The organism is Streptomyces sp. NPDC031479, from assembly GCF_055581065.1.
This window is the reverse complement of record NZ_JBVIKC010000061.1, coordinates 1-43,631: the sequence shown is the minus strand read 5'-3', so window position 1 is coordinate 43,631 and position 43,631 is coordinate 1. Positions and strand designations below refer to the sequence as shown.

The 43,631-nt window shown below is 72.6% G+C and carries 36 protein-coding genes, 1 tRNA gene and 1 rRNA gene; 14 read left to right on the top strand and 24 right to left on the bottom strand.

Going from position 1 to position 43,631, the window contains the following annotated elements:
- Positions 1-120: 120 nt before the first annotated feature.
- The 6 genes from ACZ5D2_RS37455 to ACZ5D2_RS37430 all read left to right on the top strand — a co-directional run bounded on the left by ACZ5D2_RS37455 (position 121) and on the right by ACZ5D2_RS37430 (position 4,554).
- Positions 121-795, top strand: a complete 675-nt coding sequence (locus ACZ5D2_RS37455) for an amino acid ABC transporter permease (protein ID WP_100660863.1) — start codon at positions 121-123, stop codon at positions 793-795.
- Complete coding sequence (locus ACZ5D2_RS37450; protein WP_037688914.1) at positions 792-1,670, top strand: amino acid ABC transporter permease; 879 nt, start codon at positions 792-794, stop codon at positions 1,668-1,670. Before ACZ5D2_RS37455 ends, ACZ5D2_RS37450 begins: the two co-directional genes overlap by 4 nt.
- Positions 1,671-1,822: 152 nt before the next feature.
- Complete coding sequence (locus ACZ5D2_RS37445) at positions 1,823-3,421, top strand: FAD-dependent monooxygenase (protein WP_371676369.1); 1,599 nt, start codon at positions 1,823-1,825, stop codon at positions 3,419-3,421.
- Between the two features lie 32 nt (positions 3,422-3,453).
- Positions 3,454-3,540, top strand: a complete 87-nt coding sequence (locus ACZ5D2_RS37440) for a putative leader peptide (protein WP_311318651.1) — start codon at positions 3,454-3,456, stop codon at positions 3,538-3,540.
- Between the two features lie 76 nt (positions 3,541-3,616).
- On the top strand, positions 3,617-4,168 hold the full coding sequence (locus tag ACZ5D2_RS37435; RefSeq protein ID WP_371676370.1) for a cupin domain-containing protein: 552 nt from the start codon (positions 3,617-3,619) through the stop codon (positions 4,166-4,168).
- A complete protein-coding gene (locus tag ACZ5D2_RS37430) occupies positions 4,165-4,554 on the top strand; it encodes a rhodanese-like domain-containing protein (protein ID WP_468935785.1) in 390 nt (129 codons plus the stop codon). The genes ACZ5D2_RS37435 and ACZ5D2_RS37430 overlap by 4 nt, the downstream gene beginning before the upstream one ends.
- A gap of 248 nt (positions 4,555-4,802) precedes the next feature.
- Here the strand turns inward: ACZ5D2_RS37430 and recX are convergent, their stop codons facing one another.
- The 6 genes from recX to ACZ5D2_RS37400 all read right to left on the bottom strand — a co-directional run bounded on the left by recX (position 4,803) and on the right by ACZ5D2_RS37400 (position 11,826).
- The gene (recX, locus tag ACZ5D2_RS37425) at positions 4,803-5,375 is read right to left on the bottom strand and encodes a recombination regulator RecX (RefSeq protein WP_371676372.1); all 573 of its coding nucleotides are present in this window, start codon (positions 5,373-5,375) and stop codon (positions 4,803-4,805) included.
- A 3-nt stretch (positions 5,376-5,378) separates the two neighbouring features.
- Complete coding sequence (gene recA, locus ACZ5D2_RS37420) at positions 5,379-6,488, bottom strand: recombinase RecA (RefSeq protein ID WP_371676373.1); 1,110 nt, start codon at positions 6,486-6,488, stop codon at positions 5,379-5,381.
- Between the two features lie 249 nt (positions 6,489-6,737).
- A complete protein-coding gene (locus tag ACZ5D2_RS37415; RefSeq protein WP_468935780.1) occupies positions 6,738-7,805 on the bottom strand; it encodes a DNA polymerase III subunit beta family protein in 1,068 nt (355 codons plus the stop codon).
- Between the two features lie 185 nt (positions 7,806-7,990).
- Positions 7,991-9,193 carry an esterase/lipase family protein gene (locus ACZ5D2_RS37410; RefSeq protein WP_371676375.1) on the bottom strand — a complete coding sequence of 401 codons (1,203 nt, stop codon included), beginning with the start codon at positions 9,191-9,193 and terminating at the stop codon, positions 7,991-7,993.
- A gap of 184 nt (positions 9,194-9,377) precedes the next feature.
- Positions 9,378-10,808 carry a rifampin monooxygenase gene (rox, locus tag ACZ5D2_RS37405; protein ID WP_371676376.1) on the bottom strand — a complete coding sequence of 477 codons (1,431 nt, stop codon included), beginning with the start codon at positions 10,806-10,808 and terminating at the stop codon, positions 9,378-9,380.
- A 163-nt stretch (positions 10,809-10,971) separates the two neighbouring features.
- A complete protein-coding gene (locus ACZ5D2_RS37400; RefSeq protein ID WP_468935776.1) occupies positions 10,972-11,826 on the bottom strand; it encodes a S1 family peptidase in 855 nt (284 codons plus the stop codon).
- 295 nt (positions 11,827-12,121) lie between these two features.
- Between ACZ5D2_RS37400 and ACZ5D2_RS37395 the strand changes: the two genes are divergently transcribed.
- Entirely contained in the window at positions 12,122-12,547 is a 426-nt protein-coding gene (locus ACZ5D2_RS37395; protein ID WP_371676378.1) for a hypothetical protein, read from the top strand.
- Between the two features lie 71 nt (positions 12,548-12,618).
- On the opposite strand, the gene ACZ5D2_RS37390 is transcribed toward ACZ5D2_RS37395, so the two are convergent.
- A complete protein-coding gene (locus ACZ5D2_RS37390; RefSeq protein ID WP_371676379.1) occupies positions 12,619-13,170 on the bottom strand; it encodes an HPP family protein in 552 nt (183 codons plus the stop codon).
- Positions 13,171-13,279: 109 nt separating this feature from the next.
- Between ACZ5D2_RS37390 and ACZ5D2_RS37385 the strand changes: the two genes are divergently transcribed.
- A complete protein-coding gene (locus ACZ5D2_RS37385; RefSeq protein WP_371676380.1) occupies positions 13,280-14,068 on the top strand; it encodes a Clp protease N-terminal domain-containing protein in 789 nt (262 codons plus the stop codon).
- On the opposite strand, the gene ACZ5D2_RS37380 is transcribed toward ACZ5D2_RS37385, so the two are convergent.
- Together ACZ5D2_RS37380 and ACZ5D2_RS37375 are read right to left on the bottom strand one after the other, a co-directional pair.
- Positions 14,001-15,089 (bottom strand): AI-2E family transporter, encoded by a 1,089-nt coding sequence (locus ACZ5D2_RS37380; protein WP_371681137.1) that lies wholly within the window; start codon positions 15,087-15,089, stop codon positions 14,001-14,003. The two genes, ACZ5D2_RS37385 and ACZ5D2_RS37380, sit on opposite strands and share 68 nt — an antisense overlap.
- 233 nt (positions 15,090-15,322) lie before the next feature.
- Entirely contained in the window at positions 15,323-15,517 is a 195-nt protein-coding gene (locus tag ACZ5D2_RS37375; RefSeq protein ID WP_371676381.1) for a DUF3046 domain-containing protein, read from the bottom strand.
- An 80-nt stretch (positions 15,518-15,597) separates the two neighbouring features.
- On the opposite strand from ACZ5D2_RS37375, the gene ACZ5D2_RS37370 reads away from it, so the two are divergent.
- Entirely contained in the window at positions 15,598-16,554 is a 957-nt protein-coding gene (locus ACZ5D2_RS37370) for a hypothetical protein (RefSeq protein WP_371676382.1), read from the top strand.
- Here the strand turns inward: ACZ5D2_RS37370 and ACZ5D2_RS37365 are convergent.
- The 3 genes from ACZ5D2_RS37365 to ACZ5D2_RS37355 form a co-directional block, all read right to left on the bottom strand.
- A complete protein-coding gene (locus ACZ5D2_RS37365; protein WP_371676383.1) occupies positions 16,523-16,831 on the bottom strand; it encodes an AzlD domain-containing protein in 309 nt (102 codons plus the stop codon). The genes ACZ5D2_RS37370 and ACZ5D2_RS37365 overlap by 32 nt on opposite strands.
- The gene (locus tag ACZ5D2_RS37360) at positions 16,828-17,538 is read right to left on the bottom strand and encodes an AzlC family ABC transporter permease (protein ID WP_371681138.1); all 711 of its coding nucleotides are present in this window, start codon (positions 17,536-17,538) and stop codon (positions 16,828-16,830) included. Before ACZ5D2_RS37360 ends, ACZ5D2_RS37365 begins: the two co-directional genes overlap by 4 nt.
- Before the next feature lie 142 nt (positions 17,539-17,680).
- Positions 17,681-18,526 (bottom strand): AraC family transcriptional regulator, encoded by an 846-nt coding sequence (locus ACZ5D2_RS37355; protein ID WP_371676384.1) that lies wholly within the window; start codon positions 18,524-18,526, stop codon positions 17,681-17,683.
- A 79-nt stretch (positions 18,527-18,605) separates the two neighbouring features.
- On the opposite strand from ACZ5D2_RS37355, the gene ACZ5D2_RS37350 reads away from it, so the two are divergent.
- From ACZ5D2_RS37350 to ACZ5D2_RS37335, 4 genes are all read left to right on the top strand, one after another.
- The gene (locus tag ACZ5D2_RS37350) at positions 18,606-23,195 is read left to right on the top strand and encodes an ATP-dependent helicase (RefSeq protein ID WP_468935768.1); all 4,590 of its coding nucleotides are present in this window, start codon (positions 18,606-18,608) and stop codon (positions 23,193-23,195) included.
- Positions 23,196-23,378: 183 nt separating this feature from the next.
- Positions 23,379-24,053, top strand: coding sequence for a hypothetical protein (locus ACZ5D2_RS37345; RefSeq protein WP_468935765.1), 675 nt, complete (start codon positions 23,379-23,381; stop codon positions 24,051-24,053).
- A gap of 137 nt (positions 24,054-24,190) precedes the next feature.
- Entirely contained in the window at positions 24,191-25,021 is an 831-nt protein-coding gene (locus ACZ5D2_RS37340; protein WP_468935762.1) for an Fpg/Nei family DNA glycosylase, read from the top strand.
- A gap of 36 nt (positions 25,022-25,057) precedes the next feature.
- A complete protein-coding gene (locus tag ACZ5D2_RS37335; RefSeq protein WP_468935760.1) occupies positions 25,058-25,837 on the top strand; it encodes an SDR family NAD(P)-dependent oxidoreductase in 780 nt (259 codons plus the stop codon).
- On the opposite strand, the gene ACZ5D2_RS37330 is transcribed toward ACZ5D2_RS37335, so the two are convergent.
- The 9 genes from ACZ5D2_RS37330 to ACZ5D2_RS37290 all read right to left on the bottom strand — a co-directional run bounded on the left by ACZ5D2_RS37330 (position 25,785) and on the right by ACZ5D2_RS37290 (position 40,121).
- Positions 25,785-26,069 (bottom strand): hypothetical protein, encoded by a 285-nt coding sequence (locus tag ACZ5D2_RS37330; protein WP_371676389.1) that lies wholly within the window; start codon positions 26,067-26,069, stop codon positions 25,785-25,787. The genes ACZ5D2_RS37335 and ACZ5D2_RS37330 overlap by 53 nt on opposite strands.
- Positions 26,070-26,267: 198 nt before the next feature.
- A complete protein-coding gene (locus tag ACZ5D2_RS37325) occupies positions 26,268-26,648 on the bottom strand; it encodes a helix-turn-helix domain-containing protein (protein WP_007266936.1) in 381 nt (126 codons plus the stop codon).
- 109 nt (positions 26,649-26,757) lie between these two features.
- Entirely contained in the window at positions 26,758-27,237 is a 480-nt protein-coding gene (locus ACZ5D2_RS37320) for a CinA family protein (protein WP_371681139.1), read from the bottom strand.
- An 86-nt stretch (positions 27,238-27,323) separates the two neighbouring features.
- Positions 27,324-27,980: a CDP-diacylglycerol--glycerol-3-phosphate 3-phosphatidyltransferase gene (pgsA, locus tag ACZ5D2_RS37315; RefSeq protein WP_371676390.1), complete on the bottom strand. Its 657-nt coding sequence runs from the start codon at positions 27,978-27,980 to the stop codon at positions 27,324-27,326.
- On the bottom strand, positions 27,977-29,470 hold the full coding sequence (rimO, locus tag ACZ5D2_RS37310; RefSeq protein ID WP_371676391.1) for a 30S ribosomal protein S12 methylthiotransferase RimO: 1,494 nt from the start codon (positions 29,468-29,470) through the stop codon (positions 27,977-27,979). Before rimO ends, pgsA begins: the two co-directional genes overlap by 4 nt.
- A gap of 124 nt (positions 29,471-29,594) precedes the next feature.
- The gene (locus tag ACZ5D2_RS37305; RefSeq protein ID WP_468935755.1) at positions 29,595-30,494 is read right to left on the bottom strand and encodes a helix-turn-helix domain-containing protein; all 900 of its coding nucleotides are present in this window, start codon (positions 30,492-30,494) and stop codon (positions 29,595-29,597) included.
- A 208-nt stretch (positions 30,495-30,702) separates the two neighbouring features.
- Positions 30,703-33,516: an FtsK/SpoIIIE family DNA translocase gene (locus tag ACZ5D2_RS37300; RefSeq protein WP_468935752.1), complete on the bottom strand. Its 2,814-nt coding sequence runs from the start codon at positions 33,514-33,516 to the stop codon at positions 30,703-30,705.
- Positions 33,517-33,703: 187 nt separating this feature from the next.
- Entirely contained in the window at positions 33,704-34,387 is a 684-nt protein-coding gene (locus tag ACZ5D2_RS37295) for a response regulator (protein WP_468935749.1), read from the bottom strand.
- 235 nt (positions 34,388-34,622) lie between these two features.
- On the bottom strand, positions 34,623-40,121 hold the full coding sequence (locus ACZ5D2_RS37290) for a HAMP domain-containing protein (protein WP_371676395.1): 5,499 nt from the start codon (positions 40,119-40,121) through the stop codon (positions 34,623-34,625).
- Between the two features lie 191 nt (positions 40,122-40,312).
- Between ACZ5D2_RS37290 and ACZ5D2_RS37285 the strand changes: the two genes are divergently transcribed.
- Positions 40,313-42,874, top strand: coding sequence for a SpoIIE family protein phosphatase (locus ACZ5D2_RS37285; protein ID WP_468935790.1), 2,562 nt, complete (start codon positions 40,313-40,315; stop codon positions 42,872-42,874).
- Between the two features lie 11 nt (positions 42,875-42,885).
- Here the strand turns inward: ACZ5D2_RS37285 and ACZ5D2_RS37280 are convergent, their stop codons facing one another.
- The 3 genes from ACZ5D2_RS37280 to rrf all read right to left on the bottom strand — a co-directional run.
- The gene (locus ACZ5D2_RS37280; protein WP_371676396.1) at positions 42,886-43,374 is read right to left on the bottom strand and encodes an isochorismatase family protein; all 489 of its coding nucleotides are present in this window, start codon (positions 43,372-43,374) and stop codon (positions 42,886-42,888) included.
- Between the two features lie 83 nt (positions 43,375-43,457).
- Positions 43,458-43,533: transfer RNA gene (locus ACZ5D2_RS37275), tRNA-Thr, on the bottom strand.
- A gap of 5 nt (positions 43,534-43,538) precedes the next feature.
- Positions 43,539-43,631 (bottom strand): 5S ribosomal RNA (rrf, locus tag ACZ5D2_RS37270); the annotation flags it as partial.

The window sequence follows — 43,631 nt, the reverse complement described above, 5'->3', positions numbered from 1 at the left end:
CCCCCCCCCCCCCCCCCCCCCCCCCCCCCCCCCCCCCCCCCCCCCCCCCCCCCCCCCCCCCCCCCCCCCCCCCCCCCCCCCCCCCCCCCACCGGCCACTCTGGGGAGAGCGCAGGGCAACGTGTTCGACTTTCTTGATTCCGGGCAGTACGACCTGCTCGGAGCCTTCTGGGTGACGGTTCAGCTCACCCTCTACTCGGCGGTGGGCTCCCTGATCTGGGGCACCGTCCTGGCCGGGATGCGGGTCAGCCCGGTCCCGCTGCTGCGGGGCTTCGGCACCGCTTACGTCAACCTGGTCCGCAACACGCCGCTGACCCTGCTGATCATCGGCTGCTCACTGGGGCTGAACCAGACCATGGGCGTCACGCTGGGCGGCGGCACCTTCAAGGAGACCGGCTTCCGGCTCGCGGTCCTCGGACTGATCGCCTACACCGGCACCTTCGTCTGCGAGGCGCTGCGCTCGGGCATCAACACGGTGCCCGTCGGCCAGGCCGAGGCCGCCCGCGCGCTGGGGCTGAGCTTCACGCAGGTGCTCACCCTGATCGTGCTCCCCCAGGCCTGGCGGGCGGTCGTCGCCCCGCTCGCCAACGTACTGATCGCGCTCACCAAGAACACCACGGTGGCGGCGGCCATCGGCGTGGCCGAAGCGGCCCTGCTGATGAAGGAAATGGTCGAGAACGAGGCGGACGCGCTCTTCGCCGTCTTCGGGATCTTCGCCCTCGGCTTCTGTCTGCTGACCCTGCCCACCGGGCTGCTGCTGGGCTGGGTGGCCAAGCGAGTGGCGGTGAAGCGATGAGCTCCGTGCTGTACGACGTCCCGGGCCCCAAGGCCAAAGCCCGCAACCGGATCTACACCGGGGTCTTCCTGGTCCTGCTCGGCCTCCTCGCCTGGTGGGTCCTGTCGGCCATGGCGGACAAGCACCAGCTCGACGCCGACAAGTGGACCCCCTTCGTCACCGACGGCCGGATCTGGACCACCTACCTGATCCCCGGCCTGCTGGTGACCCTGAAGGCCGCGGCCATCTCCATGGTCATAGCCCTGCCCCTGGGCGCCCTGCTGGGCATCGGCCGGCTCTCGGACCACGCCTGGGTGCGCATCCCGGTCGGCACGGTCGTCGAGTTCTTCCGCGCCATCCCGGTGCTGATGCTGATGCTCTTCGGCTCGGCCTTCTTCGTCCAGTTCACCGAGGTGCCCTCCGACTCCCGGCCGCTGTACGCGGTCGTGGCCGGCCTGGTCCTGTACAACGCGTCGGTAATCGCCGAGATCCTCCGGGCGGGCGTGCTCTCCCTGCCCCGCGGCCAGACCGACGCCGCCAAGGCGATCGGCATGCGCAAGGGCCAGACCATGGTCTACGTCCTGCTCCCGCAGGCGGTCACCGCGATGCTGCCCGCCCTGGTCAGCCAGCTCGTGGTGATCCTCAAGGACACCGCGCTCGGCGGCACGCTGCTCGGCCTCACCGAACTGCTCGCGGCGAACCGGCAGGTCTCGGCGAACTACAGCAACACCATCGCCACCCTCGTGGTCATCGCCCTGATCTTCATCGCGGTGAACTTCGCGCTCACCAGCTTCGCCTCCTGGCTGGAGGGGCGGCTGCGCAAGTCCACCAAGAGCACCGGCGCCGTGGTCGGCGCCGGTGAGGTCAGCGACATGGCCACCGGCCAGGCGGTCTGACGCCGGGTCAGCGACAAGACGTAACCTGTGTGGTGCGGCGGAGTCTTCCGCCGCACCACACCGCTACGTCCGGACGGGTGTCACTTGACGCAGGCACCTCCAGTGGGTTGCATACGTTCTGTGATCACATACCGGACATCGGGAGCCCTGCCATGGACCCGGTGATCGTCGTCGGCGCGGGCCCGGTCGGACTGTCCCTGTCCCTCGCCCTGGCCGGCCACGGCGTACCCTCCGTCCTCCTCGACGAGGGGCCCGGCAAGGACGAACCCCGGCCCGCCCGTTCCGTCGTCCTGCACGGCGACACCGCCGCGATGGTGCACCGGCTGGGCTGCGCCACCCTGCGCGACGAGGGGGCGCACTTCGCGGCCTGGCGCACCATGCGGCGCCGTCAGGAGATGCGCCGGATCACCTTCGAGGACGGGCCCGCGCCCCTGCACCTCCCGCAGCACGCCCTCACGCGCGGCCTTCGCGACGCCGCCGCCGCGCACCCCCTCGTCCAGCTGGTCACCGACTGCAAGCTGGACTCCCTGGAGCAGGACGGCCGCGGGGTCACCGCGCACACCCGGGGCTCCGAAGCCACCTGGTGGCGCGGCAGCCACCTCGTCGGCTGTGACGGGGCCCGCTCCACCGTGCGCAAGCTGCTCGGCATCCGCTTCCCGGGGCGGACCGCCGTGGAACGCCACGCCGTCGCCGCGCTGCGCGCCGAACTGCCCTGGCCCGGCGAGGCCTTGCTGCACCGCAACCCGCCGTCCGGGCCCGAGGAGGTCACCGCCCGGCCGCTGCCCGACGGGGTCTGGCGGCTGGACTGGCTGCTGGCCGCACGCGGCGAGCTGGTCACCCCGGACGCCCTCGTCACCCTCATCCGGGACACCCTCGCGGGGTGGTGCGGGGGCACCACTCCCCCGTACGACCTGATCGACACCGGGGTGCACACCCTGCACCACCGGCTCGCCCGGCGCTGGCGCGACGGCCGCGCCTTCCTCGCCGGGGACGCGGCGCACCTCCTGGGCGCGCTCGGCACCCAGGGCGTCGAGGAGGGGCTGCGCGACGCGGAGAACCTCGCCTGGAAGCTGGCCCTGGCCTGGCACCAGGGCGCCTCCGAGGCCCTGCTCGACAGCTACGAGGGCGAGCGGCGCACCGCCGTCGCCGCCCGGCTGCGCGCCGCCGACCAGTCCCTGCCGGCCCTTCGGGGCGGCGGCGGCCTGCGCACCCTGCTTCCCGGATCCGCGCGTTCCGCCGAGGCCCTGCTCACCGACGGGCACCTGGGCCGGGGCCCGCTCGGCGCGGAGCCGGTGTACGCCCCGCCGGTGGCCGTACGGGAGGTACCGACGGCGACGGAGCCGGGCGGTCCGGTGGCGAACGTACCCGTCACGGCACCCGACGGGGCCACCGTGCCGCTGCGTGACCTGCTGGGGCGGGGCCGGCTGCTGGTCCTGCTCGTCGCCCCGGGCACCGGGGTGTGGGACCGGCGGCACTGGCAGAGCGCCGGGCTGATGCCCCGGCTCGCGGCGGCCGTGAGCGCCCTCCCGGTCCGTACCGAGCTGCTGGTCGCGGACTCCTACCCGGGGGCTCCGGCCCACACCGTGCTCCTCGTCCGGCCCGACGGGCACCTGGCGGCCACCTTCGCAGGGGTCCGTCCGGCGGAGCTGTACAAGGCGGCGGACGCGGTCCGGGCCGGTGCCCCGGACGGCGCCCCCGCGGCGGCTCCCTCCCCCGCTCCCTCCACCACGCCCACAGCCGTGATCGATTGACGCTCCCGGGCACGCGTGGTTCACTCACCGACATGACCGGCAACGACGTACGCCTGTGGCGGAGGGTCCACATGGACCTGCTCCGCTACGCGGGCTGCGTGTGTCGCCCTTCCTGCTGATTCGCCTTCCCTCCGCGCGCCCCGTGCCCTTCCGGGCCCGCGCGCACCTTTCGCGAACCCCCAGGACGGTCATCGCATGTCTGCCCCCGCGCCCACGCACGCTCCGGCCCCCGCGCACGCCCCTGCCCGCACCGCCGCGCCGACTGCGGCGGATCTCCTCGCCTTCGCCCTGCGCACCGCCGCCGACCCGGCGGTCGTGGACTCCCTGCCGCTGGATCCGGAGGGCCGCACCTGGATCCGGCTCGACGGTCCGGGCGGCAGCGAGGCCTGGCTGATCGGCTGGCCTCCCGGCACCGGCACCGGCTGGCACGACCACGCCGAGTCCCGGGGCGCCTTCGCGACCGCGCGGGGCCGGCTCACCGAACGCTCCCTGGCGGTACGGCTCCCCTCGGAGGGCTGGCAGAGCCTGGAGCTGGCTCCCGGAGTGGACCGCAGCCGCACCCTGGCCGCGGGCGCGGGACGCGGCTTCGGGGAGCACCACGTCCACGAGGTCCTCAACGAGTCCCCGGACGGGCACGCGATCTCCGTCCACGCCTACTACCCGCCGCTGCCGTTGATCCGCCGCTACGGCCGCAGCGGACCCGTCCTCACCCTGGAGCAGGTCGAGCGCCCGGCGGACTGGCAGTGAGCGCCCCGGTCGGCATCGACGAGCTGCTGGAACGGGTCCGCGCGGGCTACACCCGCATCGCACCGCGGGCCGCCCACGAGGCGTTCCTCGACGGGGCCCTGCTGGTGGACATCCGCTACCAGGCGCTGCGCGAGCGGGACGGGCTGATCCCCGGCGCGGTGGTCGTCGAGCGCAACGAACTGGAGTGGCGGCTCGATCCGCAGGGCTCCCACCGTCTCCCGCAGGCCACCGGTCACGGCCTCCGTGTCGTGGTGATCTGCAACGAGGGGTACGCCTCCACGCTGGCCGCGGCCTCCCTGCACGCCCTGGGGCTGCACCGGGCGACGGATCTGACGGGCGGCTTCCAGGCCTGGAAGGCGGCCGGCCTCCCCGTCGTTCCCGCCTGACGCCGGGCCGCCCCATCGGTTTCGGGCCGCCGCCCCGGCTCCGTCCGGAGCCCGGCGGCCCGAGGCCACCCCACGGATCTCCGAGCCGCTCCGGGTACCCGGTCTCGGACGCGGGTTTCGGACCCGAGGCCCTCTCGGACCGGGGATTCGGGGCCCGGGGTCTCGGCCCCGGGTTGCGGACGCGCGGGTCGTGGACGCCCGGGTTGCAGACGCCCAGGTCGCGGGACCCGGGACTCAGGACCCGGGCCTCAGAGTCCGGGACCCCCCGGGTACCCGAGGTCGTCGGCGTCCTCGCCCTCCGATTCCAGGGCGCGCCGGACCACCCGCAGGGCCATGCCCTCCGGGTACCCCTTGCGGGCGAGCATCCCGGCGAGGCGCCGGATCCGCTTGTCCCGCTCCAGGCCCCGGGTGGAGCGGAGCTTGCGCTCCACGAGCTCCCGGGCCGTGCACTCCTCCTGCTCGGAGTCCAGCTGCTCCAGCGCCTCCTGCACGAGGGTGGTGTGCACCCCCTTGGTCCGCAGCTCCTGCGCGAGCGCCCGGCGGGCGAGCCCCCGGCCGCGGTGCCGGGACTCGACCCAGGCCCCCGCGAAGGCGGCGTCGTCGATCAGGCCCACCTCCTCGTACCGGGAGAGGACCTCCTGCGACACCTCCTCGGGGATGCCCCGCTTCTCCAGGGCGTCCGCGAGCTGGCGCCGGGTCCGCGGCATCCCGGTGAGCAGGCGCAGGCAGATCGCCCGCGCCTGCTCCTCGGGACTCTGGGGCGGCAGCTCCTGGCGGCCCTCACGCCCGCCGCTCGCGCCGCCCCTCTCCTGCTCCCGCACGGGTCAGCTCTTGGCGACGGCGGCCTTGGCCGACGTCTTGGCCTTCGACGCCGGGGCGGGCACGGCGGCCGCGGAGTCGGCCGATGCGGCGGCCGGCTCGTCGCCGGCGGCGTCCTTGCGGACACCCACGCCCAGCTTCTCCTTGATCTTCCGCTCGATCTCGTTGGCGAGGTCGGGGTTGTCCTTCAGGAAGTTGCGGGCGTTCTCCTTGCCCTGGCCCAGCTGGTCGCCCTCGTACGTGTACCAGGCGCCGGCCTTGCGCACGAAGCCGTGCTCCACACCCATGTCGATCAGGCCGCCCTCGCGGCTGATGCCCTGGCCGTAGAGGATGTCGAACTCGGCCTGCTTGAAGGGGGGCGCGACCTTGTTCTTGACGACCTTGACGCGGGTGCGGTTGCCGACCGCGTCGGTGCCGTCCTTGAGCGTCTCGATGCGGCGGATGTCCAGGCGCACCGAGGCGTAGAACTTCAGCGCGCGGCCACCGGTGGTGGTCTCGGGCGAGCCGAACATCACACCGATCTTCTCGCGGAGCTGGTTGATGAAGATCGCGGTGGTCTTGGACTGGTTGAGCGCGCCCGTGATCTTGCGGAGGGCCTGGCTCATCAGGCGGGCCTGGAGACCGACGTGCGAGTCGCCCATCTCACCCTCGATCTCCGCGCGCGGCACGAGCGCCGCGACGGAGTCGATGACGATCAGGTCGAGCGCGCCGGAGCGCACCAGCATGTCGACGATCTCCAGCGCCTGCTCGCCGGTGTCCGGCTGGGACAGGATGAGGTTGTCGGTGTCCACGCCGAGGGCCTTGGCGTACTCGGGGTCGAGCGCGTGCTCGGCGTCCACGAAGGCGACGGTGCCGCCGGCCTTCTGTGCGTTGGCCACGGCGTGCAGGGTGAGGGTGGTCTTACCGGAGGACTCCGGCCCGTACACCTCGATCACACGGCCGCGGGGCAGCCCGCCGACGCCGAGGGCGATGTCCAGAGCGGTCGACCCGGTGGGGATGACCTCGATGGGGTCGTTCGGCTTGTCGCCGAGGCGCATGACCGCACCCTTGCCGAATTGCCGTTCAATCTGTGCGAGCGCGGCGTCGAGAGCCTTCTCGCGGTCGGTGCCTGCCATGGGTTCCACCCGGTTTGCTTGAGTCGATCGCTTCACGCCATTGACGCTAACGCCTGCCACTGACAATGCGCTCCCACACCCGTTCCGGCTGTGGATAACCCATCAGAATGGATGTTCGATTTTCCTGTCAAGCGGCCCCCTCCCCTGCGCGCCGCGCGCAGCTGAGCGGCGCCGCCGGCCTGGGTTCGCCGGCCCCTGATCCGGCTGCGTCCGATGGGGCGAGCGGGCCGGATCGGGGCGGACGTACAGTCAGTCCTCCAGGCGGACCGGCATCAGGATCGAGAAGGTGCCCTCGTCGTCGGGCCGGCGGATCGCGATCGGCGCCGTCGGGGCCCCGAGCTCCAGCAACAGCCGGTCCCGGGCTCCGGCGGCCAGCGCGTTCAGCAGGAACTCACGGTTGACCGCGACGCGGTTCGGGTCGTCGTCGCTGTCCGCGCAGAGGGTCACCACGCCGCCGCCCTCCACCCTGAGCACGCTGAGGTCGGGCGCTCCCGCCTCGGCCGCACGGACAGGACCGGTCTCCAGGGCCTTCCGGAAGGCCGCCACCTCGACGAGGGCGCGGCGTCCGCCGGCCGCCGGCAGGAGACGACGGTAGTCGGGGAAGTCGTGGTCAAGGCACTGACCGGCCGCCTCCCTGTCCCCGGCCTCCAGGGTCACGCGGCCACCGTCGACGCAGAGCCGCACGGGTCCCTCGCCGTCCGACAGCGCCCGCATCGCGTCGACGAGCGGGGCGGGCACGATGACCTGCACTCGGCTCCCGTCGTGCCCGGCGACGCCGGCCCGCGCGACAGCCATGCGGTACCGGTCGGTGGCCACGACATGGAGGCTCTCCCCCTCGATGTCGAACAGGACACCGCCGAGCATGGGCAGCTCCGGGTCGGTGCTCACCGCGAAACGGACCGTGTCCAGCGCGGCTGCCAGCTCGGGCGCGGCGATGGACAGCCGGACGGCGGCGATGCGGAGCGAAGTCATGGCGTTCTCCCTGTGACCGAGTAGTGCTTGGAGCGCGGAGAACTCGCTGCGGGCATCGGACAGCCCTCGTTCGATGCGGCGCAGGTGTGCCTTGAGCAGCTTCCGGACCAGGTCGGTGTCCGCGCCGGACCAGCTGGCCAGCACCAGCCGGATGTCCGCCAGCGGCATCCCGGCCCGGCGCAAGCGGGCCAGCACCCGGGCCTCTTCGAGCTGCTCGGGTCCGTACCAGCGGTATCCGCTCACCGGATCCACCCAGGCCGGGACCAGCACACCGGCACGGTCGTAGAACCGCAGGGCACTCACGCCCAGGCCACTGTCGCGGGCCATCTCGCCGATGCTGCGCATGTCGTTCTCCACACCCGGCACTCTGGGCCCTGCACAAGGTCGAGGGTCAATACGGCTCCGGCTGCCCCATACGGATGACGCACCGGAGTGATCCCCACCGGTCAGCCACCTTCCACGGAGCACGGCGGGGCCGCCGGCCGCCCGGGTGGGGGCGGGCGGCGGCCCCGGTGGGCGCGCGGAGGGGATCAGTCGGGGAGGCGGTCCGTGATCCAGACGGCCAGTTCCTCGGTGATGGCCGTGTGCACGGTGGTCGTGGACGAACAGCGGAAGTCGTCCAGCTCGCTCTCCTCCGGGCTCATGGCGTCGATGCGCGCGTACAGGTCGTCCTGCTCCTCGACGTCGCGGACCGCGACCGCGCTGACCGCGGGGACGAAGCACACGTCCTCGTGCCGCAGGTCCGCCTTGCCGCCGAGCTTCTCCATCGCCTCGGCGAGGATCCCGTACGTGTGCAGGGTTCCGCCCGGCGCGCCGTCCATCTCCGGGAAGCCGCTGGTCGTAATGGTCTTCTCGGCCTTGGGGAACCTGCGGTTGAGGTAGGCGACCGTCACGTCGTCGCCCTGGGCCTGGGTGTAGAAGGTGGTGCCCGGGTAGATCCGGTCGATCCGCAGCGCGACCTCGCCGGGTCCCACGTCCGGCAGGCCGACCCCGTCGGCGCGGCCGTTGGCCACGCCGATCTTCATCGGGATCTGCGGCCAGCCGCCGACCCGCTCCAGGGCGGCCAGGAACTCCGTGCGCTCCGGGGCGACGCCGATCTTGCCGGTGTCCTTGTCGTAGTGCTGCCACAGCATCTGGCGCGCGGCCGGGCTGTTCATCTGCCTCGCGAAGTCGTTCGGGAACGGGATGAAGTGCGAGAACGCCTGCACCCCGACCGGGACGGAAGCACCGCGGTGCGGGCTGTCGTAGGAGAAGTACAGCCCGGTCCGGTGGTCCATCCGGAGCGTCTCCAGCCTGGCGAGCGCGTAGCGGGTGACGATGCCGCCCATGCTGAAGCCGCCGACGACCAGGCGGGTCTCGCCCACCTGCTCGGCGACGGCCCGCTGGATGGCCGCCTCGGCCGCCTGCGCGTTGTCGAGGATCGACGCGGTGCGCTCCTCGAAGCCGAGCAGGATCACGTCCCTGCCCCGCCGGCGCAGCTCGCTGATGAACGGGAAGCCGCTCTCCAGCCCCTGGTAGAGGACCTCCAGCTTGCTGCGGCCGAGGCTGAAGCCGTCGGCCATGATCACGGGCCGGGTGAGGTGGCGGTTGCCCTCGCCGAGGAAGACCCACGCGAAGCCGTTCGGAAGGATCCACTCCTCGTGCTCCGGTACGTCGATCGGAGCGGAGGGTTCGGCGGTCAGCGGACCGCCGAGGGTGAACGAACCGACGTTGGGCTCGGCCGTCTCGGACATGGTCGTACTCCTTGGGGGAGGGGTGGGGGGAGACGAGGTCATCATGGAGGGCGATTCGGCCGCTTCACTCCTCTGACCTGCAAGGTTCACCACATTTGATGGAGCACCCACGGAATGGGTTTAGTGCCCCTGGCATGTGCCCGTGGCCTGTTCTCATCGCTCGCCCGTTCCATCCCCCGGGCACTCAGCCGGTGATGGCGGCGCCGAACCAGCGCCGCAGCGGGACGGACAGGCCCTCCTGGTCCGCACCGACCCACACCACGTGGCCGTCCGGCCGCAGCAGCACGGCGGGCGCGTCCGGTTCCCCGCCGGCATCGACGACGTGGTCGACCCGGTCCGCCCAGCCCGCCACCGACAGCAGGCCGGTCCGGTCGAGCAGCAGGCCGCGACCGCCGCGCATCAGCTCGTAGAGGCGCCCCTGCTTCAGCTCCACGTCCCGCATGCGCCGCCCGAGCAGGTCGTGCCCCTCGCCCAGGTCGTAGCGGACCCCGACCGCGGTGATCTGCTCGGTCACGTACCGGTTGACCACCTCGAAGTCCATCAGCTGCGAGACGAACTCCCGCAGCGCCCGCGCGGCCGGATCCGCCCCGAGCAGCACCCCCTGCGCGAGGGTGCTGTGCAGTACGCGGGCGCCCTCCGCGTGCCGTTCGTCGTGGTAGCTGTCCAGCAGCCCCGCGGGCGCCCAGCCGTTGACCTCCGCGGCCAGCTTCCAGCCGAGGTTGAACGCGTCCTGGACACCGAGGTTGAGGCCCTGCCCGGCGGTCGGCGGGTGGATGTGCGCCGCGTCCCCGGCCAGCAGCACCCGGCCGACCCGGTAGCGCTCGGCCTGCCGGGTGGCGTCGCCGACCCGTGAGATCCAGCGCGGCGAGTGCGCGCCGAAGTCGGTGCCCGCGAACTCCCGGAGCCGCGCCGTGAACTCCGCGAAGGTCGGCGCGGTCGTACGGTCCTGCACCGGCCCCCCGTCGGGCACGATGACGCGGTACGCCCCGCCGCCCAGGGGAACGGCGCCGAACCGGACGTGGGTCTTGCGGATCTCCCCGATCACGGCGGCCAGCTCCGCCGGTTCCGCGGTCAGCTCCACGTCGCCCAGCAGCGTCTCGACCTTGGTCGGCTCGCCGGGGAAGCCGACGCCGAGCAGCTTGCGCACCGTGCTGCGGCCGCCGTCGCAGCCGACGAGGAAGCGCGAGCGCAGCCGCGTGCCGTCGGCCAGTTCGACGTCCACCCCGTCCTCGTCCTGCGCCAGCCCGGCCAGTTCGGCGCCGCGCCGGATCTCGGCCCCGAGTTCCACGGCCCGCTCGGTGAGCAGCCGCTCGGTGACCGTCTGCTCGATGGCGAGACCGTACGGGTGCGCCGTGTCCACCCCGTCGGGCCACGGCTTGATGATGGCCGAGAAGAAGCCGCCGGCCTGGAAGCGCTCGCCGTGTGCCAGGAACCGGTCGAGCAGGCCGCGCTGGTCCATCACCTCGACGCTGCGCACGTGCAGCCCGCGCGCCCGGGACAGACCGGACGGCTCCGTCAGCTTCTCCAGCACGACCGTCCGCACCCCGGCCAGCCGCAGTTCGGCGGCCAGCATCAACCCGGTCGGTCCACCACCCGCGATGATCACGTCGATCATTGCATTCCCCCTGTGTTCGTGCAGGTCATAGCTTCGATGGGTGATTCTGCGGCACCGACCGGGCCTTGCCGCAAGTCCGCCCGGAACGGGCCGGCCCCGCCGACGTCGATGTCGGCGGGGCCGGGGTGGTGCGGGGGTCAGGCGGGGACGACCGACGCCGTCGCTACGGCTTCGGCAGGACGCAGCCGGGGCGGTTCAGGTCGATCTGGTTGCCGGGGCCGATGCAGGGGACGAGGACGTACGTCTCCTGGGCGTAGTTGATGCCCTGGCGGACCGTCACGTTGCCGTTCTCGTCCACCTCGCACGGGTTGTTGTCCGTGCAGCGCTGTCCGTCCTCGTTGCCCGTGTTGTTGACGGCGACGACCTTGCCGGTCGTCGTGTCGATCACCGGGGAGCCGGAGGTGCCGCCGATGGTGTTGCAGGACGAGGTGTAGCGGACCGAGTCCTTCCAGGTCCAGGCGCCCTCCTTGAGGCGGTACGCGAACCCGTCGACGCTGCAGCTGTAGGTGCGCTTCCAGTACCCGGACACCACCTTGATCGACGAACCCTGCGCCGGGTGGGCGTCGTTGAGGGTGAGCGCGCCGATGCCGTACTGGCTCTGGATCTGCGCGTACGTCTTGGTCAGCTGGTACAGCGAGACGTCCGTGTCCGTCATCGTCCCGTACGCGATCTTGCTGGCGCGCAGCGTCGCGACCTTGGAGCCGGAAGCGTTGAGCAGCGAGAACGAGCGGCTGGAGGCGCGGTTGACCAGGACCTCGCCGGCCGCCGGGAAGCCGGTCTCCAGGCAGTGCCCGTTGGAGAGGACGAGCGCGGGGTCGTTCGGCTGCGAGGCGGGGGTGCGGACGACCGAGCCGGAACAGTTGCTGAGCGCGACGGTGCCCGCGTACGTGACGGCCACGGCCTGCGGGTTCTTGGCCGTTGCCCGGTCCGTGTCGTGGGGGGCGGAGGCCACGGCCGGCGCCGCCGCCGCTCCGGTGAGGAGCAGGGAGAGCAGGAGGCCGGTGAGAGGCTTGTTCATGTGGGGGTTCCCCTCTGGTGACGAATGCGACCGAAGATCCTTCGGTTGTCATGCGCATTCTCAGTTGACCTGAGTCAACTCACAAGAGGGCCTTGACAGTTGAAGAACGGGCGAGCGGCCGGGCCCTGAACGCTTCTCCCCCCAACCCCTCCCAACGGCCCCCGAGCCGGACACCGGACCCCATACCGGGGCGCAAGGGCCACCGTCACGACCTGGCCGAATATGGCCTGTTCATGGCCGGTACTCTGCGATGCCCCCGACGACGGGGGCACCCAGATTCCGCTCAGGAGGACCCATGGCCATCAAGAAGGCCACGATCCAGCAGCAGGTGGCAGACGCCCTCACCCAGGCGAACCCCACCGACCGGCCCATCGTCACCATCCAGGCCATCGCGGGCCCCAGCGTGTGGCTGATGAGCATGCTCGGCCTCATCGGCCAGGCGTTCCTGACCTACTACTTCGTCACGGTGACCGAGCAGGCGGTCGTCCTCCACAAGGCGAGCCGGATGAGCAACCGCCCCCAGGAGATCGTCTTCGCGATACCGCCCGCCCAGGCCGTCGGCACCGTCACCGACGTCAACCGCAACGCCATCTGGAGCTCGTTCCGCATCATGCTCCCCGGCCACGTGAAGCCGACGCGGATGAACGTGCACCGCACCTGGCGGGGCGAGATGGACCAGCTGGTCGGCCTGCTGAACGGGCAGCCCCAGCCCACCGCCTGACGGTGACCCCGAGCCGGCGGGCGGAGGGGACCACGTCCCCAGCCCCCTCCGCCCCCGGCGCGCACCCCGCCTCACCACCAGTACACGGGATACCGGACGGCCCCCGGCCGCGCCCGCGACGCCGCCATCCCCGCCAGCACCAGCACGACCGCCGCACCGCTCAGCAGCGGCAGGAACCACACCGGGTCCGGCGCCTGCAGCACCACCACCACGGTGGTCGCCGCCGCCGGCGAGTGCGGGGTCCGGGCCAGCGTCATGACCCCCACCGCCACCCCCGCCCCGAGCGCCGCCACCCACGGCGCGCCGCCGAGCAGCGCCAGCGCCAGGTAGCCGACCACCGCGCACAGGAGGTGGCCCGCGACGACACTGCGCGGCTGCGCCAGGGGCAGCACGGGCACCCCGTAGACGATGGCCGCGCTCGCCGCGATCGGCGGGATCAGTACGGGCTCGCGCAGCAGCGCGCCGATGCCGACGAGCGCCAGCAGCGCCGCGGCCGCCACCCCGCCACTGACCAGGGCGGTCGCCCGGGCGGGCGCGACCGGCGCGGGCGCCCGCCCGGCGAGCGTGCGCAGGGCGGCCGGCCGGCCCGTCGCGGTCTGTTCGGTAGTCGTGTCCACGCTCATGAACGCCAGGTGTACCGGGCCGCCACATTCCGGCCCTATACGACGACCCCCACATCGACTGACAACCAACGGTTGACAGGTCGCAGACTGTCAACCTAGGGTTGCACTCATGACGAACCCTTCCGTGGAACCCGTGGAACCCGTCCGCATGACCAATCCGGTCCGCCTCGACGACCTGATCGAGGCCATCAAGAAGGTCCACTCCGACACCCTGGAGCAGCTCAGCGGCGCCGTGGTCGCCGCCGAGGCCCTCGGTGACGTGGCGGACCACCTCATCGGCCACTTCGTCGACCAGGCCCGCCGCTCCGGCGCCTCCTGGACGGACATCGGCCGCAGCATGGGCGTCACCCGCCAGGCGGCGCAGAAGCGCTTCGTCCCCAAGGCCGACAAGGAGGGCGACCCCGGCCTCGACCCGAACCAGGGCTTCGGGCGCTTCACCCCCCGCGCCCGCAACGTCGTCGTGAGCGCACAGAACGAGGCCCGCGCGGCCGGCCACACCGAGATCCGCCCCGAGCACCTGGTCCTGGGCCTGCTCGCCGAGCCCGAGGGTCTGTGGATCACGGCCCTCACCGCCCGGCAGCTCTCCACCGCCGACCTCCGCACCGCCGTCACGGCCGCCCTGCCGGAACCCTCGGGCGCCCCCGTCCCCGACCTCGTCCCCTTCGACGCGGGCGCCAAGAAGGCCCTGGAGCTCACCTTCCGCGAGGCCCTGCGCCTGGGCCACGGCTACGTCGGCACCGAGCACATCCTGCTCGCCCTCCTCGAACTGGAGGACGGCGACGGCGTGCTGAGCGGCCTCGGACTCGACAAGGCCGAGACCGAGGCCCGTATCACCGCACTCCTGGCCTCCGTGCTCGACGGGTCCGCGCAGCCGCCGTCGCAGGAGCCGCGTCCGTGACCTCGTAGCGCTTGACGTACGCGCCGAGGAAGGACTGCAGCGTCGCCACGGCCGGGATCGCGATCAGCGCCCCGACCGCGCCCAGCAGGGCGGTGCCCGCGATCACCGACCCGAAGGCCACCGCGGGATGGATGTCCACCGTCCGCGCGGTCAGCTTCGGCTGGAGCATGTAGTTCTCGAACTGCTGGTAGACGACCACGAAGCCGAGCACGTACAGCGCGTACCACGGGTTGACCGTGAAGGCGATCAGCATCGGCAGCGCGCCCGCCAGATAGGTGCCGATGGTGGGGATGAACTGGGAGACCAGCCCCACCCACACCGCCAGGGCGGGCGCGTACGGCAGGTCGAGGAACTCGAAGACGACGTAGTGGGCGATGCCGGAGATCAGCGCCATCAGGCCGCGGGAATACAGGTAGCCGCCCGTCTTGGCGACGGCGATCTCCCAGGCCCGGAGCGCCTCGGCCTGCTTCGCGGGCGGCAGCACGGAGCACAGCGCGCGCCGCAGCCGGGGCCCGTCGGCGGCGAAGTAGAAGGAGAACAGGCCGACCGTCAGCAGCCTGAAGAGCCCGCCGAGCACGGTGGTGGACACGTCGAGCACACCGGTCGCGCTGTTCTGCACGTACTTCTGGAGCCAGTCGGAGTGCAGCAGGCTGTCCTGGATCTCCAGGCGGGACAGCTCGGTGTGGAAGGTGGCGTTGATCGAGTTGATCACCGAGTCGAGGTAGCGCGGGAAGCCCTCCACCATGTCGACGATCTGTCCGGCGAGCATCGAGCCGAGCAGCGCGAGGAAGCCCGCCGTCGCGACGAACACCCCGAGGAACACCAGGAAGGTGGCGAGCCCGCGGCGCATGCCGCGGGCCGCCATCCTGGCCACGGCGGGTTCGATCGCGAGCGCCAGGAAGAACGCGATCAGGATGTTGACCAGCAGCCCGATCAGCTGGTGGAAGGCCCAGCTGCCGAGCTGGAAACAGGCGACCAGCGCCAGTACGAGGACCACCGCGCGCGGCAGCCAGCGCGGCATCCGCGCCTCCGCCCGGCCGGGAGCGGTCCCGGCGGACGCGTCCCCGCCGTCCGCGGTCTCCGGTGCGTTCCCGTCGTCCGGTGCGTCCCCGTCGTCGGGTGCGTCGCCATCGTCCGGTGCGTCCCCGTCGTCGGGGGCCTCCGCGGTCGGGTCGGTCGTCGTCGTCTCATCACTGACTGCCACGCCGACCAGTCTGTCCCACCCGCTTCCCGGACCGCGAAACGGTGTTCGCCTCAGCGCAGCGAGGCCGGCACGTCCATCGCCGCGCACACCGCACGCCACACGTCCTTGGTCTCCCAGCCCGCGTCCAGTGCCTGGTGCACGGTACGTCCGCCGAGTTCCGCCATCACGTGGTCCCGGGCGAAGGACTCCGCGTAGGCCGCACCGAAGTGCTCCGCCATCCGCTCCCAGAAAATCGTCAACCGCATGCCCCCAGTATCCCGCCCGGGAGAGTGCACCCGTCCCGTTGGCCCCCTGCGCCCCCGCCCGGCGCCCTACGGTGTCACGCATGCCTGGAGACGAATCTCCCCCGCCGGCCCCGCTGGCCCGCGCGGAACAGTTCATCTGGCTCACGGCCCGGGTGCTGGAGCAGCGGCGGTTCGCCTTCCACTTCCTCGGCGGGGACGCCGACGCGGTGGACGCCGCCCTCGGCGCGTACCTGGGCGACGACGGCGGCTACGGACACGCGCTCGACCCGGATCTGCGCGGCCCGCTGAGCCAGCCCCTGCACACCGCGCACGCCCTGCGGGTCCTCGACAGCCTCGGCCGCTGCGCCGGCCAGCGCATCGAGCGGCTCTGCCGCCACCTGACCGGGCTCTCCACCCCCGAGGGCGCGCTCCCCCTGGTCCGCCCGGCCCCGCACGACCATCCCCTGGCGCCCTACCACCCGGTGCGCGACGACCCGCCGGGCGAGCTGCTGACCACGGGCCCCGTCGTCGGGGTGCTGCACCGCAACCGGATCTGGCACGCCTGGCTGTTCCGGGCCACGGACTTCTGCTGGGAGCGGATCGAGACGCTGCGCCACTCGCACCCCTACGAGGTCCAGAGCGCGGTGGCCTTCCTCGACGGCGCCCCCGACCGGGCCCGCGCGGCGGCGGCCGCGGACCGGCTGGGGCGGCTGGTGCGCGAGCGGCACCTCGTGGTGCTCGACCCGGATCGGCACGAGGAGTACGCCCCCTCCCCCGGCTACGCGCCGGGCGAGCTGCTCTTCCCGTACGACTACGCGCGGCGCCCGGAGTCGCTGGCCCGGAGCTGGTTCACCGACGAGGAGATGCGCCGCTCGCTGGACTTCCTCGCGGCGGAGCAGCAGCCGGACGGGGGCTGGCCGGTGCGCCGCCGCGCCTGGGCGCCCGGCAGCTCGCTGGAGCGGCGGCCGATCGCCACCCTGGAGGCCCTGCTGACGCTCAGGGCGTACGGGCATCCGGTCGGCGCGGTCAGCCCCCCAGCGCCCGGACGCCCGCGGTGACCACCACCGCCGCCCCGACCACCACCAGGAACGGGGCGCGCAGCAGCAGGGCCAGCGCGGCGGCCGCCAGCCCGGCGGCGCGGGCGTCGAGCACCAGCTCGTGGCCGGTGCTGAAGGTCTGCTGGGCGGTGAGCGCGGCGAGCAGCGCGACCGGCAGCAGGGCGGACAGCTTGCGCACCAGGGGACGCTCCAGGGCCCCGGCGGGCACGAGGAGTCCGGCGAGCTTGACGGCGTAGCAGCCGACGACGGTCACCGCGATGGCGATCCAGACGTTCACGAGCGGCGTCCCTTCATCCACAGCACGGCCGGCGCGGCCAGCGCGGCGATCAGCACCGGCACCCCGGAGGGCAGGACGGGCAGGAAGCCCAGTCCGAGGACCAGGGCCAGGCCCGCGACGGCCCGCTCGGTGGAGGTCTTCAGCATCGGCGCGAGCAGCGCGAGGAACACGGCGGGCCCGGCGGCGTCCAGCCCCCAGGCGGAGGTGTCCCCGATGGCCTCGGCGCCGAGCGCGCCCAGCAGGGTGGTGAGGTTCCACAGCAGGTAGAGGCTGAGCCCGGTGACGGTGAAGCCGAGCCGGGCGGCCTTGCGGTCGGACTGCGCCAGCGCCACGGCGGTGGTCTCGTCGATCACCCAGTGCGCGGCGAAGGGGCGCACGGCCCGGGGCAGCGCGAGCAGCTGGGACAGCCGCAGCCCGTAGAAGGCGTTGCGGGTGCCCAGGAAGAAGGCCCCGGCGGCCGCGGTGAAGGGGTTGCCACCCGCCGCGAGCGCGCCGACCAGGGCGAACTGCGACGCTCCGGTGAAGACGAGCAGGCTCAGCACGCAGGCCTGCAGCACGCTGATCCCGGCCCCGGCGGCGGTCACGCCGAAGGCGAATCCCGACAGGCCGACGGCCACTCCCACCCCGAGGGCGTCGCGGACGACGGCGGCCCGCGGCCGCCCGGGGGTCGGTCCCCCGTCGTGCACGGGGGCCTCTCGTATCACCATCTGATTCTCTCCCACGCCCCGAACGTACGCGGGGCGCGGCGGACGGTCTTGTACGTTCTTGCACCCGCCCGGCGTCCCCGTCGCCGCAGGCCGGGGCCCCGGCCGGGCACGGGCGAGGGCGGCGCCGGGACCACAGCAGGACCTAGCCCGCGGCCCGCTCCCGTCGGTACGCGCCCGGGGGCACCCCGACGATCCGGGTGAAGTGCCGGTTCAGGTGCGGCTGGTCCGTGAAGCCGACGGTGACGGCCGCCTCGGCGGGCGCGGTGCCCGCGTCGAGCAGCAGGCGCGCCCTGCGGACCCGGGCGTCGGTCAGCCAGGTGTGGGGCGGCATCCCGTACCGGTCCCGGAAGGCGCGCAGCAGGGCGAAGGGGCTGGTGCCCAGTTCCTCCGCGAGGCGCTCCAGCGAGGGCGGCTCGGCCATCCGCTCCTCCAGCACGCTCCGGGCCCGCTCCGCGTCGGCCGCGCCCGCGCGCCGCGGCGGCCGGGCGGGCAGCGGGCCCGCGTGCCGGGTGAGCATCCGCGCCACGACGCCCCGCAGCAGGGTGTCGGCGGCGAGCGCGTTGCCGGCCTCGGCGGCCCGGTGCACGTCGGTGATGGCCCGCGAGGCCTCCGGGTCGGGGACCATGTCGGCGGTGAAGCCGGGGGTGCCGCGGAGGCCGCCGATCTCGGAGGCGACCTCGGCGATCAGGTCCCGGGAGGGGTAGAGGGTGGCGTACGCCCAGCCCTCGGGCGCCCCGGCGCGCGCGGTGTGCGCCACCTCCGGGTTGATCAGCACCACGCTGCCCGGCCCCGCCCGGACCGTGCCGGAGGGCAGGCCGATCTCCTCGACGCCGCCGGTGACGGCCGCGATGACGTAGCCGTCGTGCGCGTGGCGCGGGAAGGTGTGGCGGACGTAGTGGGCGCGCAGCAGGTCCAGCCCCGGCAGCTGCGGGTACTGCCAGTGGCGGGCCCACTCCCGGCGCCCGTCGTGCGTTCCGTCCGTCCCCATGACCCCATTCTGCGCGCCGCCCCCGGGGGTGTCCGCGCAGGTCCGGTGCGTTGTCAGTGCCGGGGTGCACGATGGGGGCATGGCAGGCGCTGCGCTCGACTCGTTCTCCCCCGCGACCCGTTCCTGGTTCACGGGGGCCTTCCGTACGCCCACCGCCGCACAGGAGGGCGCCTGGCGGGCGATCGGGGAGGGCTCGGACGTGCTCGTCGTGGCTCCGACCGGTTCCGGCAAGACCCTCGCCGCCTTCCTCGCCGCCCTCGACCGGCTCGCCGCGGACCCGCCGCCCGCCGAACCGAAGAAGCGCTGCCGCGTGCTGTACGTGTCCCCGCTCAAGGCCCTCGCCGTGGACGTGGAGCGCAACCTGCGCAGCCCCCTGACCGGGATCCGGCAGGAGTCGGCGCGCCTGGGCCTGCCCGAGCCGGACATCCGGGTGGGCATCCGCTCCGGGGACACCCCGCCCGCCGAGCGCCGCGCGCTGGCCGTCAGACCGCCGGACATCCTGATCACCACCCCGGAGTCGCTGTTCCTGATGCTGACCTCGGCGGCCAGGGAGGCGCTGGCGGGGGTCGAGACGGTGATCCTGGACGAGGTGCACGCCGTCGCGGGGACCAAGCGCGGGGCGCACCTGGCCCTGTCTCTGGAGCGGCTGGACGAGCTGCTGCCGCGCCCGGCCCGCCGGATCGGGCTGTCGGCGACGGTCCGGCCGGTGGAGGAGGTCGCCCGGTACCTCGCCCCGCGCGGCCGGGTGGAGATCGTGCAGCCGCCCTCGGACAAGGAGTTCGACCTGTCGGTGGTCGTACCCGTGGAGGACATGGGCGAGTTGGGGGGCTCCCCCGCCACCGAGGGCCGCGAGGGCGGTGACAAGCCGTCGATCTGGCCGCATGTGGAGGAGCGGATCGCGGACCTGGTGCAGGCCCACCGTTCGACGATCGTGTTCGCCAACTCCCGACGTCTCGCGGAGCGGCTCTGCAACCGGCTCAACGAGATCGCCTACGAGCGGGCCGTGGGCGAGCCCCTGCCCGAGGGGGCGCCGCCCGCCGAGATCATGGCCCAGTCCGGCGCGGCCCACGGGGCGCCTCCCCTGCTGGCCCGCGCGCACCACGGCTCGGTGTCCAAGGAGCAGCGGGCCCTGGTCGAGGAGGACCTGAAGGCGGGCCGGCTGCCCGCCGTGGTCGCCACGTCCAGCCTGGAACTCGGCATCGACATGGGCGCGGTGGACCTGGTGGTCCAGGTGGAGTCGCCGCCCTCGGTGGCCTCCGGGCTCCAGCGCGTGGGCCGTGCCGGACACCAGGTGGGCGCCGTCTCCACGGGGGTGGTCTTCCCCAAGTACCGCGGGGACCTGGTCCAGGCGGCCGTGGTCACCGAGCGGATGCGCACCGGGGCGATCGAGTCCCTGCGCATCCCCTCCAACCCGCTGGACGTCCTCGCCCAGCAGCTGGTCGCGATGACGGCGATGGACACCTGGCAGCTGGACGACCTCCTCGCCCTGGTACGGCGGGCGGCGCCCTTCGCGGCGCTGCCGGAATCGGCGTTCACGGCGGTGCTGGACATGCTGGCGGGCCGCTACCCCTCCGACGCCTTCGCGGAGCTCAGACCCAGGGTGGTCTGGGACCGGGTGGCGGGGACGGTCACCGGCCGGCCCGGCGCCCAGCGGCTCGCGGTCACCTCCGGGGGGACCATCCCGGACCGCGGACTCTTCGGGGTCTTCCTCGCCGGATCGGACCCCAAGAAGGGCGGCGGCCGGGTCGGCGAGCTGGACGAGGAGATGGTCTACGAGTCCCGCGTGGGCGACGTGTTCACCCTGGGCACGACCTCCTGGCGGATCGAGGACATCACCCGCGACCGGGTCCTGGTCACCCCGGCCCCCGGGGTACCGGGCCGGCTGCCGTTCTGGAAGGGCGACCAGCTGGGCCGCCCCCTCGAACTGGGCCGTGCGGTCGGCGCGTTCCTGCGCGAGCTGGGCGGGCTCACCGAGGAGGACGCCCGGCTGCGGCTGCTGGCGGCCGGCCTGGACGCCCGCGCGGCGCAGAACGTCATCGCCTACCTCGCCGAGCAGCGCGAGGCCTGCGGCCACGTGCCGGACGACCGGACCATCGTGGTCGAGCGGTTCCGCGACGAACTGGGCGACTGGCGGGTGGTGGTCCACTCCCCCTTCGGCGCCCAGGTGCACGCCCCCTGGGCGCTGGCGCTCGGTGCCCGCCTCGCCGAGAAGTACGGCATGGACGCCCAGGTCATGCACGCCGACGACGGGATCGTCCTGCGCCTGCCGGACGCCGACCTGCTCTCCGTGGACCTCCTCGACCACGACCCCTCGCGCCCCGCGGACTTCGCGTTCGACGACGAACAGGCGCCGCTCGGTGCGGCCGACGTCGCCTTCGAGCGGGGCGAGGTCAGCGGGATCGTCACCGACCAGGTCGGCGGGTCGGCCCTGTTCGCCTCCCGGTTCCGCGAGTGTGCGGCCCGCGCGCTGCTGCTGCCGCGCCGCAGCCCGGGCAAGCGCACCCCGTTGTGGCAACAGCGCCAACGGGCCTCGCAACTGCTGCAGGTGGCCTCGGAGTTCGGCTCGTTCCCGATCGTGCTGGAAGCCGTACGGGAGTGCCTCCAGGACGTCTTCGACGTGCCGGGGCTGACGGAGCTGATGGGGGACATCGAGGCGCGGCGCGTGCGCATGGTCGAGGTGACCACCCCGGAGCCCTCCCCCTTCGCCCGCTCCCTCCTGTTCGGGTACGTCGCCCAGTTCCTCTACGAGGGGGACTCGCCGCTCGCCGAGCGGCGCGCGGCAGCGCTCTCGCTGGACTCCCGGCTGCTGGCCGAGCTCCTGGGCCAGGCCGAGCTGCGCGAACTGCTCGACGCCGGGGTACTGGAGGAGCTGGAGCGGGAGCTCCAGTGGCTGACCGGCGACCGCCGGGCCAAGGACGCCGAGTCGGTGGCCGACCTGCTGCGCCTGCTGGGCCCGTTGACCGACGCCGAACTGGCGGAGCGGGGCGCCGAGCCCGGCTGGGCCCCCGGGCTGGCGGCGGCCCGCCGGGCGATCCGGGTCCGGATCGGCGGCGCGGACCACTGGGCGGCGATCGAGGACGCCGGCCGGCTGCGGGACGCGCTGGGCACGGCCCTGCCGGTGGGGGTCCCGGAGGCGTTCACCGAGCCGGTCAAGGACCCCCTCGGCGATCTGCTGGCCCGCTACGCGCGCACCCACGGCCCGTTCACCACCGCCACCGCCGCCGCCCGGTTCGGTCTGGGCGCGGCGGTGACGGAGGGCGCCCTGCACCGGCTCGCGGCGCCGGGCCGGCTGGTGCAGGGCGAGTTCCATCCGGCGGGCATCGGCCAGGAGTGGTGCGACGCCACGGTGCTGCGCAGGCTGCGGCGCCGCTCGCTGGCCGCGCTCCGCCAGGAACTGGAGCCCGTCCCGCCGGCCTCGCTGGCCACCTTCCTGCCCCAGTGGCAGCACCTGGGCGGTGGGCTGCGCGGCATCGACGGCCTGGCCCGCGCCATCGAGCAGCTCCAGGGCGCGCCGGTCCCGGCCTCGGCCCTGGAGCGGCTGATCCTGCCCTCGCGGGTCGCCGGGTACTCCCCGGCGCTGCTGGACGAGCTGACCACGACGGGCGAGGTGGTGTGGGCGGGAGCCGGCGCCCTGCCGGGCAAGGACGGCTGGATCTCCCTCTACCTGGCGGACGCGGCGCCCCTGCTGCTGCCCCCGGCGCACCCTCTGGAGCCGTCCCCGCTGCACCAGGGGGTGCTGGAGGCCCTGTCCTCCGGGCGGGCCCTGTTCTTCCGGCAGCTGGTGCAAGAGGTCCGCGCCGGCCTCCCGGACGCCTCCGACCTGGAGCTGTCCTCGGCCCTGTGGGACCTGGCCTGGTCGGGCCGTGTGACGAACGACACCCTGGCCCCGCTGCGCTCCCTGCTCGGCTCGGGCCGCACGGCGGGGGCCACCGCGCACCGGGCCCGCCGTACGGTGCCGCGCGGCCGGTACGGGACCCTGAGCGCCACCGTCTCCCGTACGGGCCCGCCCACGGTCTCGGGCCGCTGGTCACTGCTGCCCCCGCCCGCGCCCGACCCGACGCACCGGGCGCACGCGCTGGCCCGGACCCTGCTGGACCGGCATGGCGTGGTCACCCGCGGGGCGGTGGCGGCGGAGGGGGTCGAGGGCGGGTTCAGCGCGGTGTACCGGATCCTGTCCGCCTTCGAGGACAGCGGTCAGGCCCGGCGGGGGTACGTGGTGGAGGGTCTGGGCGCGGCCCAGTTCGCGATGGACGGCGCGGTGGACCGCCTGCGGGCCGCCGAGCGGACCCCGCCGCCGCTGGCGGCTGTGGTGCTGGCCGCGGCCGATCCGGCGAACGCCTACGGGGCGGCCCTTGGCTGGCCGGAGCCCCCGGCGGGCGCCACCCACAAGCCGGGCCGCAAGGCGGGCTCCCTGGTGGTCCTGGTCGACGGCGAGCTCACCCTCTACCTGGAGCGCGGCGGCAAGACCCTGCTGGCCTGGCCGGAGGCCGAGGATCCGCGCCTCGCTGCGGCGATGTCCGCCCTGGTGGCGGCCTCCCGCGCGGGCACCCTCCCGGACCTGACGGTGGAGCGGGTCAACGCCGCCCCGGCCCTGACCTCCCCGCTCGGCAGGTCCCTCGAAGCGGCCGGCTTCCACGCCACCCCGAGGGGACTGAGGCTGCGCAACTGAGTGCTCCGGGCGGTCTCAAGCCGGCCACGTATGTCTTGGGCATGTCACGAAACGGCCGCCAGACACCCCCGAGCCCACCGAAGTACTTATTCATGCTTTATCAAGGTGATCACACACGTCGCGTTCGACGCTGTGCGAACAGAGACACCGACATGGGGGACAAGAAAAGTGAGCACCTTCAGCATGCGTAGAAGCACCCTCGGAGCGCTCGGCCTGGCCGTCGCCGGCACCCTCGTCCTCACGGGCTGCAAGGACGGCAACGAAGAGCTGGCGCCGACGCAGCCGAGCTCCCCGGCCGGCGCCTCCCAGGCCGCCCCGAGCACCGGCGCCTCCGACGGCTACGCCTCCGGCGCCCCGTCCGCGAGCGCCCCGGCCCCCGGCGCCCCGGCCGCGGGTGCGAAGGGAGCGGCCAAGCCCGGCCAGCAGTACAAGATCGGCGAGGCCGCCGAGTTCCCGTTCACGTCCGGCAAGACCAGCGGCCAGATCGCCCTCACGGTCACCAACATCGAGCAGGGTCAGCTCGCCGACCTGGACGCCATGAAGCTCGGCGACAAGGTCAAGGGCAAGGTGCCCTACTACATCCACTACACGGTGAAGAACACGGGCACCACCGACCTGTCCTTCACCTCGGTCAGCCACATCAAGGGTCTGCTCGGCGACGGCAGCGAGGCCCAAGACCTCTACGTCATCGGCAAGTTCGCCAAGTGTGAGGACTCGTCGATGCCGAAGGGATTCACCAACGGCCAGACCCAGACCGCCTGCGTGGTCGCCCTGGCCCCCTCGGCCGACACGAAGGTCTCCGGCGCCAAGTACTGGGGTGACCCGTTCGCCCTCAAGGACGGCCTGACCTGGAAGTAGCGGACGGCCCCACCACGGCACCGCACCCCGACGAGCCCCCGCACCGGCACCCCGGCGCGGGGGCTCGCCCCGTACCGGCCCGCCGCCCCGCCGGGCGCCGCCGCCGGGCCCCGGCCGGACGGCGCGACAATGGCCGCATGCCCGAAGGAGACAGCGTCCACCGCGTCGCGGCCCGCCTGCACGCCGCGCTCGCGGGCGAGCCCCTCACCCGCGCCGACCTGCGCGTCCCACGCTTCGCCACCGCCGACCTCACCGGGCACACGGTCCTCGACGTCACCCCGCGCGGCAAGCACCTCCTGACCCGCCTCGACAGCGGCCTCACCCTCCACAGCCACCTGCGCATGGACGGCGCCTGGTACGTCTTCGCCCCGGACCAGAAGTGGCGCGGCGGCCCCGCCCACGAGATCCGGGCGGTCCTGGCCAACGCCGGGGCCACCGCCGTCGGCTACCGCCTGCCCGTCCTCGAACTGCTCCGCACCGCCGACGAGGACCGCGTGGTGGGCCACCTCGGCCCCGATCTGCTCGGCCCCGACTGGGATCCGGCCAGGGCGGCGGCCAACCTGCTCGCCGCCCCCGCGCGGCCCCTGGGCGAGGCCCTGCTCGACCAGCGCAACCTGGCGGGCATCGGCAACATCTACAAGGCCGAGCTCTGCTTCCTCGCCCAGGTCACCCCCTGGACCCCGGTCGGGGACCTCCCGGACCCGGCGGCCACCCTCCCCCGCCTGGCCGCCGCCGCACAGCGCCTGCTGGCCGCGAACACCGGCGACCCCGGACGGCCCCGGCGCCGCAACACCACCGGCAGCCGCCGCCCCGGCCGGGAGCTGTTCGTCTACGGCCGCGCCCACCGTCCCTGCCTGCGCTGCGGCACCCCGGTGCGCGAGGCCGTCCAGGACGGCCGCCCCGCGTACTGGTGTCCCGGCTGCCAGGCCGGTCCGGCCCCCGCCCCGGAGCGGACCCCGACGCACTAGTTGACGGGTCGTCAGATGCGCTCGTACGGTCCCTGCATGCCCACACCCACCCCGTACGACACCCCGTACGACCTCACCGGCCGCACCGCGCTCGTCACCGGAGCCGCGAGCGGGATAGGCCGCGCCACCGCCCTCCTCCTCGCCCGGGCCGGCGCCGTCGTGCACTGCGCGGACCGCGACGAGCCGGGCCTCGCGGAGACCGCCGCCCTGATCACCAAGGGCGGCGGCGCCGCAACCGCCCACCCCCTCGACGTCACCGACCGCGCCGCGCTACGGGCCGCCGTCGCCGCGGCCGGTCCCCTGGACATCACCGCCGCCGTCGCGGGCGTGATGCACACCAGCAGCGTCCTGGAGACCACCGACGAGGACCTCGACCGGATCCTGGACATCAACTTCAAAGGGGTGCTGCGCACCTGCCAGGAGGCCGTCAGCGCCATGATCGCCGCCGGCCGCCCCGGCTCGGTGGTCACCATGGCCTCCGGCGCCGTGGACGCCGCCCAGCCGGGGCTGCTCTGCTACAGCGCCGCCAAGGCCGCCGTGGTCCAGCTCACGAAGACCCTCGCGACCGAGGCCGGCCCGCACGGCATCCGCGTCAACGCCGTCGCCCCGGGCTGGATCCGCACTCCCATGACCGGCCGGCACGGCTCCGAGGTCCAGCAGCGGACGGAGGAGGCCATGGTCCGGATGTCCCCGCTGCGCCGGGTCGGGGAGCCCGAGGACATCGCCCAGGCGGTGCTCTACCTGGCCTGCGACGCCTCGTCCTTCATGACGGGCCAGATCCTTCGTCCGAACGGCGGAGTATCGATGCCCTGGTGAGCCCCTTCCCCACCCCGGCGGCCGGTGCCCCGGCAGCCCCTGCGGCCGCCCGGGCCCTGCGTACGGGGATCTGCCCCGTGCAGTGCACGGGCAGCAGCCCCAGCCCCCATCCGCCCACCGCGACGGCGCCCTCCACGGGCCCGGCGCCCTCCGGCACCAGCGCGAGCCGCAGCACGGCCCACCACCACAGGACGCCCACCGCCAGGGCGAAGGGTATGAGCAACCGCCGCACGGCCACCTCCACGGGGTACCCCCGGACGGAGTCTGGGGGAGGGCCGGATCCCGGACGCGCCCATCCTCCCGCAGGACCGAGGCCCCCGCACCCAGAACGCCCGCCGCGTCGCCCCACCGGCCCCGGACGGCAAAGAGCCCCGGCCGGTGCTCACGCACCCTCCGGGGCTCCCGCCACGCTCACATGCTTGACTCGCGCTCAAGCGGCGACGACGTTCACCGCTTCCACGGGTGCCTTGATGGTCACCCGCTCCGGTCCGCCCGTGACCGAGGCCACGGAAACCGAATTGAGCATCGGGCGCACCGGTGCCGGCACCGGTTCGCTTGCGGCGGCCGACTGCGCAAGCTCCGCCAGCGACAGCTCGTCACTGACTTCGCGCATCAGCTCGGACATCCGTACGTCCAACGCGTCGCAGATCGCGGAGAGCAGCTCGGAGGATGCCTCCTTCTGCCCCCGCTCCACCTCGGAGAGATAGCCGAGCGAAACTCGGGCGGACGAGGAGACTTCGCGCAGAGTACGGCCCTGGCGCTGGCGCTGCCGACGCAGCACGTCACCCAGCAGGCGACGGAGCAGAATCATCGGTGGCTCCCTCCTCTGACCGTGTAGCCGTAACCTTCACGCCCCACCGTACCGCCTCGCGCCGCGGCCGTGCGGGGAGCGATGTCGTGTTCACTCAGGGCTGCAAACATCAAATCCCCCCGTTCCGTTCCGTATCCTGCCCCCGCAGATTCTCGCGGAGTTCGCTTGAGAGGAGTTCGAGCACTGTCCGTGCACTCTCCCTACGAATTTCCGCGCGGGAGCCGTTCAACCGCAGCCGGGCCGACTTCCTGCCCGCCGGACCCGCCACGGCGATGAAAACCGTGCCCACGGGCTGCCCGTCCTGAGGGTCCGGACCGGCCACTCCGGTGGTCGCGATCCCCCACGAGGCGCCCGTCAGGCGCCGCACTCCGGCCGCCATCTCGACCGCGACCTGCGCGTTCACCGCGCCTTCGGCCGCGAGCAGCGCCGCGTCCACCCCGAGGACGCGGTGCTTGAGTTCAGTGGCGTACGCCGTGACCGAGCCGAGGAAGGAGCGCGAGGCCCCCGGCACCGCCGTGATCTCAGCGGCGACCATGCCGCCGGTCAGCGACTCCGCCACCGCGAGCGTCTGGTCACGCTCCGCGAGCATGCGCAGCACGTCGCCGGCCACGCCGGCCGTGCCCGCCGCGTCCTCCGCCGCTCCGGAGGTCTCCGGCGCGTCCCCCGCCCCGTACGTCACTTCGCGGCCCGCTCCTCCGCCAGCCCGGCCCGGCGCAGCACCACGGCCTGCCGGACGTAGTCCAGACCGGTGACCACGGTCAGCACGACGGCGATCCCCATCACCCAGAACCGCATGGTCGCCAGCGGCCCGGTCAGGGCGAGCACGTACATGCCCACGGCGGTGCCCTGGGCCAGGGTCTTGAGCTTGCCGCCCCGGCTGGCCGGAATCACTCCGTACCGGATCACCCAGAAGCGCATCAGCGTGATCCCGAGCTCACGCCCGAGGATAACCCCCGTCACCCACCAGGGCAGGTCGCCGAGCCAGGACAGACACACCAGAGCCGACCCCATGATCGCCTTGTCGGCGATGGGGTCGGCGATCTTCCCGAAGTCCGTGACCAGGTTGTACGTCCGGGCCAGATGCCCGTCGAAGATGTCCGTGATCATGGCGACGGCGAAGGCCGCCCAGGCCAGCGCCCGCCAGACGGGGTCGTAGCCCCCGTCGGCGAGCAGCAGCAGGACGAATCCCGGCACGAGCACGAGCCGGATCATCGTCAGGATGTTGGCGATGTTCCAGAGGCTGGCCTGACTGACGGCCGCAGTCCCGAGCTTCGCGCCGGGCGTGGGCCGGCGGCCGGTCCCGCCCGCCGCCGATGCCGGGACTCCGGTCATCCGGCCTCCTCCTCAAGCTCCAGGTCCAGAGGCTCCGCCACCAGGTCCACACCCAGCGTTCCGACCACCTTGGCCGTGACGATACGCCCCGGCACCAGACCCGAGCCGTCCGTGAAGACCACCTGGCCGTCCGTCTCGGGCGCCTGGTGGGCGGCGCGCCCGTAGGCGCCCTCGCCTTCCTCGGCCTCGTCCAGCGGCACGACCGTCTCGACGAGCACCTCCAGGGTCTCCCCGATCCGCTCCTCCGCGCGCTGGGAGGTGAGCTCCTCGGCGAGGCGCTGCATGTGCGCGAGGCGCTCGGCGATGGTGTCCGCGTCCAGCTTGTTCTCGTAGCCGACGGCCTCGGTGCCGTCCTCGTCGGAGTAGCCGAAGACGCCGATGGCGTCGAGGCGGGCGTGGGTGAGGAAACGCTCCAGCTCGGCGAAGTCCGACTCGGTCTCGCCGGGGAAACCGACGATGAAGTTGGACCGGACGCCGGCCTGCGGGGCCTTGCTGCGGATGGTGTCCAGCAGCTCCAGGAAGCGGTCGGTGTCACCGAAACGGCGCATGGCGCGCAGCACGTCGGGGGCCGAGTGCTGGAAGGACAGGTCGAAGTACGGCACGACCTTGGGGGTCGAGGTGAGCACGTCGATCAGTCCGGGCCGCATCTCGGCGGGCTGGAGGTAGCTGACGCGGACGCGCTCGATGCCGTCCACCTCGGCCAGCTCGGGCAGCAGGGTCTCCAGCAGGCGGATGTCGCCGAGGTCCTTGCCGTACGAGGTGTTGTTCTCGGAGACCAGCATGATCTCCTTGACGCCCTGCTCCGCGAGCCAGCGCGTCTCGCCCAGCACGTCGCTGGGGCGGCGGGAGATGAAGGAGCCCCGGAAGGACGGGATGGCGCAGAAGGAGCAGCGCCGGTCGCAGCCGGAGGCCAGCTTGACCGAGGCGACCGGGCTCTTGTCGAGGCGGCGGCGCAGCGGGGCGCGCGGACCGGAGGCGGGCGCGAGGCCCTCGGGGAGGTCCGCCGGGGCGGCCTCGGGCTCCTGGGCGTGTCCGGGCAGGGCCACCGCGGTGTCCTGGCGTTCCGCCGGGCTGATCGGCAGCAGCTTGCGCCGGTCGCGCGGGGTGTGGGAGGCGTGGATGCCACCGTTGAGGATCGTCTGGAGGCGGTCGGAGATGTCGGCGTAGTCGTCGAAGCCGAGGACCCCGTCGGCCTCGGGGAGCGCTTCGGCGAGCTCCTTGCCGTAGCGCTCGGCCATACAGCCGACGGCGACGACGGCCTGGGTCTTGCCGTGATCCTTGAGATCGTTGGCTTCCAGCAGGGCGTCTACGGAGTCCTTCTTGGCGGCTTCGACGAAGCCACAGGTGTTGACGACGGCTACGTCCGCGTCTGCGGCGTCCTCGACGAGCTCCCAGCCATCCGCCGCCAAGCGGCCTGCGAGCTCCTCCGAGTCCACCTCGTTACGGGCGCAGCCAAGAGTGACAAGGGCGACGGTACGGCGTTCGGGCATGGACTCAAGACTACTTCGTCCGGACGCGGGTCCCCGCCCAAGTCCCCCCAGAACAAGATCCCCGGGGCCGGCGGCAGGTGCCGCGCGGGATCCCGGGGATCTGGAACTTTCTATTCCGTGCTGGTCAGCCCGCCTGGGCCTGGCCCTGGCGCGGGTCGTCCTTGGTGTACGTGAGACGTTCCACCTGACCGGCCTGGAAGCGCTCCTTGATCTCCTTGCCGTTCACGAACAGCTTGACGACCCCTGCGTCGCCGAGCACGAGGTCCACGGACTCCTTGTCCGTGAAGGTCTTCGACTCGCCCTGCGCGAGGGTTCCGTCGAAGAGCAGCCGGCCGCTGTGGTCCTTCGCGGAGATCCAGCTCTCGCCGGTGTCGGCCGTCAGGACGACGGTGACGAGGTCCTTGGGGGCCGCGGCGATGGCACTGTCGGAGGGCTCCGGCTTGGGCGCCGACGGGGTCTGCTGGGGCTGGGCGGCCGGCTTGCCCGCGGGCTGCTTGGGTGCGGGCTTGGGGGCGGCGGAACCTTCCGCCACCGGCCGCTTGGACTGACCGTCGCCGCCGCCGCTGAAGGCGGTGAAGCCGACGAAGCCGATCACGGCGACGATGGCGGCGACCATGGCGGCGGTCCAGTTGGGCCGCTGCCGTTCGGGGCGGATCCGCTCGGCTTCGAACATCGGCGCGGCGGGGGTGGGTGCCGGCCGGCCGCCGTGGGCCGCGTCGTAGCTCTCGACCAGGGGTGCCGGATCGATGTGCACGGCGCGGGCGAGCGTACGGATGTGGCCGCGGGCGTAGACGTCGCCGCCGCACCGCGTGAAGTCGTCCTCTTCGATCGCGTGCACGATCGGGATGCGCACGCGGGTGGTGGAACTGACCTCGTCGACTGTCAGCCCGGCGGCGATCCGGGCCTTCTTGAGGGCCGTCCCGATGGACGGTCCTTCGACGGAAGGTTCGACGATGCGGTCCTCGGACCGGCCGTCGGTCGAAGGACGCTCTTCTTCGGGGGAGTTGGAGTTGCCGATGGACACGAGTGCGCCTTTCGAGCGTGTAGCCACCTGCTGGCTTCCCAGTCTAGGGGGGTGACGAAAGGGTGGGGCAACCGGAGGGGTGTACTCCCTACGCCATCCGAATGGCTTCGGGAACACCCGCCGCTGCCTCCCTCAACTTGACGCACGCCCGGGGGAAACGGTTGCCCGCCGATCCCATACGGTCGGGTGAGCCGGACGGACCCCCGTTCTAGGGGGCGTCCTGGCCACGGATCACCGCGAGGATCGCGTCGAGTTCGTCGGGTTTGACCAGGACGTCACGCGCCTTGGAGCCCTCGCTCGCACCGACCACGCCCCGGGACTCCATGAGGTCCATGAGCCGGCCGGCCTTGGCGAAGCCCACGCGCAGTTTGCGCTGGAGCATGGAAGTGGAACCGAACTGGGTGGAGACCACCAGCTCCGCCGCCTGGCACAACAGGTCGAGGTCGTCGCCGATCTCCTCGTCGATCTCCTTCTTCTGCTTCTGCCCCACGGTCACGTCGTCCCGGAAGACGGGCGCCATCTGGTCCTTGCAGTGCTGCACGATCCCGGCGATCTCGTCCTCGGTGACGAAGGCGCCCTGGAGGCGGACCGGCTTGTTCGCCCCCATCGGCAGGAACAGGCCGTCGCCCTTGCCGATCAGCTTCTCGGCACCCGGCTGGTCCAGGATGACCCGGCTGTCGGCGAGCGAGGAGGTGGCGAACGCGAGCCGCGAGGGCACGTTCGCCTTGATCAGGCCGGTGACCACGTCCACCGAGGGCCGCTGGGTGGCGAGCACCAGGTGGATGCCGGCCGCGCGGGCGAGCTGGGTGATGCGCACGATCGAGTCCTCGACGTCGCGCGGGGCCACCATCATCAGGTCGGCGAGCTCGTCGACGATCACCAGCAGGTACGGGTACGGGCTCAGCTCCCGCTCGCTGCCCGGCGGCAGCTTGATCTTGCCCTCCCGGATCGCCCGGTTGAAGTCGTCGATGTGCCGGTAGCCGAAGGCCGCCAGGTCGTCGTAGCGCAGGTCCATCTCGCGCACCACCCACTGGAGGGCCTCGGCGGCCCGCTTGGGGTTGGTGATGATCGGCGTGATCAGGTGCGGGATGCCCTCGTACGCGGTGAGCTCGACGCGCTTGGGGTCGACGAGCACCATCCGCACGTCCTCCGGCGTCGCCCGCACCATGATCGAGGTGATCAGGCAGTTGATGCAGGAGGACTTGCCGGAGCCGGTGGCACCGGCGACCAGCACGTGCGGCATCTTCGCGAGGTTGGCCATGACGTAGCCGCCCTCGACGTCCTTGCCGAGCGCGACCAGCATCGGGTGGTCGTCCTCGGCGGCGTCGGCCAGGCGCAGCACGTCGCCGAGGTTGACCATCTCCCGGTCGGTGTTCGGGATCTCGATGCCGACCGCCGACTTGCCGGGGATCGGGCTGATGATCCGCACGTCCGGCGAGGCCACGGCGTAGGCGATGTTCTTCGCCAGCGCCGTGATCCGCTCGACCTTCACGGCGGCGCCGAGCGTCACCTCGTAGCGGGTGACCGTCGGGCCCCGGGTGAACCCGGTGACCTGCGCGTCGACCTTGAACTCGGTGAAGACGTTCGTCAGCGAGGCGACGACCGAATCGTTGGCGGCGCTGCGGGTCTTGCCGGGCCCGCCCTTCTCCAGCAGGTCCAGCGAGGGCAGCGCGTACGTGATGTCCCCGCGCAACTGGAGCTGTTCGGCGCGGGGCGGCAGCGGCTGGGACTCCGGCGGGGCCTTCGTCAGGTCGGGCACCGACAGGGTCCCGGAGGCCGCGGCGGTGCGCTCGTGCGGCGCGTCCGCCCCGGCCGGGACGACGGGCACGACAGGGGCGGAGGCGGCGGCGGAGGCCGCGGGCCGCTCCTCGCGGGCGGGCGGCACCGGAGCGGTGACCTCGACGCCCTCGCGCTCCACGGAGATCCCCTGGGTGAGGTCGGCGACCAGCGGCGACGGGGGCAGACCTCCGTAGACCACCCCGTCCAGCGCGGCGGCGGCCGCCGCGGCCACGTCGACCGCGTCCATCTCCCGCCCGCCGGGCCGCGCGGCGGTGCGCCGCGGCCTGCGCCGCCGGGCCAGCGCCGCCGCCTCGGCGGCGTCGGCGGGATCGTCCGGACCACCGGGTCCGTCGGGGCCCGCTGCAGCCCCGGTGCGGGCCCGCCACTGCTCGGCGTCGTGGCGGTCCCGGCGCCCCGCGGCCTCCCGCTCGGCGTACCGCTCGTCGTACTCGTTGGGCGCGATGATCCCGAGCCGGATCCCGAGCGCGCGCAGCCGCTGCGGGATCGCGTTGACCGGGGTCGCGGTGACCACGAGCAGCCCGAACACGGTGAGCAGCACCAGCATCGGCACGGCCAGCGGCGCGCCCATGGTGAAGATCAGCGGCTTGGAGGCACCCCAGCCGATCAGCCCGCCCGCGTTCTGCATCGCGGTGGTGCCCTCGTCGCGGCCCGGCGCCCCGCAGGCGATGTGGACCAGTCCGAGGACACCGATGACCAGGGCGGTCAGGCCCACGCCGATGCGGCCGTTGGCGTCGGACTGCTCGGGGTGGCGGATGAACCGCACCGCCATGACGCCCAGCAGGATCGGCACGAGCAGGTCGAGGCGCCCGAAGGCGCCGGTGACCAGCATCGTGACCAGGTCCCCGACGGGCCCGCTCAGGTTCGACCAGGTCCCGGCGGCGACGATCAGGGCCAGGGCCAGCAACAGCAGCGCGACCCCGTCCTTGCGGTGCGCGGGGTCGAGGTTCTTCGCGCCGCGGCCGAGCCCGCGCAGGACCGCGCCGATGGCGTGCGCGAGACCGAGCCAGCAGGCGCGCACCAGCCGCAGCACGCCCCCCGTGGGGGACGCCGCCGGTTTGGCGGCGGCCTTCTTGACCGGGGGCCGCTTGGCCGCCGCGGCCTTCTTCGCCGGAGGCTTGCGGGCGGGAGCCGCCTTCTTCGCCGGCGCCGTCGTACGGCCGGTGCGGCCCTTCGCGGTGCCCGCGGTGCTCTGGGAACCCTTGCCGGACGTACTTGAGGCCATGGGCCCGAGATTACCGGTGCGCACGCCGGTGGACACGCGTGCCCACCCCTTCACCCGTTCGTGTCGCCCCGTCGGTAGGCGCTTTGACGCACCGGCACACCTGACACCCGGCCAGGCACCATTACGGAAGCACCGCTTCCGGACCTTGGGCCCGTCGGCGGCACGACCCCGAGCGTCCCGCCGTCCGTCAGCCCTGGGCGGGCAGCATCGGCGCCCCGCCGCCGGCGCCCGGCTCCAGGGCGTCCAGGGCCCGGCGCAGCCCGGTCAGCTTGCGCTCCAGGTGCGCGGCGGTCGCCACGACCCCGGCATCGGCCTCGTCCTCGCCGAGCTGCTTGGTCAGGGCCTCGGCCTGCTCCTCGACCGCGGCGAGCCGCGCGGAGAGCTCGGCCAGCAGCCCGGCGGTCTCCTTGCTGCCGTCGCCGTTGTGGGAGCCGCCGCCCTCCAGCTGCAGGCGCAGCAGGGCGGCCTGCTCCCGCAGTTGGCAGTTCTTGGTGTAGAGCTCGACGAAGACCGAGACCTTGGCGCGCAGCACCCACGGGTCGAACGGCTTCGAGATGTAGTCCACCGCGCCCGCCGCGTAACCGCGGAAGGTGTGGTGCGGACCGTGATTGATCGCGGTGAGGAAGATGATCGGGATGTCCCGGGTCCGCTCGCGCCGCTTGATGTGCGCGGCCGTTTCGAATCCGTCCATGCCCGGCATCTGGACATCCAGCAGGATGACCGCGAAATCGTCCGTCAGCAGCGCTTTGAGCGCTTCCTCCCCCGACGACGCCCGGACCAGTGTCTGATCGAGCGCGGAGAGGATGGCCTCCAGCGCCAGCAGATTCTCCGGCCTGTCGTCGACCAGGAGGATCTTGGCCTTCTGCACCATGCCCTGTCCTCCTCGCCCCGGCATGGGGCCTCCCCGGCTCCTGGCTCCGGCATGCGCGCCGGGCCCCGCCCCAGAGGACGGCATCCTTGCGCCGTCCGTCCTTGTGCCGGTCATCGTAGCCCCAGTCCCGAGATCGCCACACCCTGTCACCAAGATGTCACTGTGCACGAAGCGGAAACGTGAGGGGAGGGCAGAAGGTTCCCCCCGTGCCCTCCGGTCACCGCCCGCCCGCCGATCAGTCTCCGCGCATGTGCTGCTCCATCACCGACAGGAGGTAATCGGGTTCGACCGGCTTGGTGACGTAGTCGGAAGCCCCGGAGTCGATGGCCTTCTCCCGGTCCCCCTTCATCGCCTTCGCCGTGAGCGCGATGATCGGCAGGCCCGCGAACTGCGGCATGCGCCGGATCGCGGACGTCGTCGCGTACCCGTCCATCTCCGGCATCATGATGTCCATCAGGACCAGCGACACGTCGTCGTGCTGCTCCAGGACCTCGATGCCCTCCCGCCCGTTCTCTGCGTAGAGCACCGCGAGCCCGTGCTGCTCCAGCACGCTCGTCAGGGCGAAGACGTTGCGCACGTCGTCGTCGACGATGAGCACCCGCTCCCCGTGGAAGTCGTACGTCCGCGGCGGCGCCGCGGACGGCTCCTCGCTCTCCCAGCCCTCCCCGTACGGCTGCCCCGGCACCTCGGTGCGCGGCATCGCCTCGGTCAGCTGCTTGCGGCGCCGCCGGAAGAGCGCCGACGAGCCCTGCCCGGCGGGTTCGGCCGCCGGGAGCGCCTGGCGCACCGGCGCCTGCGCGAGGGGTGCGGGCACCGGCGGGGTCGGCCGGGGCGCGGGACGCGCCTCGTCGGCCGCCCTGCGGTACTCCCCGCGGGCTCCGCCGGGCGTGGGCGGCGCGTACCCCTGCGGCGGCAGTTCGCTCGGGTGCAGCGGCAGGTACAGCGTGAACGTGGATCCGCGGCCCGGCTCGCTGGCCGCGTGGATCTCCCCGCCCAGCAGCCGGGCGATCTCCCGGCTGATCGACAGGCCGAGGCCCGTGCCGCCGTACTTCCTGCTCGTGGTCCCGTCGGCCTGCTTGAACGCCTCGAAGATCACCAGCATCTTGCTCGCCGCGATCCCGATCCCGGTGTCGGTCACCGAGAAGGCGATCAGGTCGGCGTCCGCCTCGCGCAGCGAGCCGGCCTCCAGCAGCTGCTCCCGGATCGCCGCCGGCACATCGCCGCCCGCGGGCCGGATCACCAGCTCCACCGCCCCGTTGTCGGTGAACTTCACCGCGTTCGACAGGAGGTTGCGCAGCACCTGGAGCAGTCGCTGCTCGTCGGTGTGCAGGGTGGCGGGCAGCTCCGGGGAGACCCGCACCGAGAAGTCGAGCCCCTTCTCCGCCGTCAGCGGCCGGAAGGTGGCCTCGACGTAGTCGACGAGCTGCACCAGCGCGATCCGGGTCGGCGAGACGTCCATCTTGCCCGCCTCGACCTTCGACAGGTCGAGGATGTCGTTGATCAGCTGGAGCAGGTCCGAGCCCGCGCCGTGGATGGTCTCGGCGAACTCCACCTGCTTCGGCGACAGGTTCCCGTCGGCGTTGTCGGCGAGCAGCTTGGCCAGGATCAGCAGCGAGTTGAGCGGGGTCCGCAGCTCGTGCGACATGTTCGCCAGGAACTCGCTCTTGTACCGCATGGAGACCGCGAGCTGCTCGGCGCGCTCCTCCAGGACCTGCCGGGCCTCCTCGATCTCGGTGTTCTTCACCTCGATGTCCCGGTTCTGCTGGGCCAGCAGCTCGGCCTTCTCCTCCAGCTCCGCGTTGGCCGCCTGCAACGCCTTCTGGCGGTTCTCCAGCTCGTCCGAGCGCTCGCGCAGTTGCTCGGTCATCTCCTGCGACTGCTTGAGGAGCATCTCCGTCTTGGAGTTGACGGAGATGGTGTTGACGCTCGTACCGATCATCTCGGCGATCTGGCTGAGGAAGTCCTTCTGGATCTGCGTGAACGGCGTGAAGGACGCCAGCTCGATCACGCCGAGCACCTTCCCCTCGAAGAGCACCGGCAGCACGATCACGTGCGCGGGCGGGGCCTCCCCGAGCCCCGAGGAGATCTTCAGGTAGCCGGGCGGGGTGTTCTCGACCAGGATCGTCCGCTTCTCCTCGGCGACCGTGCCGATCAGCCCCTCGCCGGGCCGGAAGGAGATGGGCATCTGACCGCCCGCGTACGCGTAACTCCCGCGCATCCGCAGTTCGTACGAGCCCTCCCCGGGCCCGTCCGTCCCGATCTCGGTGCTCCCGCCGGTGGGCAGCGCCAGGAAGAACGCGCCGTGCTGCGCGGAGACCACCGGGGTCAGTTCGCTCATGATCAGCGAGGCCACGTCGTCCAGCTCCCGCCGCCCCTGCATCAGCGCGGAGATCCGGGCGAGGTTGCCCTTGAGCCAGTCCTGCTCCTTGTTGGCCAGGGTGGTGTCGCGCAGGTTCACGATCATCGTGTTGATGTTGTCCTGGAGGACCTGGATCTCGCCCGCCGCGTCCACGTCGACCTTCAGACTCAGGTCGCCGCGGGTCACCGCGGTGGCCACGGCCGCGATGGCGCGCACCTGCCGGGTGAGGTTCCCGGCCATCTCGTTCACGGACTCGGTGAGGTCCCGCCAGGTGCCGTCCACGTCACGGACGCGGGCCTGGCCGCCGAGGATGCCCTCGGTGCCCACCTCGCGCGCCACCCGGGTCACCTGGTCGGCGAAGGAGGACAGCTGGTCGACCATCGTGTTGATGGTCGTCTTGAGCTCCAGGATCTCGCCGCGCGCGTCGATGTCGATCTTCTTGGTCATGTCGCCCTTGGCGATGGCCGTCGTGACCATGGCGATCTGCCGGACCTGGCCGGTCAGGTTGGAGGCCATGAAGTTCACCGAGTCGGTGAGGTCCTTCCACGTGCCGGAGACCCCGGGGACGTGCGCCTGACCGCCCAGGCGGCCCTCCGTACCCACCTCGCGGGCCACGCGCGTGACCTCGTCCGCGAAGGACGACAGGGTCTTGACCATCGTGTTCACCGTGTCGGCGAGCTGCGCGACCTCGCCGCGCGCCTCGACGGTGACCTTCTTCGTCAGATCGCCGTTCGCCACCGCCGCCGAGACCTGTGCGATCCCGCGCACCTGGGCGGTGAGGTTGCCGGCCATCGTGTTGACGTTGTCGCTGAGGTCCTTCCAGATGCCCGTGACCCCGCGCACCCGCGCCTGACCGCCGAGGATGCCCTCGGTGCCCACCTCACGGGCCACCCGGGTCACCTGCTCCGCGAAGGAGGACAGCTGGTCCACCATCGTGTTCACGGTGGTGACCAGTTCGAGGATCTCGCCCTTGGCGTCGACCGTGATCTTCTTCGACAGGTCGCCCATGGCGACCGCCGTGGTCACCTCGGCGATGTTGCGCACCTGCGAGGTCAGGTTGTTCGCCATGAAGTTGACGGACTGGGTCAGGTCCTTCCAGGTTCCCGAGACCCCCTTGACCTCGGCCTGACCGCCCAGGATGCCCTCGGTGCCCACCTCACGCGCCACCCGGGTCACCTGCTCCGCGAAGTTGGAGAGCTGGTCGACCATCGTGTTGAGGGTGTTCTTCAGCTCCAGGATCTCGCCCCGGGCGTCCACGTCGATCTTCTGCGACAGGTCACCGCGCGCCACCGCCGTGGCGACCTGCGCGATGTTGCGCACCTGCGAGGTCAGGTTCCCGGCCATGCCGTTCACCGAGTCCGTCAGATCGCGCCAGACCCCGGCCACGCCCGGGACCTGCGCCTGGCCGCCGAGCCGGCCCTCCGTACCCACGTCCCGGGCCACCCGGGTCACCTGCTCCGCGAAGGCGGAGAGCTGGTCGACCATCGTGTTGATGGTGTTCTTCAGCTCCAGGATCTCGCCCCGGGCGTCCACGTCGATCTTCTGCGACAGGTCACCGCGCGCCACCGCCGTCGTGACCTGGGCGATCTGACGCACCTGGGACGTCAGGTTCCCGGCCATGAAGTTGACCGAGTCGGTCAGCTCCTTCCAGGTGCCGGACACCCCCTCGACCCGCGCCTGCCCGCCGAGCCGGCCCTCCGTACCCACGTCCCGGGCCATCCGCGTGACCTGGTCGGCGAAGGAGGACAGCTGGTCCACCATCGTGTTGACGGTGTTCTTCAGCTGGAGCATCTCGCCGGAGACGTCGACGGTGACCTTCTGCGACAGGTCGCCGTTGGCCACCGCCGTCGTCACCTGCGCGATGTTGCGGACCTGGCCGGTCAGGTTGCGGAAGGCGGTGTTCACCGAGTCGGTGAGGTCCTTCCACGTACCCGCGGCCCCCGGCACCTGCGCCTGGCCGCCGAGCTCGCCCTCGACGCCCACCTCACGGGCCACCCGGGTCACTTCGGCACCGAAGGACTGGAGCTGGTCCACCATCGTGTTGACGGTGTTCTTCAGCTCCAGCATCTCGCCGGCCACATCGACGGTGACCTTCTGCGACAGGTCGCCGTTGGCCACCGCCGTCGTCACCTGCGCGATGTCGCGCACCTGTGTGGTGAGGTTGCGGAAGACCGTGTTCACCGAGTCGGTGAGGTCCTTCCACGTACCCGCGGCCCCCGGCACCTGCGCCTGGCCGCCGAGCAGACCCTTGGCCCCGACCTCGCTGGCCACACGCGTGACCTCGTCCGCGAAGGTCCGTAGGGTTTCGGTCATCTGGTTGATCGTTTCGGCCAGCTGCGCCACTTCTCCGCGCGCGCTGACCCGCACCTTCTGCGACAGGTCGCCGTTCGCGACGGCCGTCGTCACCTGTGCGATGCCCCGCACCTGGGCCGTCAGGTTGCCCGCCATCGTGTTGACGGAGTCGGTCAGGTCCTTCCACACGCCCGCGACCCCGGGCACCTTGGCCTGACCGCCCAGTTCGCCCTCCGTACCCACCTCGCGGGCGACGCGCGTCACCTCGGAGGAGAAGGAGGACAGCTGGTCCACCATGGTGTTCACGGTGTTCTTCAGCTGGAGCATCTCGCCGGCCACGTGCACCGTGACCTTGCGCGACAGATCGCCCTTGGCCACCGCCGTCGTGACGAGGGCGATGTCACGCACCTGGGCGGTGAGCCGGTACGCCATCGTGTTGACGGAATCGGTCAGGTCCTTCCAAGAACCGGACATTCCGCGCACCTGGGCCTGACCGCCGAGTTTGCCCTCGGTGCCCACCTCCAGCGCCACCCGCGTCACCTCGTCGGTGAACGCCGACAGCTGGTCGACCAGGTTGTTGACCGTCCGGCCGACCTTGAGGAACTCCCCGCGCAACGGATGCCCGACCCCCTCCGGGGTCTGCGTCCGCAGGTCCATCCGCTGGTCCAGGTCGCCCTCGGCCACCGCCGACAGGACCCTCCCCACCTCGGACACCGGCCGGGCGAGATCGTCCACGAGCTGGTTGGAGGCGTCGATCGCGGCCGCCCAGGAGCCCTCGCAGGCACCCGTCTCCAGCCGCTCGCTCAGCTTCCCCTCGCGCCCCACCATCCGCCGGACCCGGGACAACTCCCCGGTCAGGTGGAGGTTACGGTCGGCGACCTCGTTGTAGACGGCGGCGATCTCCGCCATCTCGCCCTCGCCGGACACCGTCAGCCGCTTGCGGAAGTTCCCGTCCCGCATCGACACCAGGGCCGTGAGCAGCCGGTTCAGCGCGGCGGTATCGACTTCCGTCGTGCCGCCCCGCCGGGACCGTCCGCCCTTCGGGCGCGTTCCCGTACGCCGCACCGCTGCGCCAGACTCCACCGTGTCCCTCCCGAAAGGGTCGACCACTGTTCCACCGGACATCCGACTACCCACGACCGGCACTCCAAGACTGCCCAGTGTTTCACCCCGGCCCAACCAGGCCATAACACTCCGGCACCATCGCACACCGGCCGCACCCCGCGGGTGGAATCCCCCACGACGGCCTCCTCACGACCGCGAAGGTAAGTAACCTGGCTTCCGATGTCCCACCGCGTCGAAGGAGACTTGTGATCACGGCACGGGCGGCTGCCAGTTTCGACCCACAGGGGCGCTCGGTCGCCGCCGCCCGCGCGTTCGTCCGCGACACGCTCCAGGGCTGGGGCTTCGCGGACATCGTCGACGACGCCGTGGTGCTGACCAGCGAGCTCGTCACCAACGCCGTGGTCCACGCCGGCACCCGGGCCGAGGTCCTGTGCCTGCGTTCCGGGGACGGCGTACGCGTCGAGGTCGCCGACCGCTATCCGGAGCGTGAGCTCCCGCTCCAGCCCCCCGACCGGCGCCCGTACGCCGATCCCGACCGCGAGAGCGGCCGCGGCCTGATGCTCTGCGCCGCCCTCGCCACCCGCTGGGGCGTCGAATACACCACCACCCACAAACACGTGTGGTTCCGCCTCGACCTCCCGGACCGGCCGGTCGGTACCCGCTCCGCGGGCCCCGTCGTCCCCGACCAGATGCTGCCCCTGGCCGACAGCCGGGTCCGCGTGGCCGTGATCCAGATCGACTCCGCCGACGCCGTGTCCGCCTGGAACGAGGACGCCGAGCACATCTTCGGCCACCCCGCCGAGAAGGCCCTGGGCCGCCCGCTCGCCGAGCTCGCCGCCTGGCCCCAGACCCCCGGCACCGGCACCGGCGTCGCCGAGGCCCTGCGCCTGTCCCGCTGGGAGGGCAGCTACGGCATCCGCGGCGCCGACGGCCGCGTCATCCCCGTCTACGCCTCCCACCTGCGCGTCCGCGACGCCCACGGCGAACCCTCCATCGTCTGCCTCCTCGTCCACGACGACGAGCGCGCCCTGCTCCAGACCCCCGCCCGGGTACCCGCCTCCGACAGCGGCCAGCTCACCGAGCCGCGCCCCGCGGACCCCTTCGAGCTGTTCATCGGCTCCCCCGCCCCCGACGATCTGGAGGGCCTGCTCCAGCGCACCGTCGAACGGGCCCGCGACATGCTCGACGCCGACGCCGCCTTCCTCCTCCTGGCCACCGACGACGAGACGGAACTGGAAGTCCGCGCCACCACCGGACTGCCCTCCACCCGCCAGCGCTTCGCCCGCGTCCCCGTCGAGGCCGGCGCCAGCCGCTACGGCTCGGCCCGGATGCCCGCCGTCCACGACGACCTCGCCGCCGTGCCCGGAGCCGTCCCGCTCCTGGAGTCCACCGGCATGCGCTCCGTGGTCACCGTCCCCCTCAAGGTCGAAGGGCGGCTCACCGGCTCCCTCGGCGTGGCCGCCGAGAACCCCGGCCGCTACACGAACGAAGAGGCCCTGCGCCTCCAGTTCGCCGCCGACCGCCTCGCCCTCGCCGTCGAGTCCGCCCGGCTCGGCGAGCTGGAACGGCTGCGCCGGGGCTCCCTCTCCTTCCTCGTCGAGGCCTCCGACCTGCTCGCCGGCACCCTCGACCGGGATCAGACCCTGGCCCTGATGGCCCAGATGACCCTCCCCACCCTGGCCACCTGGTGCGCCGTCTACACCATCGCCGACCAGACCTCCGACCCCTTCCTCGCCTACGTACTGCACGAGGACGAGGAACGCATCGACGGCCTCAAGGCCCTGCTCTCCCGGGTCAGCCCGCCCGACCCGGTCCGCGAGGCCGGCGCCCGGCCCTGGGCGGAGGCCGCCCTCGCGGTCGGCGGCGAGACGGTGGTACTGCCCCTCCTCGCCCGCAACCGCGTCATCGGCCTGCTCACCCTCGGCAAGCCCAGCGAGGAGCACTTCCGCCAGGAGATCCTCGAACTCGCCGACGACCTTTCGCGCCGCGCCGCCCTGGCCCTCGACAACGCCCGCCTCTACTCCGAGCGCACCGCCATCAGCCGCTCCCTCCAGCGCAGCCTCCTGCCGCCCGGCTCCCCCGCGATCCCCGGCATGGAGGTCGAGGTCATCTACCGCGCCGCCGGCGAGGGCAACGAGGTGGGCGGCGACTTCTACGACGTCTTCCCGATCCGCGACGGCGTGTACGGCTTCGCCATCGGCGACGTCTGCGGGACGGGCCCCGAGGCCGCCGCCGTCACCGGCCTGGCCCGCCACGCCCTGCGCCTGCTCGCCCGCGAGGGCCTGGGCGGCCCGGCGGTCCTGGAACGCCTCAACGCGGCCATCCTGGACGAGGGCGCGCGCAGCCGCTTCCTCACCCTCCTCTACGGGGAACTGCACCCGCGGCCCGACGGCGGAGCCCTGATGAAGGTCGTCTGCGCGGGCCACCCGCTCCCGCTGCGCCTGCGCCCGGACGGCGAGGTCACCCCGGCCGCCGAACCGCAGCCGCTCCTCGGTGTCATCGAGGACCTCGACCTCTACGAACAGACCCTGACCCTCGACCCGGGCGACGTCCTGCTCTGCGTCACCGACGGGGTGACGGAGCGCCGCGAGGGCGCCCGCATGCTCGGCGACGACGGCCTCGCCGACGTCCTCACCACCTGCACCGGCCTCACCGCCGGCGCGGTGGCCTCCCGCATCCTGCGGGCGGTGGAGCGCTTCGCTGCGGAACCGGCGTCGGACGACATGGCCATCCTGGCCTTCCGGGTCCCCCACCAGCGCGAGGGCGACTGACCGTCCCGGTCTCAGACGTAGTCGGCGGTGGTCCGGACGACCCCGAACCGGGGGAAGATCCGGTCCACCGCGAACGCGTGCTCGTCCACCGCGAACCCGGACATGGCGTCCTCGACGAACTCGACGTCGTAGCCGTGGTCGGAGGCGGCCCGGGCCGTGGACTCCACCCCCATGGAGGTGACGAGCCCGGCGACGACGACCGTGTCCACGCCCCGCTCCCGTAGCCACTCGTCCAGGCCGGTCCCGTGGAAAGCCCCCACGGTGCGCTTGACGATCTCCATGTCCCCCGGCTGGCGGAGCCCGTCCACGAACCCGCTCCCCGGAGGCTGCTCCGCGACGCCCGGCCGCTCCACCCGCACCACGGCCACCGGCAGCCCCTTGGCCCGGAACGCCTCACCCAGTCGCCGGCAGCGCTCCTCGACCTCCGTCCCGGTGTGGGGTGCCAACGGAAGCGCGACGATGCGCGGCATCAGGTCGACGAGGATCAGGGCGGTCGTCATGCGGCCATTATTCTCCGGGCGCCGGCCCGGCCGGAGGCACAACGCAAAAAAGGCCCCCGCCAGATGGCGGGGGCCTTTTTCATTGGAGCCCTTTAACGGAATCGAACCGTTGACCTTCTCCTTACCATGGAGACGCTCTACCGACTGAGCTAAAAGGGCGGGTTGTTCGGCGGCGTCCTACTCTCCCACAGGGTCCCCCCTGCAGTACCATCGGCGCTGAAAGGCTTAGCTTCCGGGTTCGGAATGTAACCGGGCGT

Excerpts from the sequence above, each read along its gene's own strand:
- ACZ5D2_RS37450 (WP_037688914.1), top strand. The coding sequence starts at position 792 with ATGAGCTCCGTGCTGTACGACGTCCCGGGCCCCAAGGCCAAAGCCCGC.
- ACZ5D2_RS37445 (WP_371676369.1), top strand. The coding sequence starts at position 1,823 with ATGGACCCGGTGATCGTCGTCGGCGCGGGCCCGGTCGGACTGTCCCTG.
- ACZ5D2_RS37440 (WP_311318651.1), top strand. The coding sequence starts at position 3,454 with ATGACCGGCAACGACGTACGCCTGTGGCGGAGGGTCCACATGGACCTG.
- ACZ5D2_RS37435 (WP_371676370.1), top strand. The coding sequence starts at position 3,617 with ATGTCTGCCCCCGCGCCCACGCACGCTCCGGCCCCCGCGCACGCCCCT.
- recA (WP_371676373.1), bottom strand. The coding sequence starts at position 6,488 with ATGGCAGGCACCGACCGCGAGAAGGCTCTCGACGCCGCGCTCGCACAG.
- ACZ5D2_RS37415 (WP_468935780.1), bottom strand. The coding sequence starts at position 7,805 with ATGCGCAGCATCGGCGAGATGGCCCGCGACAGTGGCCTGGGCGTGAGT.
- ACZ5D2_RS37410 (WP_371676375.1), bottom strand. The coding sequence starts at position 9,193 with ATGTCCGAGACGGCCGAGCCCAACGTCGGTTCGTTCACCCTCGGCGGT.
- rox (WP_371676376.1), bottom strand. The coding sequence starts at position 10,808 with ATGATCGACGTGATCATCGCGGGTGGTGGACCGACCGGGTTGATGCTG.
- ACZ5D2_RS37400 (WP_468935776.1), bottom strand. The coding sequence starts at position 11,826 with ATGAACAAGCCTCTCACCGGCCTCCTGCTCTCCCTGCTCCTCACCGGA.
- ACZ5D2_RS37395 (WP_371676378.1), top strand. The coding sequence starts at position 12,122 with ATGGCCATCAAGAAGGCCACGATCCAGCAGCAGGTGGCAGACGCCCTC.
- ACZ5D2_RS37390 (WP_371676379.1), bottom strand. The coding sequence starts at position 13,170 with ATGAGCGTGGACACGACTACCGAACAGACCGCGACGGGCCGGCCGGCC.
- ACZ5D2_RS37385 (WP_371676380.1), top strand. The coding sequence starts at position 13,280 with ATGACGAACCCTTCCGTGGAACCCGTGGAACCCGTCCGCATGACCAAT.
- ACZ5D2_RS37380 (WP_371681137.1), bottom strand. The coding sequence starts at position 15,089 with ATGCCGCGCTGGCTGCCGCGCGCGGTGGTCCTCGTACTGGCGCTGGTC.
- ACZ5D2_RS37375 (WP_371676381.1), bottom strand. The coding sequence starts at position 15,517 with ATGCGGTTGACGATTTTCTGGGAGCGGATGGCGGAGCACTTCGGTGCG.
- ACZ5D2_RS37370 (WP_371676382.1), top strand. The coding sequence starts at position 15,598 with ATGCCTGGAGACGAATCTCCCCCGCCGGCCCCGCTGGCCCGCGCGGAA.
- ACZ5D2_RS37360 (WP_371681138.1), bottom strand. The coding sequence starts at position 17,538 with ATGGTGATACGAGAGGCCCCCGTGCACGACGGGGGACCGACCCCCGGG.
- ACZ5D2_RS37355 (WP_371676384.1), bottom strand. The coding sequence starts at position 18,526 with ATGGGGACGGACGGAACGCACGACGGGCGCCGGGAGTGGGCCCGCCAC.
- ACZ5D2_RS37350 (WP_468935768.1), top strand. The coding sequence starts at position 18,606 with ATGGCAGGCGCTGCGCTCGACTCGTTCTCCCCCGCGACCCGTTCCTGG.
- ACZ5D2_RS37345 (WP_468935765.1), top strand. The coding sequence starts at position 23,379 with ATGCGTAGAAGCACCCTCGGAGCGCTCGGCCTGGCCGTCGCCGGCACC.
- ACZ5D2_RS37340 (WP_468935762.1), top strand. The coding sequence starts at position 24,191 with ATGCCCGAAGGAGACAGCGTCCACCGCGTCGCGGCCCGCCTGCACGCC.
- ACZ5D2_RS37335 (WP_468935760.1), top strand. The coding sequence starts at position 25,058 with ATGCCCACACCCACCCCGTACGACACCCCGTACGACCTCACCGGCCGC.
- ACZ5D2_RS37325 (WP_007266936.1), bottom strand. The coding sequence starts at position 26,648 with ATGATTCTGCTCCGTCGCCTGCTGGGTGACGTGCTGCGTCGGCAGCGC.
- ACZ5D2_RS37320 (WP_371681139.1), bottom strand. The coding sequence starts at position 27,237 with ATGCTCGCGGAGCGTGACCAGACGCTCGCGGTGGCGGAGTCGCTGACC.
- pgsA (WP_371676390.1), bottom strand. The coding sequence starts at position 27,980 with ATGACCGGAGTCCCGGCATCGGCGGCGGGCGGGACCGGCCGCCGGCCC.
- rimO (WP_371676391.1), bottom strand. The coding sequence starts at position 29,470 with ATGCCCGAACGCCGTACCGTCGCCCTTGTCACTCTTGGCTGCGCCCGT.
- ACZ5D2_RS37300 (WP_468935752.1), bottom strand. The coding sequence starts at position 33,516 with ATGGCCTCAAGTACGTCCGGCAAGGGTTCCCAGAGCACCGCGGGCACC.
- ACZ5D2_RS37295 (WP_468935749.1), bottom strand. The coding sequence starts at position 34,387 with ATGGTGCAGAAGGCCAAGATCCTCCTGGTCGACGACAGGCCGGAGAAT.
- ACZ5D2_RS37280 (WP_371676396.1), bottom strand. The coding sequence starts at position 43,374 with ATGACGACCGCCCTGATCCTCGTCGACCTGATGCCGCGCATCGTCGCG.